The sequence below is a fragment of the Paenibacillus fonticola DSM 21315 genome (assembly GCF_000381905.1).
Lineage (GTDB): Bacteria > Bacillota > Bacilli > Paenibacillales > Paenibacillaceae > Fontibacillus > Fontibacillus fonticola.
Window position 1 is genome coordinate 184141 of sequence record NZ_KB907247.1, and the last position, 57671, is coordinate 241811.

Annotated in this window: 48 protein-coding genes (1 of these 48 running past the window's edge); 34 read left to right on the forward strand and 14 right to left on the reverse strand. The window is 48.1% G+C overall.

Annotated elements, in window-relative coordinates:
* Positions 1–447: 447 nt before the first annotated feature.
* From G358_RS0104315 to G358_RS0104325, 3 genes are read left to right on the forward strand one after another with little or no spacing between them, the layout of a single operon-like run.
* Positions 448–1800 carry a spore germination protein gene (locus G358_RS0104315; RefSeq protein WP_026342050.1) on the forward strand — a complete coding sequence of 451 codons (1353 nt, stop codon included), beginning with the start codon at positions 448–450 and terminating at the stop codon, positions 1798–1800.
* Entirely contained in the window at positions 1793–2893 is a 1101-nt protein-coding gene (locus G358_RS0104320; protein ID WP_019635972.1) for a hypothetical protein, read from the forward strand. The genes G358_RS0104315 and G358_RS0104320 overlap by 8 nt, the downstream gene beginning before the upstream one ends.
* A complete protein-coding gene (locus G358_RS0104325; RefSeq protein ID WP_019635973.1) occupies positions 2890–4071 on the forward strand; it encodes a Ger(x)C family spore germination protein in 1182 nt (393 codons plus the stop codon). The genes G358_RS0104320 and G358_RS0104325 overlap by 4 nt, the downstream gene beginning before the upstream one ends.
* A gap of 137 nt (positions 4072–4208) precedes the next feature.
* Here the strand turns inward: G358_RS0104325 and G358_RS29425 are convergent, their stop codons facing one another.
* Entirely contained in the window at positions 4209–4556 is a 348-nt protein-coding gene (locus G358_RS29425) for a hypothetical protein (RefSeq protein WP_019635974.1), read from the reverse strand.
* Positions 4557–4882: 326 nt separating this feature from the next.
* Between G358_RS29425 and G358_RS32875 the strand changes: the two genes are divergently transcribed.
* Complete coding sequence (locus tag G358_RS32875) at positions 4883–5095, forward strand: hypothetical protein (protein WP_157274253.1); 213 nt, start codon at positions 4883–4885, stop codon at positions 5093–5095.
* Between the two features lie 429 nt (positions 5096–5524).
* Here the strand turns inward: G358_RS32875 and G358_RS33400 are convergent, their stop codons facing one another.
* Positions 5525–5701 (reverse strand): hypothetical protein, encoded by a 177-nt coding sequence (locus tag G358_RS33400; RefSeq protein ID WP_019635976.1) that lies wholly within the window; start codon positions 5699–5701, stop codon positions 5525–5527.
* Between the two features lie 200 nt (positions 5702–5901).
* Between G358_RS33400 and G358_RS0104345 the strand changes: the two genes are divergently transcribed.
* Together G358_RS0104345 and G358_RS0104350 are read left to right on the forward strand one after the other, a co-directional pair.
* The gene (locus G358_RS0104345; RefSeq protein WP_019635977.1) at positions 5902–6906 is read left to right on the forward strand and encodes a LacI family DNA-binding transcriptional regulator; all 1005 of its coding nucleotides are present in this window, start codon (positions 5902–5904) and stop codon (positions 6904–6906) included.
* Between the two features lie 125 nt (positions 6907–7031).
* On the forward strand, positions 7032–10259 hold the full coding sequence (locus G358_RS0104350) for a hypothetical protein (RefSeq protein ID WP_019635978.1): 3228 nt from the start codon (positions 7032–7034) through the stop codon (positions 10257–10259).
* A 458-nt stretch (positions 10260–10717) separates the two neighbouring features.
* Here the strand turns inward: G358_RS0104350 and G358_RS0104355 are convergent, their stop codons facing one another.
* From G358_RS0104355 to G358_RS0104365, 3 genes are read right to left on the reverse strand one after another with little or no spacing between them, the layout of a single operon-like run.
* Positions 10718–11827 carry a Ger(x)C family spore germination protein gene (locus tag G358_RS0104355; protein ID WP_019635979.1) on the reverse strand — a complete coding sequence of 370 codons (1110 nt, stop codon included), beginning with the start codon at positions 11825–11827 and terminating at the stop codon, positions 10718–10720.
* Positions 11824–12900, reverse strand: coding sequence for a GerAB/ArcD/ProY family transporter (locus tag G358_RS0104360; RefSeq protein ID WP_019635980.1), 1077 nt, complete (start codon positions 12898–12900; stop codon positions 11824–11826). Before G358_RS0104360 ends, G358_RS0104355 begins: the two co-directional genes overlap by 4 nt.
* Positions 12901–12912: 12 nt before the next feature.
* Entirely contained in the window at positions 12913–14334 is a 1422-nt protein-coding gene (locus G358_RS0104365) for a spore germination protein (protein ID WP_019635981.1), read from the reverse strand.
* A 531-nt stretch (positions 14335–14865) separates the two neighbouring features.
* On the opposite strand from G358_RS0104365, the gene G358_RS0104380 reads away from it, so the two are divergent.
* The 6 genes from G358_RS0104380 (at position 14866) to G358_RS0104410 (ending at position 22046) form a co-directional block, all read left to right on the forward strand.
* Complete coding sequence (locus G358_RS0104380; protein WP_019635984.1) at positions 14866–15666, forward strand: response regulator transcription factor; 801 nt, start codon at positions 14866–14868, stop codon at positions 15664–15666.
* Positions 15667–15749: 83 nt separating this feature from the next.
* Positions 15750–15926: a hypothetical protein gene (locus G358_RS32880; protein ID WP_019635985.1), complete on the forward strand. Its 177-nt coding sequence runs from the start codon at positions 15750–15752 to the stop codon at positions 15924–15926.
* Positions 15927–16132: 206 nt separating this feature from the next.
* Positions 16133–17329, forward strand: a complete 1197-nt coding sequence (locus G358_RS0104390) for an ABC transporter substrate-binding protein (protein ID WP_240479933.1) — start codon at positions 16133–16135, stop codon at positions 17327–17329.
* 62 nt (positions 17330–17391) lie between these two features.
* The gene (locus G358_RS0104395; protein WP_019635987.1) at positions 17392–18363 is read left to right on the forward strand and encodes a carbohydrate ABC transporter permease; all 972 of its coding nucleotides are present in this window, start codon (positions 17392–17394) and stop codon (positions 18361–18363) included.
* A 3-nt stretch (positions 18364–18366) separates the two neighbouring features.
* Positions 18367–19221, forward strand: coding sequence for a carbohydrate ABC transporter permease (locus G358_RS0104400; protein ID WP_019635988.1), 855 nt, complete (start codon positions 18367–18369; stop codon positions 19219–19221).
* Positions 19222–20153: 932 nt separating this feature from the next.
* Complete coding sequence (locus tag G358_RS0104410) at positions 20154–22046, forward strand: sensor histidine kinase (RefSeq protein ID WP_019635990.1); 1893 nt, start codon at positions 20154–20156, stop codon at positions 22044–22046.
* A 310-nt stretch (positions 22047–22356) separates the two neighbouring features.
* On the opposite strand, the gene G358_RS0104415 is transcribed toward G358_RS0104410, so the two are convergent.
* From G358_RS0104415 to ytaF, 4 genes are all read right to left on the reverse strand, one after another.
* Positions 22357–22602, reverse strand: a complete 246-nt coding sequence (locus tag G358_RS0104415) for an NHLP leader peptide family RiPP precursor (protein WP_019635991.1) — start codon at positions 22600–22602, stop codon at positions 22357–22359.
* A 70-nt stretch (positions 22603–22672) separates the two neighbouring features.
* Positions 22673–23623, reverse strand: a complete 951-nt coding sequence (locus G358_RS0104420) for a hypothetical protein (RefSeq protein ID WP_420836043.1) — start codon at positions 23621–23623, stop codon at positions 22673–22675.
* A gap of 218 nt (positions 23624–23841) precedes the next feature.
* Entirely contained in the window at positions 23842–24609 is a 768-nt protein-coding gene (locus tag G358_RS0104425; protein ID WP_019635993.1) for a class I SAM-dependent methyltransferase, read from the reverse strand.
* A gap of 144 nt (positions 24610–24753) precedes the next feature.
* A complete protein-coding gene (gene ytaF / locus G358_RS0104430; protein ID WP_019635994.1) occupies positions 24754–25365 on the reverse strand; it encodes a sporulation membrane protein YtaF in 612 nt (203 codons plus the stop codon).
* Positions 25366–25566: 201 nt separating this feature from the next.
* Between ytaF and tatA the strand changes: the two genes are divergently transcribed.
* From tatA to G358_RS0104455, 5 genes are all read left to right on the forward strand, one after another.
* Positions 25567–25773: a twin-arginine translocase TatA/TatE family subunit gene (gene tatA, locus G358_RS0104435; protein WP_019635995.1), complete on the forward strand. Its 207-nt coding sequence runs from the start codon at positions 25567–25569 to the stop codon at positions 25771–25773.
* A 334-nt stretch (positions 25774–26107) separates the two neighbouring features.
* On the forward strand, positions 26108–27088 hold the full coding sequence (locus tag G358_RS31540; protein ID WP_019635996.1) for a VanZ family protein: 981 nt from the start codon (positions 26108–26110) through the stop codon (positions 27086–27088).
* Between the two features lie 128 nt (positions 27089–27216).
* Positions 27217–27708, forward strand: coding sequence for a type 2 periplasmic-binding domain-containing protein (locus G358_RS0104445; RefSeq protein WP_026342053.1), 492 nt, complete (start codon positions 27217–27219; stop codon positions 27706–27708).
* A 61-nt stretch (positions 27709–27769) separates the two neighbouring features.
* Positions 27770–27916 carry a hypothetical protein gene (locus tag G358_RS32885; protein ID WP_157274254.1) on the forward strand — a complete coding sequence of 49 codons (147 nt, stop codon included), beginning with the start codon at positions 27770–27772 and terminating at the stop codon, positions 27914–27916.
* A 35-nt stretch (positions 27917–27951) separates the two neighbouring features.
* The gene (locus G358_RS0104455; protein WP_026342055.1) at positions 27952–28572 is read left to right on the forward strand and encodes a type 2 periplasmic-binding domain-containing protein; all 621 of its coding nucleotides are present in this window, start codon (positions 27952–27954) and stop codon (positions 28570–28572) included.
* 89 nt (positions 28573–28661) lie between these two features.
* On the opposite strand, the gene G358_RS0104460 is transcribed toward G358_RS0104455, so the two are convergent.
* Positions 28662–30668: a beta-galactosidase gene (locus G358_RS0104460; protein ID WP_019635997.1), complete on the reverse strand. Its 2007-nt coding sequence runs from the start codon at positions 30666–30668 to the stop codon at positions 28662–28664.
* 6 nt (positions 30669–30674) lie between these two features.
* Positions 30675–30980: a hypothetical protein gene (locus G358_RS0104465; protein ID WP_019635998.1), complete on the reverse strand. Its 306-nt coding sequence runs from the start codon at positions 30978–30980 to the stop codon at positions 30675–30677.
* Between the two features lie 129 nt (positions 30981–31109).
* Here G358_RS0104465 and G358_RS0104470 point away from each other — a divergent pair, with 129 nt between their 5' ends.
* From G358_RS0104470 to G358_RS0104530, 12 genes are all read left to right on the forward strand, one after another.
* A complete protein-coding gene (locus G358_RS0104470; RefSeq protein WP_084662663.1) occupies positions 31110–32024 on the forward strand; it encodes an ABC transporter permease in 915 nt (304 codons plus the stop codon).
* A 14-nt stretch (positions 32025–32038) separates the two neighbouring features.
* On the forward strand, positions 32039–32920 hold the full coding sequence (locus tag G358_RS0104475; protein ID WP_019636000.1) for a carbohydrate ABC transporter permease: 882 nt from the start codon (positions 32039–32041) through the stop codon (positions 32918–32920).
* Positions 32921–33047: 127 nt separating this feature from the next.
* Positions 33048–34664 carry an extracellular solute-binding protein gene (locus G358_RS0104480; protein ID WP_019636001.1) on the forward strand — a complete coding sequence of 539 codons (1617 nt, stop codon included), beginning with the start codon at positions 33048–33050 and terminating at the stop codon, positions 34662–34664.
* Between the two features lie 192 nt (positions 34665–34856).
* Positions 34857–37196, forward strand: coding sequence for a helix-turn-helix domain-containing protein (locus G358_RS0104485; RefSeq protein WP_157274255.1), 2340 nt, complete (start codon positions 34857–34859; stop codon positions 37194–37196).
* 136 nt (positions 37197–37332) lie between these two features.
* The gene (locus G358_RS0104495; RefSeq protein WP_019636004.1) at positions 37333–40140 is read left to right on the forward strand and encodes an exo-rhamnogalacturonan lyase family protein; all 2808 of its coding nucleotides are present in this window, start codon (positions 37333–37335) and stop codon (positions 40138–40140) included.
* A 106-nt stretch (positions 40141–40246) separates the two neighbouring features.
* Positions 40247–41023: a DUF1961 family protein gene (locus G358_RS0104500; protein ID WP_019636005.1), complete on the forward strand. Its 777-nt coding sequence runs from the start codon at positions 40247–40249 to the stop codon at positions 41021–41023.
* Positions 41024–41075: 52 nt separating this feature from the next.
* On the forward strand, positions 41076–41879 hold the full coding sequence (locus G358_RS0104505; RefSeq protein WP_019636006.1) for a polysaccharide deacetylase family protein: 804 nt from the start codon (positions 41076–41078) through the stop codon (positions 41877–41879).
* An 88-nt stretch (positions 41880–41967) separates the two neighbouring features.
* Entirely contained in the window at positions 41968–43257 is a 1290-nt protein-coding gene (locus G358_RS0104510) for a hypothetical protein (RefSeq protein WP_019636007.1), read from the forward strand.
* Positions 43258–43564: 307 nt separating this feature from the next.
* Positions 43565–45859 (forward strand): glycoside hydrolase family 88/105 protein, encoded by a 2295-nt coding sequence (locus G358_RS0104515; RefSeq protein ID WP_026342058.1) that lies wholly within the window; start codon positions 43565–43567, stop codon positions 45857–45859.
* Between the two features lie 182 nt (positions 45860–46041).
* Positions 46042–46431, forward strand: coding sequence for a DivIVA domain-containing protein (locus G358_RS0104520; RefSeq protein WP_019636009.1), 390 nt, complete (start codon positions 46042–46044; stop codon positions 46429–46431).
* A gap of 246 nt (positions 46432–46677) precedes the next feature.
* Positions 46678–47142 carry a Dps family protein gene (locus G358_RS0104525; RefSeq protein WP_019636010.1) on the forward strand — a complete coding sequence of 155 codons (465 nt, stop codon included), beginning with the start codon at positions 46678–46680 and terminating at the stop codon, positions 47140–47142.
* Between the two features lie 202 nt (positions 47143–47344).
* The gene (locus G358_RS0104530; protein WP_019636011.1) at positions 47345–47695 is read left to right on the forward strand and encodes a DUF488 domain-containing protein; all 351 of its coding nucleotides are present in this window, start codon (positions 47345–47347) and stop codon (positions 47693–47695) included.
* 453 nt (positions 47696–48148) lie between these two features.
* Here the strand turns inward: G358_RS0104530 and G358_RS0104535 are convergent, their stop codons facing one another.
* The 3 genes from G358_RS0104535 to modA form a co-directional block, all read right to left on the reverse strand.
* The gene (locus G358_RS0104535; RefSeq protein ID WP_019636012.1) at positions 48149–48478 is read right to left on the reverse strand and encodes an iron-sulfur cluster biosynthesis family protein; all 330 of its coding nucleotides are present in this window, start codon (positions 48476–48478) and stop codon (positions 48149–48151) included.
* Positions 48479–49092: 614 nt separating this feature from the next.
* Entirely contained in the window at positions 49093–49773 is a 681-nt protein-coding gene (gene modB, locus G358_RS0104540) for a molybdate ABC transporter permease subunit (RefSeq protein WP_019636013.1), read from the reverse strand.
* Positions 49770–50579: a molybdate ABC transporter substrate-binding protein gene (gene modA / locus G358_RS0104545; RefSeq protein ID WP_019636014.1), complete on the reverse strand. Its 810-nt coding sequence runs from the start codon at positions 50577–50579 to the stop codon at positions 49770–49772. Before modA ends, modB begins: the two co-directional genes overlap by 4 nt.
* A 263-nt stretch (positions 50580–50842) precedes the next feature.
* Here modA and G358_RS0104550 point away from each other — a divergent pair, with 263 nt between their 5' ends.
* The 5 genes in view from G358_RS0104550 to G358_RS0104570 are tightly spaced (at most 52 nt apart) and all read left to right on the forward strand, a layout consistent with a single transcriptional unit that may run on beyond the window.
* A complete protein-coding gene (locus tag G358_RS0104550) occupies positions 50843–54685 on the forward strand; it encodes a nitrate reductase subunit alpha (RefSeq protein WP_019636015.1) in 3843 nt (1280 codons plus the stop codon).
* On the forward strand, positions 54675–56207 hold the full coding sequence (gene narH / locus G358_RS0104555) for a nitrate reductase subunit beta (RefSeq protein WP_019636016.1): 1533 nt from the start codon (positions 54675–54677) through the stop codon (positions 56205–56207). Before G358_RS0104550 ends, narH begins: the two co-directional genes overlap by 11 nt.
* The gene (gene narJ, locus G358_RS0104560) at positions 56200–56763 is read left to right on the forward strand and encodes a nitrate reductase molybdenum cofactor assembly chaperone (RefSeq protein WP_019636017.1); all 564 of its coding nucleotides are present in this window, start codon (positions 56200–56202) and stop codon (positions 56761–56763) included. Before narH ends, narJ begins: the two co-directional genes overlap by 8 nt.
* The gene (gene narI, locus G358_RS0104565; protein ID WP_019636018.1) at positions 56760–57452 is read left to right on the forward strand and encodes a respiratory nitrate reductase subunit gamma; all 693 of its coding nucleotides are present in this window, start codon (positions 56760–56762) and stop codon (positions 57450–57452) included. Before narJ ends, narI begins: the two co-directional genes overlap by 4 nt.
* Before the next feature lie 52 nt (positions 57453–57504).
* Positions 57505–57671 carry the start of a GAF domain-containing protein gene (locus G358_RS0104570; protein ID WP_033403800.1) on the forward strand. The gene runs 298 nt beyond the window's last position, so only the first 167 of its 465 coding nucleotides appear in the window; it begins with the start codon at positions 57505–57507; its stop codon lies off the right edge, out of view.

A 57671-nucleotide genomic window follows, 5' to 3' on the forward strand; every position in this document is an offset into this window, starting at 1 on the left:
ATGTCCAACGACTTGATCATATTCTATCCTTCTGCTTCACGTACACTGCAGTGTCATTTACCTTGCTGCTTTTATATACACGCTGTTCCAGATGATTCTGCTGGTATATTAGTTGCTGGATATAGCGGATCAAGCATTGTATAAAGCAAAAGAATCGGGCAGGAACAAGGTCTGGCGTGCGGAACGCTAGGCCTTTTTTGTATAAAGCAAAGCCGATAGGGCTATTTTCATTTAGAAAGTAAGCATAGTAAATGAATGATTTAAATGTCTCATTGGAACAATAACTCGGACTGAGCAGGATGTTATTATGGTTCACACTATCTAAGGTGAACACTATCTAAGGTGAACACTATCTAAGGTGAACACTATCTGAGCATGACACTATCAAGAGGTGGATGCTGTCTGGGCAGGATGCTGTCTAAGATCTGCAGAGTGAAAGGATATTATATGCCAACGAAACCAAATGAGCAAAAGATGGAAGAGTGGTTGGTCGAGCAATTGACCGGTTTGATGGATTTCGAGGAAAGATCCCTGGGCAATTCCGGCGATATAAAAATGATCTATTTGAGAAGCCTGACCGATTCTGATACGGTTAAACGCTTTATTGTCGTACCCAGCTATGAGATGGATGTTCAGGAATATGAGAACTACATCTTTTCTTTTCCAGGGAGCGAGAAAACCAAGGATAGGCAGCAGGTTATGGAGTTTGTCATGAAAGGCTATATTTTCATTCGGATCAAGGACAGCAGCTATTTGTTTGATGCGATGAAAATAGAGTTTAGCGGTATCTCCTCCAGCATAACAGAGGCAATCGTTCAAGGACCGAACGATGCCCTGACTGAAAATATCGAAATCAATGTCAATTTGATTCGCCGCCGCTACCAGTCCAAACAATTGCGGATCGAGCCGCTAACGATCGGCAATGTGTCTCAAACGACGGTTGTCGTGATGTATGACGATTCCCGGGTGGATAGGGATGTATTGCAGGAGATGAGGAAGCGGCTCTCGGAAATATCGGTTGATATTTTGCAATCGGCGGGCGAGCTTGAAAAGTTTATCAGCGAGCGGAAGTATCGCATTTTTCCGACAACGGTTGTAACGGAAAGGCCCGACCGGGTCGTATTCAACTTAGCGGCAGGCAAGGTAGCCGTACTTATGAACACGGTGGGCTACGCGGTGATAGCGCCATCCGTATTCAACGACTTCTTCACGGCGATGGATGACAAAATCCAGCTACCGTTAGTTGGCTGGTTTATGAAGCTGATCCGCTACATCGGCCTTTTTCTCACGGTTACTCTCCCGGCCTTCTATGTCGCCTTTACATCCTATAACCCGGAAATATTAAAAATTCAAATTACACTTCTGATCGCGGGCAGCCGAGCCGCCGTGCCGTATCCGTCCTTCATCGAGGTCGTATTAATGCTGCTCATGATGGAGTTTCTCATAGAAGCGAGCTTGAGGCTTCCGAAGGCGATCGGGCCGACGGCGACGACGGTGGGAGGTCTCATTTTGGGGCAAGCGGCAACTCAGGCTGGCCTGGTCAGTAATATTATGATCATTATCGTATCGGCAGTCGCCATTTCCAATTTTGTCATCCCCTTGAATATGATGGCTTTTACTGTGCGTGTACTCAAATATTACCTCATTTTCTTTGCAGCAACGTTTGGGTTAATCGGCATCGTTGTGAGTACAGTGGGCATCGTGATGTACCTGTCGGGCATGCGCAGCTTCGGAAAGCCGTACCTGGAAATATTTCCAAAAAGAGCCTATCAGGGTAAGGGAGATAAGCAGCATGGTTAATGAAAGGTATTTCTATTATTTATTTACGATCCAAGCGTTAATTAATATCGTTAATTTCGTGCCTCGCGTCTTGATCGATAACCGGTTCGAGGGGGCACTGATGTCCATCTTGGTTTCGGTCGTCCTCGGGACAACGCTGTTGATCATATTTACGAAAATTATCAGCCATTTTCCCGGGGAGGGGCTTCCGGAAATTATCCATGATACCCTCCCCCGATTTGTAGGCCTTCCTTTGCTTTGCATTTTCGCCTTCCTTTGGTATGAATCCGGAGCTATCACTCTAGTGTCTTTTGTTGATATTACACTCCGTTTCATAACCCCCGACGTATCTCCGGTCTTTGCAATCATCGGTTTTCTATTGCTGGTTACAATGTGCAGCCGCCTAAAAACGGAATCTATCCTGTATGCGCTCGAGACGACCCTGATCATTAACTGTCCATTGGTTGCTTATATGCTGATCAAGGCGCTGATTAATCCGCATTTCAGTTGGGATGCGGTTATGCAGATCATCACACATCTTTGGACTATACCGAAGTACAACTCTATTGCGGGTGCTTCTTTTATTTTTACCGGTTATGTGAACCTAGCCATTTTTAATCGCGCTTTTAAAAGCTTAAAGCTTAGGCATTTATGGATGATCCCGCTATCCGGACTGATGGTCCTGCTAGTTACGCTGCTTGTTCCCATTGGCTATCACGGGACGATCGGCGTAGAGCAACAGGTATATACCTGGTTTTCGACGGCAGATGCCATTCGCAGCGAGTTTTTTATCGTGGAACGCGTGCTGTTTATATTTTATTTCAGTTACTTAGCCATGTCGCTAGTTAGCGTCGTCGTTCATTGGCATATCGCTTTAGAATTAGTCAAAGGGTTTTTAATGAAGAAAAAGACGAAGGGAGTAAAAGCGGCTTCGAATAAGGATTGGTGGACTCTTGGTCTGATGACGGCAGGAACAGTCTGGATGGGGTTCTATTTTGATCAGGCGAAATTAACGATGTTCGGACAGTGGTTTCTAAATGTTCGACTGCCCGGAGAGCTGCTGCTGCTAGCTACGGTCTTAGTCGCATACCGGAGGAGGAAGAAGAGGGCATGAGAAAATGGCTGTACTTATGGCTCGTAATCCTGTTAGGCACGATGTCCCTGCTGCTGACAGGGTGCCAATTCAAGGATGTGGACCGGCGCGCGTTTGTATTGGCCTTCGGCATCGATTCCGTACAAAAGGAGGAACAGGGCGGGCAAGGCAGAGAGGAGGGAGAAGAAGGGGAAGGCAAAGGCAAAGATAAGGGCAAGGGGAAGCATTCGATCGAGGTTTCGCTCAAGCTGGCTATTCCCGAAGGAGATCCGACAAAACGTAACCAGGAAGCCATTGTCATTTCTCAGATTTCAAGCAGTATACCGGAGGCGGTTCGCCTGCTGAAATCAAAGGTGGATAAGGAGCTGGATTTCAGCCATTGCAAGACGCTATTGTTCGGTGAGGCTTATGCCCGTAACAATATTTCTGAAATGACCGATTGGATGGTCAGGCGCAGGGATATTCAACTAATCGCTTATAACGGAGTGGCCAGACCTACGGCCAAGGAAGTGCTCGACGTCCATCCAAAAAGCGAGCGGGTTCCCGCATATTACCTCATTTTAAGCTTGGGGAAGGAAGGAACTGAATCGCCTTTCATCGTCAGTACATTCTCCTATAATTTACGGCGTCATTTGACGGAGCAAGGTCTGGATCCTGTTCTGCCTCTCGTGGAGAAAGCAGGGGAGGATACTCTTCTGATCAATAAAGCAGTGCTGCTGGACAATCAGAGAGTACGCGCTGAATTAACGCCCGACGAGGCAAGAATGTTTAACTTGCTAACCCAGCGAGGACTGCGAACCAGCTTCAATGTAGAAATGGATGGTAATATATATAGCTACAATATGGAAAGTAACTGGTCCAAATTCAAATTGGTCAAATCGAATAAGGGTAAAATGGTCGTACAGTATACAGTTGGAGGCAGGGCGACGTTGGAGGATAACACGGACGCAATCGAGATGACGGGGCGAATTCTTAGAGCTGTTTCCAAAGCGGCCAGCGAGCAGTGGGAAAAGGATATTAAGCAGTTCCTTGTCAAAGTCCATGGAACCGGGGTGGATCCGTTCGGATGGGGGTTAAGATACAGCGCCATGAGTTGGAACAATGCTACGGAGCTCGAAGAATGGAAAAGGATATATCCTGAATTGGAATTCAGCGTCAAAGCGGATGTACAGGTTAGATATTCGGGCATGATCCGCTAATATAAGGGGATAGACAACTTGCAGCGTTAACATGAAAATCAGAGCCCAGGATACGGGTGGAAAATAGCAACCTCTCTGCCGGAATCACCGGAGGAGAGGTTGCTGTATTTGCTTGTCATCATCGGGAGTTTTATGGATCACTCATCCCCGTCATCCCCGTCGTAGCCATTCAGCACATCGATGCCGGGAACGGCGTCCAGGTCAGGGGCTGCTGGATCTATGGGACTGTTCGCGGCGATTTCATCGGCATCGGGCACATCTGGAAAATTGCCGTTATCACCCAAATCGTCCGCCTGCCCGCTTGTATGGGAATCATCCTCGCTAAGCGCTTGGGTTATGCGTGTATCATGCGGGAGCAAATCGTCGCCGGGAATGTCATTCTCCGGCCGGTATTCTCTCAATACTTGGTATCGCTTATACGCATGATCAGCGGCTTCGGTCTTCGGATATTTGAAGTGTTCGGAATGTTCTGGATGTTCAGCCAAGGGGAATCCCTCCTCATTATTTTTTTGCAAATTTAAAGCTGAAATGTTTTGAAGTCTTAAATGGAGTTTACCCTGAATACCGGCATTCAAACGGAAAAAATTATAGAATGGATTCGTTCAAGCCAAAAAGCATAAAACTACCAAAATAAAAAAATAATTGACACTCCAACTTGAACTGCCCTATTATATGTTCGGAAAGCGCTTTACAAAATATTCCGAAAGTCGAGGGGGGAATATCGAGGCAAGGACAGCTTCGTGTATTAGCAGCATTGATGACGATGTCTAGTCAATCCAAGTTCAGCGGTGTGTAACTTTTTTCTGCGGGATTGCTGGCAAAAATACCGAAACCGGTTTCGAAATCGAGCATTACCCGAGGTTATTCAATAGGTATACCTGGCCGGGAGCAGGCCAACTGCAGCAATGCCAGCGGGGAATTGACCCGAGCGGAAGCCGTGTACCGCGGCCTAACCGTGCTGTTCGGGACTCACGGAGGCAGCGCAGCGCAGGAGCAAGTTATATTCAAGGTATTGGGGTCTTGAATATAAAGATGCGGCGTACGGCTTTGCAGCTTTATCGGCGGGGCATTTCATTAACGGCTATGAGGATGGCACGTTCAAGTCCGAACGTCCAGCCACCCGGGGAGAGCCGATGTCTATGCCCGATAGGCTCGTGAAGCCTGCATCCATCAAAAAAAGGATACACACCTGGACAAGTAAGTGGAAATCGGTCATTAATCAGTCAGATACAGCAACCAAAAGCCGGGCAGGTGTCGGGGAACCTGTGTTTCGCCAAAGGAATTGGGGAAGGCGAATCCCGGATCGATCAAGTGGACATCAAAAGGGCTGTCTGATTATCATCGCCATGTTGCCTTGACGGAGAACTAAAATGTAGAATCACAAAAAACCGGGACGCCATCTGGCGTTCCGGTTAACTTTTTCCGGGAGGCGCGTATTTCTCGAATGAATGAATTAGAACATCGGAAATACGTATTTTACGAGGAAGTACAGAAAGCCAAAGAACAAAATGATGTATGCCGCATATTTAATAAACGTCGAAGCAACCATGCTTGGCTCGGATTTTTGCTGAATGTCTCTTCTTTCTACGTCTACGTTACTCACCTCATTACGTTCACGAGGCTCATACATGGATTTTACCTCCTTATTCTCTTAAATTCGAAATCGGGAAGCATTTTGCTGCTTGTGTAATTTTTAAACGTCAGGCCAGAGGTTGAAACAAATGCAGTTCCCACATTTATAGTTGACTTGATGCGGCTTGGACGACTACAATTTGCTTGACCCTGTATAAAAACAGCTCGGATGAATGTACCAGGAGATGAGTAAACGATTTGACTACGATTTATGATATTGCCAAGTTAACCGGCTTCTCGCCGACCACGGTGTCCAAGGTGTTCAACGGCTATACCGACGTTAGCGAGAGGACGCGCCGTAAAATCCTCCAAGCGGCACAGCAGCTGGATTATGTTCCGAACGCCCATGCCCGTTCGCTGACGACCAAGCGTTCCTGGACGATCGGCGTGCTGTTCAATGAATCGTCAGGAGCCGGAATTTTGCACCCTTATTTCGGCGGCGTCATTGAAGGTTTCAAGAAGGTGGCTACCTCGAAAGGCTACGATCTGATGTTCATTACAAAGGATATCGGAGGCAGGCCCAGCGGGTATCTGGAGCATTGCAAAATACGCGGGGTTGACGGCATCGTCGTGATTTTGCCGGACTATGCCGACCCTTATTTCCGCGAGCTGATTGAGGCGGATATTCCTTGCGTTCTGCTGGATTCCGATTCGGATCATGCCAGCACGATCTATTCCGACAATATTATGGGCAGCGAGATTGCTGTCGACTATTTATATTCGCTCGGACATCGCTCCATCGCCCATATTGGCGGCGGGCATTCCTTTGCCGGCGAGAAGCGCATGCAAGGCTTCATCGAAGCGATGCAGCGGAGGGAATTGTCGCCTAGGCCGGAGTTCATCGTGCAAGGCAGCTATGACTTTACCGTCGAAAGCGGACGGAAGGCGATGGAACAGCTGCTCCAATTGCAGGGCCGCCCTACGGCCGTATTCGCGGCCGGGGATAATCTTGCTGTCGGCGCGATGATTGCGATGAGGGAGCAGGGGATATCCGTTCCCGAAGACATTTCTGTCATCGGATTTGATGATATTGAAATGGCGAAATATTTGACGCCCGCCCTGACAACGATCCGCCAGAACACATATGGACTTGGCAGCAGGGCCGCTAACATGTTAATCTATTCGATAGAAGGACATAAAGAATTACAGCGAGATATGCTTCCGGTCGAACTGGTTGTACGCGGTTCATGCCGTCCCTTGTAGGTAGCCTGCTTCTTGGGACGGCTTGTTTTTTTCGATAAATCGAAACCGGTTTCGAAGCTTTGGTGGCGGGGAAATATGTTATGAACCGATGGATTGAAAACAAAATGATTTATGGAGGTAGTAGTATGTCTAATTATTCATTTGATCAGAACTCATTCGTCATTAAGCAGTTCGATAAGGCCAAGCCTTTCTCCAGCTTTCTTCCTGGTCTGGCAGGCCTGAAGGGGATTCCGATGTGGACGTTCTATGTCAACCGCGGCCAGGCGGTATGCAGCTTCGGTATTCGCGACAAGAAGAGCCCGATTGTGGAGTTCTCTCCAGCAAGCATTACGTACCAATCGGTATCATCCAAAGGCTTCAGAACCTTTATTAAGCGGGAAGGCGCCAAGGGAATCTATGAGCCGTTTCAAAGCGCGGCTCCGGATGCCGGAGCTGAGCGGAAAATGGTTGTTTTACCGAACGAGATCGGGATCGAGGAAGTAAACAAAGAGCAGGGGATTGGAATTAAGGTGACTTATTTCCAAGTGCCGAACGACGACTATGCCGCTCTGGTGCGAAAAGTCGAGATCACCAATATTTCCGGGGAGCCGATGCAGCTAGAGGTGCTGGACGGCCTGCCGGAAATTCTGCCTTACGGCGTAGAGAATGCCGGATATAAGGAAGCCGGGAACCTGCTTAGGAGCTGGATGGAAGTGTACAATTGGGACAACAACATTCCCTACTATCGCGTACGTTCTAGCACGAGCGACAGCGCGGAAGTGAGCGAGGTGCAAAGCGGCCACTTCTATCTTTCGTTCGGCCAGGACGGCAAAATCGTCAAGCCGATCGTCGACTTCCAGATCATCTTTGGCGACAATACGTCCCTGGCATTTCCGGACCGTTTTGCCGAGCGCTCTCTCGCCGAGCTGACGGTGGAGCAGCAGTATTGCACGAACAAAGTACCTTGCGGTTTTACGGGAGTATCTGTGCAATTGGCAGCTGGCGAGACGACTACGCTATATACTTTGGTCGGACATATCGATAGCGTTGAGCGTTTGAATGAGAAAGCTCCGACGATTGCCACTCCGGCCTATATTGCCGCGAAGCAGGCGGAAGCCGCCCAATTGACGGAGGAACTGACCGAAGATATCGCGACCCGGACGTCTTCGCCGCTTTTTGATGCGTACTGCCGCCAAAGCTATATGGATAACTTTCTCCGCGGTGGTTATCCGTTCTTGTTCGAGAACGGCCGAGATGGGTTCGTCATTCACTTGTACTCCCGCAAGCACGGGGATTTAGAGCGCGATTACAATTTCTTCTCGATTGCGCCAGAATATTATTCCCAAGGGAACGGGAACTTCCGCGACGCGAACCAGAATCGCAGAAACGACATTTACTTCAATCCGCGGGTAGGCACGTTTAATATCGTAACGTTCTTCAGCTTGATCCAGGCGGACGGCTACAACCCGCTTGGCGTAGAGGGAACAAGCTTTACGGTGCCGGAGCAGCAAGCAGCCGGGCTGGGGGTGTGGGTGAAGACTTCGGTATCGAACACGCAGATCGCCGAGAAGCTGCAGGCCCTTTGTCTGGGCAAATTCACGCCGGGTAAAGTCATCTCCATGCTGGCGGACAAGAACGCAGGTTTGTTGCGCAGCGAGGAGGAGATTCTAACGGGAATTCTGTCTCTGGCGGAGCAGAATATCGAAGCCGCTTTTAGCGAAGGGTACTGGTCGGACCATTGGACGTACAATATGGATCTCGTTGACGGATACCTGGATATTTTCCCCGATCGCAAAGAGATATTGCTGTTCGGGGAGGAGGTATATACGTTCTTCGACAGTCCGGCACGAGTGCTCCCTCGAAGCGAGAAATATGTCATCAACGGAACAAAAGTACGCCAATACGGAGCGCTGGTGCATGATGAGGAGAAGATGAAGAGATTCGGCCTGTCCCTTAACGATACGAACTGGCTGAAAACGAAGCATGGAGCGGGCGAGATATTCCGCACGAACCTGTTCGTTAAACTGATCTCGTTGTCGCTAAACAAATTCGCGACGCTTGACCCCTATGGCATGGGCGTGGAAATGGAAGGCGACAAGCCAGGCTGGAACGATGCGATGAACGGCCTGCCAGGATTGTTCGGCTCCGGAATGAGCGAGACGTTCGAGCTGAAACGGATCGTGAACCTGGTGATCGGGGCAAGCGAAATATACGGCGAGCGGCAGGTAGAGCTTCCAGCAGAGATGCATCAGCTGCTTGAGCGGGTAAGCTTGTTAATGGAGCGCCAATACGCCGGGGAGCTTGAACAGTTCGATTATTGGGACCAAGTGGCTGCCGCTCGCGAGCAGTACCGCGACGAGATTCGCTTCGGAATCAGCGGTGAGTTGAAGCAGATTTCTTTAAGCGAGGCTGGGCGTATTTACAAGCAAATGCTGGACAAGATCGACCGAGGCATCGAGCGGGCTATTCAACTGGGTGATGGCCTGACACCGACATATTTCGTCTTCGAAGCGGTGGAATACGAGCCGGTTACGGATGCGCAGGGCAAACCTGTTATTAGCGGCTATGGTCTGCCGAAGGTTATCGTAAAGAAGTTCGAAGCGAAGCCTTTACCGCACTTCCTTGAGGGGCCGGCCCGCTGGCTGAAGACGATCGGCGACAAGGCGCAAGCTGAGAAAGCGTATGAGCTGATCCGGCAGAGCGATCTGTTCGATAAGGAAATCCAGATGTACAAAACCTCGGTAAGCCTGGATGGCGAATCCCAGGAAATCGGCCGGATTCGTGCGTTTACGCCGGGCTGGCTGGAGCGGGAGTCTGTGTTCCTCCACATGAGCTATAAATATTTGCTGGCGCTGCTGAAGAGCGGGTTGTATGAGCAGTTTTTCGCGGAAATGAAGACGTCCCTGGTTCCGTTCATGGATCCTGCGGTCTACGGCCGCAGCACATTGGAGAACTCGTCGTTTATCGCTACGAGCGTCAACCCTGACCCTCATGTTCACGGCCGTGGTTTTGTAGCCCGCCTGAGCGGATCGACCGCGGAGTTTATCAGCATGTGGATCAAAATGATGATGGGCAGTCAGGTGTTCAGTGTTAAGGACGGCCGTTTGCAGCTTGCCTTTAAGCCGGCGCTGCCAGGCTGGCTGTTCGATGAGCAGGGGGAAGTCGCATTTAAATTTCTTGGGAGCACAAAAGTGACCTACTATAATCCGCGCCGGGCAGACACATTCGGCCCGGGTAGAGCGGCGGTTGAGCGAATTCGGCTAACGAAGATAAATGGCTCTAAAGCCGATACCGCCGGTGATGTCATAAGCGGTGAACTGGCGCATCAAATTCGGAATGGCCTTGTGGCAGCGATCGATATTTATTTAAACTAATTTCTTAGTGTACATGTAATATGCAGTATATTATTGTTTACCAATGTTAGCCTGTGTTGACTCGCCTCTTCTTTAAATACACACTTGAACTACTTTGGTTTTTATAAACCACGATGTGGTGGCGTGTTACGGGTTTCGGGCATGAGCCAAGGGGACTTGACTATAGTCACTGTTCTTCTTGGCTTTTTCGTTGGATTCGCGAGCTCAATTGCAGTTAGCCAATGATGGATGCTGGGGAAAGTGCCTATTCTTTATTCCGCAACATTCGCAACATATTTAATCCCTAAGTACAATTGAATCAGTCAGAATGATGTGATCGGATTGTACTATAAACCTTCCGGGCTAACTGTCGCTTTAAATCTGGAGGGAATGCCATCGGCAGCTGGAATATTCAAGTGTTCTCTTCTATTAAATATTTTGCCAGTTGTTTTAGAATATTCTTTCCCTGGCTGCCTCCTTTAATGATGCCGATGCTGGAATCCATAGTCTTTTACTTTAAATGTGAAGTTGCATGTAATGTTTAATTTCGGATATTCCTCTCTCCAGTTCATTTCCTTCCAGTCTTTGTAGCTCATGCTGTTTCGAACAAAATTCCCAACGCCGAGGCTATCGGCCTTTAACGCTTGAAGTTTCTTAATAATCTGATTCCCTCGTCGGGTCATTTCCTCGGAAACCTTTCGCTCAAATTCTTGCAAATCTCCATGGTTACTAAGGGTTAATTCACCTGGATAATCAACTACCGATGCTTTTACTTTAAGATGGAGCTTGATCTCAGGATTTCCTGGATTTGTTCGTACTAATTTAACCATTCTCTTGCTTTGTAGAGAATCGAAAAAGACTGATACAATCTTGTTGGATTCTTCAGTTAAATTGACAGTGAACTCACCCCTTTTGAAGCTTCTATAGAGGCAAGTAAATATGATCCCTTCTTCTGAATTGATTTCACCAACATACTTGTCATCACGAAATAGCCCGATACCCTGAACAGCAACGCTGTCCGTTTCACTCCTGATAATTGGTGCAATTGGGTCTTGTCCGTCATTGTAATAGTCTCTTAAAAAGGAATAAAGCGTAGTTTTCGGGATGATATGCTCACCTGATTCTTTTGCAATAACCCCGTCGATATATTTTCCCGTTCGGGGAAAAGACTCATAATCTTTGCTGAGTAAGCTTGCAGCATCCCCGTCTACGATGACAATTTTCACTGTTTCGGACACGGTAGGATCTCGGTAATACGTACCAATACTATCCCAGATCCCTTGCTCTGCTTGTGATCGGCCAAATAGAATTAGACGTAATTGTCCACTGACTAACTTCAGATTTGTCTGTCTGGCCAGCTTCATTTGGCCGACCTTATTGCTGATCGCCACCGTCTGCAGAAATTCCCGGCCCTCTTTGATTTCCGGGTTAGCAATCGGTACACTTATTGCAATTTTTAGCTGTCCATCGGGTAACAGGTCTTGCGAGGTAGATTGCACAAACCCGATTTTATCAATAATTCGTTCATCGGAGCCACACCCGCAAAGCAGCACTACAGCTAGGAGTACCCATATTTGATGCCTGTTCAAGTAATTTCACCTCTTATTCTTTGTGTCAGCAGCAAGATAACCAAAAGAACGGGGAGCACAATAGCGATACCTGTTGACAGATACCCTAAATTGCTGGACCAATTCATCACTTCTACGAGTGTATCGGGAATTAGTGCTATGACAAAGACCGCTATAACTAAAAAAAGGGCCAAAAGCTTCTTAGGAGCACGAATCATCGTGTGAGTCGTTTCCAATGCTGCCCATAAATACATACCTGCGGTGATTAAAATAGAAAAAAGGAAGAAACCATAAAATAAATTTTCCGTACCCTGAACAAATGGCAACTGAATATAGGCAAGGATGTTGAGGATGGGAAATTGTATGGTGCTTAAATGCTTATAACCATAAAATCCGAAAGTGATAAAGCAAACATAGATGTATACAATGGAAACCATTGAATTGCTAACTAATAAGGATTTAATCAGCTTGGTCTTCCGGTTAATATAAGGAAAAAACAATAAACCCATCTCAAACCCAATGAAGTTAAAGTATAGATTTGACGCACCAGATACTGACATATGATGATCACGAAAGACAAAGGGGGTTAAACGTGCCCATTCGAAATCTTTGAAGTAATATAGCATTAATAAAAGTAATGGAACCGTTAGCCAGTAGAAGATTGTAGCGGCTTTTGCAATATTATATATCCCTTTAATAATGAGAAGGAAAAGTAATACATCTACAATGAATTTGAAAATGGTCGGATTCGCAGTGGGGTAAGCTACCATTTGAAATACAATAATATAGTATTTTGCAATCAGGCACCCGGTTGCCGACCAAATCCCGATCAATACCCAATAGAGAGGATATAAAATGAATTTAGGAATGGACTGCTCCAGGATTTTGAATATGGATCTGCCTTGTCCAAGATGGTAAACGATCGCAATTAACAATATATTCAAGGTGGAAAGTAAAAAGGCAATAGGCAGCACCAACCATCCATTGGTACCAAATTGTTCGGCTAACAACCGGGGAAGAGTGAAAATTCCCATACCTACTTGGCTCATATAAATTAGGATGGTTGCATGGAATGGTGAAAGTTTTTCTGTCATGTCCGCCTCTCCTTATTTCTTCATTTTATTCCGGACGGTATTAGGCGACTTGCTTTGTGATGGTCTCTCGATCAAAAATCTGTAAGGAGCAATAATAAATGTGTCCTTCCAATCATTAAGTTTGAATGGGGCGATAGGCGTCAAATAGGATGTTCCCAGACTGGTAAGTCCACTCATGTGTATCACGATAGCCCCGATTCCAGCGACAATTCCAAAATTCCCCCATAATCCTGCCAAAATAATAAGAAAGAAGCGCAGCAGCCGAACTGAGGCACTCATAATATATACCGGGGTCACGAACGAAGCGATGGCAGAAGACGCCACTGCTATGATGAGAATATTACTGGTCAGACCCGCCTGAACGACTGCCTGCCCGATTACGATCCCCCCTACGATACCAATAGTTTGTGCAATCTTAGTAGGTAAACGGGCCCCTGCTTCTCGAAGCAACTCAATTGTAATCTCCAGGAAAAGTGCTTCGTAAAGAGGAGGAAAAGGTACTTTATTTCTGGATTCCGTCAAGGTAATAAGCAAATTCTCTGGAATCATTTCATAATGAAATGTTGTCACAGATACATAGATCGCTGTAAATAAAAGGGTGATAACAAGCGCCAGGAATCTTAATAGTCGAATTGCACTGCCAAGCAGCCAGCGCTGATAATAATCATCGGAAGAGGAAACAAACTCGAAGAAGGAGGCTGGGGCACTGAAGAGGCTCGGGCTCCCATTCAGCATGCCTACAACTCTACCCGCCACGAGCTTTGAGGCGATTGCATCCGGCCGCTCTGTCGTAAGAAATTGCGGGAAAATGGAGTAAGGGGAGTCATCAATATATTGGAGCAGCATGTTAGTATCAAATACGGAGTCCATTTCAACATTAGACACACGGTACTTGATCTTCTCCACAAAATCCATGTTCACCAGATCTTTAATATATAAAAGATAGAAATCTGTTTTAGTTACTTCTCCCACGGATATTTTGACTACTTTTAAATGTGAGCTTTTGACCCTCATTCGGATCAGCGCCAAGTTAATTTCAGCCTGTTCAGCAAAAGCATCATGCGGGCCTGTAATTACACTTTCGGTCTCCGATTGAGATACTGACCGTGATTTATATCCAGCAACATTAATAAGGTAAGCATTCTCCTGGAAAAATAAAGCGGCTTGTCCTGATGCGATTTCGATCACCAATAATTTACTGTCTGTAGTTAGGCTGAAGTTGGGTTGGTCTAATAAACGCGGCAAATCCATTACTTGAATATGCACTAGAGGTTCGACAACATTTCGATAAAGACTGTTCGCATCAATCAGGGAACTACAGTAGAGCAAGTCAATTTGATTGTCTAAATAGGTGTGATGAACAAAATCTGCACAGTCTTCAAATTCGGAAATGACATGTTCTGGGGAAGGCCGATCGGTTGGTTTCTTCTTCATGGAAAAACCCCTTCATGTGTTACTAGTTCAGGAGTTATATTGTGCTTTTTATGGAATTATATACATTTATTATTTACGTCTCTCTCTATATATTGGCGTGTCACCAGAAGAATATAGCACCGGAACGTAAGAATATTTTAAACTTGATCTTGTGGTTATTCAGTGATAAAAAGGAAGTACTTGGTCGCAAGATAATACAATTTATAACAACCAGAGGGCAGTCTTTAATGTTGATATTAGGGGCTGCCCTTATTGTTATCTTGGAACGAAATGACCAGAGGTTAAGACTGAACGAGCAAATCGATGAAAGGGACAAGGGGGAATACCAGGGATTGGAGGGAAATCCGATTGAATTGAGAGGATAGCGGGATGATTCTTATTCTAAAGGTTCCGGTGTCGGAAACAGCCAAAGTGTTTAAAGAGACTTCAATGTTTTATAGAAAGAAAGAACAGAGTCTGATAATGGCGATCAATAATCGGAAGAGCCAAACACCTGTACATCCAAAATTCTATCCGAGGAGGTAAAGCGCCATGAGGACCCGAACGATTCTCATCGTCGATGACGAACCGAGATCGCGAGAAGGTATGAAGAAAATACTTAGGGTATGGGCGGCAGGACAATATGAGATCCTTACGGCAAGCGGCGGAGGGGCCGCTATGCAAATTCTTGAGGAGACTCCCGTGGAACTGATGATAACGGACATACGTATGCCTGAGATCAGTGGTCTTGCTTTAGTTAGCCAACTGAGGAAGAAAAGTATTCAGCGTCAGCCATCTGTTATCCTCGTCTCCGGCCATGCCCAGTTTGAGTACGCCCAGGAAGCGCTTCGTTTGTCCGTAGTGGACTATTTGCTGAAGCCGATCGGCCGGGAAAAGTTGATTGCCTCGGTGGAGGATGCACTAAAGGTCGTGGAAGAGCAGGATGATATCGACTACATGCGGAAGATGACTGATCCGAAATTGATGGCCGTCAGGAATGAGGAAGCAGGATTAAGCGAGCCGATCCGCCAGGCGATGCAATATGTTGAAATGCATATAGAGGAGGCAATTAGCCAGCAAGAAGTCGCTGCGCATGTACATCTGAACGGGAGTTATTTCAGCTCGCTTTTCAAAGAACAATGCCAAATGAATTTTAGCGAATACGTTACCCGCAGAAAATTGCAAAAAGCGAAGGAATTGCTGCTGAAAACAAATTTGACTATAGCAGAAGTTGCACAACGTATCGGCTATCAGAGTGTCAAATATTTTAATAAGCTGTTTAAAGAATACGAAGGAATGAGTCCGGGCCAGTACCGGTCCATGAGGAATGGAATGGTAGCCCACATTCAATAATGGCTCCGCAAAGGGAATTCCTTTAATAGACGTATTCTTTATTGCAACAGCTTGCGGCAGGAATAAAGGAGAATGCGCCAGTAATGGCGGTGAGAAATCTTCTTGAAAGTGGTGAGTCTATGGGAGAACTAGAACAAAATCCAAAAAAAGAGGAAGCATTCCTAAAGATAGGTCCCTTATGTCTTAGTACTATAGGCTCTATAATGTGTATGCGGTTACAAGAAAACAATGAAACAAAAAAAAGGGGAGGCAAAGTATGAAAAAAATGAAGCGTGTTTTAGTCGGACTTTCTTTAATGCTCTTAATGTCAACTGCTCTTGCAGCGTGTGGCGGTGGCGGAAACTCAAAGGAAGCGAGCTCACCAAACAATACAGCCCCAACAACTGACAATGGTTCGGCTTCCAAAGGCGGGGAAAAACCGAAAGTTACTATTAATCTCTGGAGCTTCACGGATGAGATTCCGAACATGACGCAAAAATATTTGGAAACCCATCCTGATGCGAACGTGGAATTCAAAACTACGATTATAGCAACTACCGATGGTGCTTATCAGCCGGCACTTGACCAGGCACTGGCCGGGGGCGGTAAAGATGCCCCGGACATTTATGCGGCTGAAGCTGCGTTCGTGCTCAAATATACACAAGGCGACGCATCCACTTATGCCGCCAATTATGCGGACCTGGGCCTTGACGATCAAATGGTAAAGGATGCGGGCATCGCTCAATATTCCGTTGATATCGGCAGCAAAGACGGCCAACTGAAAGGCCTAGGTTACCAAGCAACAGGCGGAGCCTTTATCTACCGCCGCTCTCTTGCGAAAGATACTTTTGGTACGGACGATCCAGCCACGATCAAAAATGAAATTGGCCCTGGCTGGGATAAATTCTTCGATGCAGCTGCGAAGCTGAAAGCCAAAGGCTACGGTATCGTATCGGGAGACGGCGATATGTGGCATGCCATCGAGAACAGTTCTGACAAGGGTTGGATTGTTGATGGAAAGCTTCATATCGATCCGAAGCGGGAAGAGTTCCTTGATCTTGCCAAGAAGCTGAAAGACAATGGTTATCATAACGATACGCGGGACTGGCAGGAAGCATGGTTTGCAGATATGTCCGGCACTGGCACTCAACCGATATTTGGTTTCTTCGGTCCAGCATGGCTCATCAACTACGTCATGAACGATCAAGTCAAAGATACTAATGGCGACTGGGCTGTTACTGAGCCGCCAACAGGCTTCTTCTGGGGTGGTACATGGCTGCTAGCCAACAATGAGGTGACTAAGGACGAGGCCAAGAAGGCAGCAGTTGCCGACTTTATTAAATGGGTTACGCTGGATACATCTGAGAAAGGCCTTCAATATTTCTGGGCTAACGGTACGATGAAGGACGGCGAGCAAGGTACGAAGGACAGTGTTGCATCCTCCGTCGTAATGTCGAAGTCCAACGGCGAAGTTGAACTGCTCGGCGGACAGAACATGTTTGACGTGTTCGTTCCAGCAAACGCTAATGCTTCAGGTAAAAACCTGACTCAATTCGATGAGTCGATAAATCTGCTCTGGCGCGATCAAGTACGTGAGTACACCTCAGGCAACAAAGACCGTGAAAGTGCAATTAAAACCTTCAAACAGCAGGTCAAAGACCAGCTTGACATTGATAGCGAATAAGAAGAAGCGCAAGGGGCGGGGGAGTTCCCCCGCCCCTTCATATCAACTAGTGAGGTGAGAGCATGCGCCGCAAGGTTGTCAACTATTCGAGATTTGGTTATTATTTTACCTTTCCGTTTGTGGTTGCATTTCTAATTTTCTCTTTGTATCCCATTTTATACACCTTAGTTATCGGGTTCACAGACATGAAAGGATTAATTCCAAAACCAATCCAAATTCTCGATAATCCATTTCAGAACTTCAAAGATCTTATTTTTGATAATCCCTCGTTCAGGAAGTCTCTGTTCAACACGGGCCTGCTCTGGATTGTCAACTTCATCCCTCAGATTGTTCTCGCGCTTTTGCTTACGGCATGGTTCACGAATCAGCGCCTTAAAATAAAGGGACAAGGTGCATTTAAGGTTCTGTTCTATATGCCTAATATTATTACTGCAAGTACGATCGCCATACTTTTCAGCACGATGTTTGCCTATCCGATGGGCCCTATCAACAGTTTGTTTCAGTCGCTGGGATTGTCCGATGCTCCGATCTATTTCCTTCAGGATAAGACGACAGTGCGCGGCATTGTGTCATTCATCCAGTTCTGGATGTGGTACGGCAACACATTGATCATCCTTATTGCAGGCGTTATGGGCATAAATCCCGCTCTATTCGAGTCTGCGTCAATCGACGGTGCGAACGGATTTCAAACCTTCTTCCGCATTACACTGCCGAGTCTGCGTACAATATTGCTGTTCACGCTGATTACATCGATGGTCGGCGGTTTAACGATGTTCGATATTCCACAGTTGTTCCTTTTGGGCGGGCCAGACGATTCCACGCTTACCACGACCATGTTCATCTATGGGCAAGCGTTTAAGGGCAGCTATTTATATAATCGCGCTGCAGCGGCGAGTATGATCCTGTTTGCGATCGCGGCGTTCCTGTCTGCAATACTGTTCTACGTAATGCGCGACCGTGATGCGGCAAAGTTGAAGAAAGCGGAAAAGGAATATAGAAAGTCTGCCCGTGCAGCAGTAGAGAGAGAGGTGTAATACATGGAAAATACTCAGAGAAGCGGAACCGCCGGTTTAAAGATTACCAGGGCAATTATCTATATTGTCTGTATTTTTCTGGCGATCCTCAGCATCTTTCCGTTTTGGATCATGTTTGTAAACGCCACACGTTCTACAGCTGAAATCCAAAGCGGTCTTTCGCTGATTCCTTCCACTCACTTAATAAGCAACTTGCAAGTGCTGCTCGGCAAGAGCTTCGATCCTATTCAAGGATTCCTGAATTCGTTCATTATCTCCAGTTCGGCAACCATCTTAACGGTCTACTTCTCGTCCTTGGCGGCTTATGGGCTAGTGACCTATAATTGGAAACTGCGCAACGCATTCTTTACTTTCATCTTGTGCGTGATGATGATTCCTGCTCAGGCAAGTGCGATCGGATTCTATCAGTTTATGTATAAACTGCAGTGGACGAACAACTTCCTTCCGCTGATACTGCCTGCAATTGCGGCGCCGGCGGTGGTGTTCTTCATGCGCCAATATTTGCTGGCAACGCTGTCGATAGAAATCGTGGAAGCAGCGCGCGTAGACGGATCGGGTGAATTTAAAACATTCAACCGAATCATCCTGCCGTTGATGATACCGGCAGTGGCGACGCAGGCTATCTTTGCCTTTGTAGGCAACTGGAACAACCTGTTTATGCCGCTCATTTTGCTGACCAAGAAAGAGCTGTATACGATGCCGATCATGGTAAGTTTGCTCCGCGGTGACATATACAAGTTGGAGTTCGGCACAATCTACCTGGGGCTGGCCTTGACGGCTTTACCACTGTTTATCGTTTACTTCCTGTTATCTCGGTATATTATTGCAGGGGTAGCATTGGGAGGCGTGAAAGAATAACTCAGTCACATTCGTATTCGAAGATGGAGCTAAATGTGGCGTAAGGTGATTAACTCGGGGCCTGCTTGGTTGGCCGTGACCCTACGCTGCATATAACATTTTGTTGTGTTTGAATAGATTTTATAAACGATCGCTACATTTTGTAAGTTTGTAGGATTACAAACACTTTACAAAATGAGCGATTTTTTTCTTGCTTCTTTTGAATAATCAGCATACGTGGTTTTATGAGGAAAGGTCCGACGGAGCACCCGGGCAAGATGCCTTCTATTCTGAATGTACATAGGAGGCATTGTTGTCTTCGGAACGATGGAGCCGCTTCTGAAGGGAGATGAAAGCGGTGTCATCTTCGTCTCTCAAGCTCGCTCTAAAGTCTCTCAAGGAGCTCGTTGCGGCAATCTCTTATACCCGTACTAAATTGATAATATGGATACGTGGGTTCTTACGATTCATGATCAGAAGATGGAACGGTTCGAATTGCGTCTATCCCCGGAAGTAAAGTCATGGTATATTAACACTTTGGAGCAGTTGTATCCAAAGCTTTTGAACAGCTTTAAAGCGGTGGCAGCAAAGCTGTTGCAGAATTACGGGATTACGGCCGGGATGGGCGAAGGACGGGAAAAGTCTCGACATGTTACTCCCCTGTTTCCAAATAAAGTCTGCCGGAGTTTCTTTGAAACGTTATCCAGCACCTTGGGCCGAAATATTGCCGGAGGAAATTACGTTGAAAGTTGACTACCTGTCATTCTTTTTTTAACCGAAAAGTGGCGAAAAAATGACGAGTTCGAATTGCAAGAAGTGTTAACTGCAAATGACAATATATGATGAAAAATTTTGTGTATTTCCAGAATATTGAAGGCTTAAGCGAGAGAATATCGAATAATATATGAGAATAATAAAAATATTTTTTATTTTTACTTGGCAGGGGTGCTGAAATGAAAGGTTTATTCAAAGCCATAGCCATCTTTTGTGGACTATTGTTTGTTGCTTACTGTGCGTATTTGCTAGAGAGCTCCGGCGGCAAGGAAACGATCGAGCGGACGATAAATGAATGGGAAATTGCGTGGACGAATGAATTTGATACGAATATGACTGAGCAAGAACTGGAGAAGCTACAAGGTTGGACGATGACTTCAACGAGTACCCCCGCATCCGAAAGACCAAAGGGTTCAACCTCACAATGGATCAAAATTAAGCTGCCGGAGCTTAGGCCAGGCTTGTCGACAATTCTTATTGATAAAATTTATGGCAAGCATATCGTAGTGATTTTAAACGGGATGAAAATTTATGAGTCAGAGCGTAATTATACGTATGAGATTAATAGTCTGCTACTGCCGCTCGATCATGTAGATTCAAATAAAGACCTTTATATCGGAGTTTCCTCGCGAAACAGAATAGGGATCCCGGATGAAATTCAGATCGGTGCTTATCAGGAACTGATCCAAAAATATGTCAAGGGCAACATCGCCGAATTTATATTAGGGAGTACTTTGATATTTATTGCAATAATTATGCTCGCCTGTACTATATTTCTTAGGTCGGACAATTTGACTATATGGTTGTCGCTATGCGGTGTATTTCTTTCTAGCGGAGTTATCGTTATTACGTATTCCTCCTTTTTATACTGGTTATTTGAAGATATAGGAAAATTATATGCAACTTTATTCGATGCCGCGCTCTTTGTGCTCTTGCCTACATTTACATTTTTCTTTGAGAAAGTGTTTGGTGCAGGCTACTATTCTATAATTCGGAGATTTAGAAACTTTCAAATATATTATTCAACATTTTGCTTTCTCGTTCTCATAATGAATGAGGCTACCTCCAGCCAATATTTAACTTTTTACAGCTTTATTACCTCTCAGCTGCTTGGATATATTATGATCGTACAATTTTTGCTGCTTCTTAGTGTGACGACAGTTTATACTATTCAGAAAAATAAGGATGCTGTTATATTTACGATAGGCTTTTTAATTTTTGCGGGGCTGGGACTAGGAGAGCTGATTTGGTTTTATTCACAGAATTCTTACTATGATTTATATTTATGGAAATGGGGCGTCGTCAGCTTCTTAATCTCACTTATCATTATTCTCGGAAGAAGATTTGCGGAAAATCATGAGCAGGTCGTGGAATATTCCAAACAGCTGGAAATGTTCAACAATGAATTGCAGCGTTCCGAGAAGATGGAAATCATCAGTGAGATGGCTGCTTCAGTAGCCCATGAAGTGAGAAATCCATTGCAAGTGACCCGAGGATTTCTTCAGTTGTTGGCAGAGAAACAACAAAACTCGGATAAGGTTTATTTGAATATGGCTCTGGACGAGCTTGATCGCGCCTCGAACATCATTACCGATTTCCTTACTTTTGCTAAACCGGAGGTAGGTAAAGTAACCACCCTCAATTTGCTGGAAGAGTTTATACATATAGAAGGTATACTAGTACCTATGGCTAATCTTCAGGGAGGTAAAATCAACGTAAATATTCCTAACAATTTATTCATTAAGGGAAATTCTTCGAAGTTCAAGCAGGCGATTATCAACATTATTAAGAATAGTATCGAATCCCTCCAAGGTGAGGGCGATATTCAGGTGTGGGCTTATAAAGATAATGATTCGGTTTTTGTTCATATTAAGGATAACGGTGAAGGCATGGATTCCGATGTATTGGCGCGTTTGGGAGAACCCTATTTCTCCAACAAAACGAAGGGGACAGGGTTAGGTCTGATGGTTACGTTCCGAATTATCGAAGTGATGCAAGGGGAAGTCAAATTCTTAAGTGAAAAAGGAGTTGGTACCGAAGCAATTATTCGCTTCCCGTCAAAAGAGCCTTGATGGGAAGCTTTTTTATTTATATTGTCTGATTTCACCGGCTGTGCTTACCTGGGAGGAGGGCTTCCTGATATGAAGTAGATGGCGCCTCTCTCGCATTCATGATCGGGAACAGTTAAGGAGCGGCTTAGCTAAAGGGATTAACAAAAGGGTCCCCATAATTTAAAAAGCCGTTTCTGCACTACGTTCAGTGCGGAAACGGCTTTGATGATTGCTTAGTATTTCTGCTTGTCCAATCGCAAGAGTAGTCCAGGATTGATAAGGGATTCGCTGGACCGGCGGTCAGGCAGCAGAGCAATTGATGTTGGAGAGCTTACATCCATGCAACATTTGGTTTAATGTCACTCTTAATTACGTCTGACGGATTTGGAGGAAGTACTAAATAAAACTCATCGGAGTTTTCCTCAACTGTCTTAACTTTGATGTGATCTGGAATTATAACCCCCAGCGCCTCCTGTATTGCTGCTTTTGGATCGGCTAACAGCTTGGCCTTAAAGCTAGGATCTTGCCATGCTTTCTGGATTACTTGCGTTTGAAGGAGAGCTCCTGATGTTGTCATAAAGATCACCCTTTCTCAGAAAAAATGGTTTATGATTCTTACATATTATAACATTAATCGAAGTAAAAAGCTAGGAATTTGACAATGCCTGCGCCAGCCAGTGTTCTAGCCCCCCTTTTTCCAGAAAATTCTTTTGTTGTTCAATCTGATCTGCGGCTTGCTGAACATTTTGAAGGAGGTATTCATGGAAGTCATAAAGGTGCGGGGCGTACGGGCGGACGTTTGCAAGCAGGTCGTGATGAGCCTTAGCTATTTCTGCATATTCTAGTAAAATGCCTTGAGTAAATATAGCTTGTCTTATCTCATCCGGTGTCGGCCGGCGATGATCCGGCAATTGCTGCTTGGCATGAATGAGTGAGACGAGGCAATTATAGCTGCCTTCTTTAAGATCCTTCTCCCAATCCATCCAGTCATCCAGCATTTGCAGTGTTATAAGGACGGTATCCACGCTATCTTCGAGCAAGGTAATCATCTGATCCTGGTTAGTTAACAAGCAAATGGATGTCACAGACAGCTTAACAGGAGAAGCTTTGTGAGCAACACGAACCGGACTTTCCAGGAAAAAGTCGCTGCTGTTCTCATGCGTTACCGCGTTGGCCCATTCGGCTACATATTTTTTGAAATAAAGCCAGAAGGGAGAAGAGGCGGGAAAATACTCTCTGTAAATGTTTAAAAATTCGAAATGAATCAGGTCGGCAAGAGGGAGCTGAAGTTTAACCTTTGCCTCAGGGTTATCCATCAGGTCATCAATGAGATGATAATGCATCATCCCAAAAATGTTCGCGGCAGCTATACGACGGCAATGGTAAGCGGATAAGCCAGAGCTTTCCTGCAGCCAAAAAGGGAGCAGATAGCAAATGTAATTTTTGGCGCGATTTTCCTTCATTACGTGGAAATGGTCAAGGAAATCTTGAGCTGGTTGCCTAAAGGAAGGGGGGAAGGCGGATAAGCATTTGTCTGCTTCAGCGAAAGCTTGCTGCAAATCGTCTTCATAATTAGAAAGCCATTGCAAATTTAACACCTCTCATCATAATTTAAGCCCGGCACACCAAAATAATTATCGTTAGGCAAGGAAGACGAGAGTAATCCGGTTGCTATAATTATAGATTAAATGAATCTTCTGCAAATTACAAATCTGACAGTTTTGGCCCAGAGTATGAAAATTGCTTGAATAAAATTGAAGAGCATCCCTAAAGATGCTCTCAGTTCAAAGCCTATTTTATTTCAAGGCTAAAATTTTTATTTTATGGCCACGATGCGAATCCGTTTATAGTCCGCGAACCAGTTGTTGTCTTTAAAAAGCTTGGGCCTGGCGACGGCGCATATGCGATCGAAAGCTTCCGTCTTCTGCAAATCCGTGAAACCGTGGAAGAAATCATCCGCTGCCAATCCATTAAGCCAATGATGCAGACCGCGCTCTCCATCTTCCAGTAAGGTAGGGCGATCGAAGTGAACGGCGTAGGTTACCCGGAAGCCTTGTTTTTCCAGCATGGAGCTGTATTGACCGATGCTTGGAAAAAACCAGGGATTGCGAGCTGCTCCATCGATTCCATAATATTCGGATAGCACCTCACAAATACTGTCCACAATCGTGTCGATATTTCCTTTGCCGCCAAATTCAGCGACAAACCGCCCGCCTGTTCGAAGAGCATCCCACACGCAGGCTATGACTTTGTCGGCATTCTGGATCCAATGCAGGGCCGCATTGGAGAATACAGCATCTACTGGCCGAGCCAAGGAAAAGTCCGCTGCATTTCCAACCATAAAGGCCAACTGCGGGTATTTCAGCTTGGCCTGTTCAATCATAGACGGGGAGTAATCGATTCCAAACACCTTCGCGCCGGACTGCTGAATTTCGTAGCCTAAATCCCCGGTTCCGCAACCGAGATCCAAAATTTCCTCTCCCGGCTGCGCATGAAGCAAATTGACAAGATCCTTCCCGTAACTTGAAACAAACCCCAGCTTTTGATCATACAGTTCAGGCTTCCAAGCGTGCGTAGATTCCATAAATATTCCTCCTAATAGGAAATGATAGCACTGTTTCAGTAGCTTTCTCTATTTTGGCATATAATTGAAAATGGATTAAATATATAATTCGAATATCATTGATAGGTTTTTCCTATTAGGCGATCTGCTCCAAGTTACTCCAACTTAAAACATTTGCCGGAAGCCGATGAAGATCAGAAGTAAACCGGAAATTACCGTTGCCCGTTGACCCAGCCTTTCGGCAGCGAACTTCTCTCCGAATCCAGCACACAGCGCCAGCAAAATGAAGCTGAACACCCCTACTGATATCGAAGTGTAATATATATTCAGTTGGGTAATCCCTGCATTGAAGCCTCCGGCCAAGGCATTCATAGCCAAGGCTACGCCCAGCAGCAAGGATTCTGCCAAGCTGATGGACTGTGAGCTGTCCTTATCGGCTTCCACCGGATTTTGGAGCAGCCTGGTGAACGAATTGGTGCTGCCGTCTTCCTGCAGTGTTTTTTTTTCCATATAAGGTTGAAGAAGTACCCAGACCCCCACACCGACAATAACAATGGTTCCGATCAATTGGCCTATCCAGGGGTGGATCCACGCAGAAATTATATTTCCGAATAGACCCGATACAAGAGTGGCCAGAAAGGATATGAGAGCAATCGCCAGATTGGAATACCAGGGGATCCGGATTTTGCGGGCGCCGTATGCAATTCCGACCCCGGCGTTGTCGAGATTGGATGCCAAACCGATCGCTATGATTGCCAGCAGGTTGTATGAACTCAAAAGGTTCACTCCTTTGCATCGCTTTGACACAGCATATGCCCAAAAATCGGTTTTGGTTTCTCCCGGGCATTTTTTCATAAGCACATTAGGGCTTAGTTACAGATCTTAAACTGCGAAAGTTGAGTTATTAAGATAAATGTTCCCTTTCCGCCTTATAAAGTAGTATAATTTACAATAAGATATATCCGAGGAGTGATAAATGTGCTTGAAAACTTGTTGCGGCCAACGCACCTGCTGTTGCTGGTCATTGCCGCGCTCCTGTTGTTCGGTCCGAGCAAACTACCGGAACTTGGACGCAGTTTTGGCACGATGTTAAGGGAATTTAAGAAAGGCGCCCGCGGGGATTATAAAGAAGAGGACGATAAGCCTCAGGAAATTACCGCTGTTGAAGAGACAAGCAAGTCCTAATGTATAGAAATGAGGGAGGCACCGTGAGGTGCCTTTTTTGTTTGTGCGGATTGTCATGACCTAAATAAAAAGGGCCTCTCCACTTTTTGGAGGGCCCTTTTGGCTAACACGTTTAATACGCCTTGATTAACATATATGTCGACAATGTTTGCATTTTTTTTCGTAGATTAGCTAGAAAGATCTGCAACCCCCGACTTTTCCAAAAACAGCGCGATTACTGTACCTAATGTCATAATAAAAGTAAAACAAGAAAGATGTAACTAAATTTGCAAAATAAACGTTTTCTTTTTGATTATACATGTAAAACCAATTAAGGAAAGGTGTGACTTTCAAGATGGAACCTAAATTAAACAGAAGATGGAGCAATAACCCGGAAAAAGCCGGTGCCAGCAGATTATTGCTTGTTATATTTTACTCGCTATTTATCGCCTATGTTTTCATTGCCATTAAAATTATTTTGTTTAAGACCATTCCTTTCTCAGCACTATTCCATACAGGAATAATGCCAGCATTAAGAAGCATTAATATCATTCCTTTTAATACGATTATTGAATTTTTTTCAAGCGAGAATATAGATATGGGAAGGGCATTGGCGAATATAGGTGGGAATATAGCTATCTTTGTTCCTTTAGGGATTTTCGTAGCTTATGCCGCACACAACAAGCCTTTGCGTATTTCATTTCTTTGCCTGCTGCTGACCTCATTTGCGCTCGAAGTTATTCAGTATGTGATTGCTTTGGGCAGCAGCGATATCGATGATATTTTATTGAATTTCGCTGGCGGGGCTATAGGTGTAGGCATATATAAATGGTTCTATAAATCAACACCTTCCCGGAATCAATTCCTTATGTCTCTTATTGGTTTCCTCTTGATTTCAGGACTCTCTGGGGGCGTCGTTATTAGGATGGTCGAGCCTGAGCTGTTGTCTTTCTCAACTTCTAAGGTCAATTATGTTTATGAAAATAATGAGGTAATGGCGGGATGGAATGAAGCAGAGGCAGATTTGTTTGGAGATTTGGCAGCTGCTGAAGGGAATAAAATTACAGTGTATATGAATCCTAAATCTGTGCGAACAACAGAGCAACAAGAAACAGACGAGGAGTATGTTCAAATACAAATAAATGACGTAACCAAAATATTTACCAGAACTATTTCTTCCGATAAAAATACCGTGATCAACAGGTATGAAGAAGTAACAAGTGCTGAGATATCCTCCTTGTTAGAAACCGGAGATACCGCTCCCTCGGTTAGGGTTTGGTTATCGAACGAAAATAAGCAAGTTGCTGAGGCGGTTCTTATTAGTATCATAGATTAAATTAGTAACTTATATTAAATCAATATCTATTTTCAATGGCTTGAGCATTAAAAAATTGACTTTTTAAGGGGGATTAAGGGCTATCAACAAAAAAAAGTTACCGATTTAATATAAAGGCGGGAACAGAATTGAAATTTAAATTTCTATTAACAAAAGTAGCTTTGATATCTATCTGTACGCTTGTAATGGGATGCAACATCATAAAAAATGATTCCATTGGAAATCCGAAGGAAAAAGTAACGGTAAAAGTATTGTACGAAAGCGAATCTGCCTTTTTTACAAATTACGGCTCATTATTTATTTCAAAGTACCCGAACGTCGACTTTCAGGTCATTCCTTTTCCATATACCTCAAATACAGCTAGTGGTGAGGAAATCGAGCAAGCATATGACATGGTTATCCAGGAAGAGCAGCCTGATATTTTATTCTTATATCCTGATCAAGTAGAAAGATATTCGAACAAAGAACAATTATATGATTTGGATCCTCTTATTGTTCAAGATAAGTTTGATCTTGAAAACATTCACCCAGCAGTAACGGATTACATTCGCTCTATAGGTACCGGAAGATTATTAGCGTTAACTCCCAATTTTTATGGAAAAGCTGTTTTTTTACAATAAAGATTTATTTGATCAATACCAAATTCCGTATCCAAACGACGACATGACTTGGGAGGACATCATGCTGCTTGCGCAGAGATTTTCACCGGAAAGTACATCTTCCCATGGCATTATGTTTGGTTCAAATCAAAATTCCTTATTCAAGCTTGCCCTGGATATCGGAGAAGCTAATAATTTAACCTACCTTGATCTTAAAAATCGAAAATAACGATAAATAGTGACAGTTGGAAAGAAGTATTTCGAATGGTGCTTAATGCGTATCAATCCGATTCGATTTATGCTGAAGGTGGGGGAGCCAAGCCGGGAATCACCTATCGAGAGATCTTACTGCAGCATCCCTTTATTACAAATCAAGCAGCAATGTCAGTAGAAGGCCATCATTTCTTGAAAGATTTGAAATTTGCCGAAGAATTGAACCCTGAAGCTACGCCAAAGTGGGATGTTATTGCTTTTCCATCTAATGATGGGCAGTTAGGAAGCGAAGACTCTATTTGGATTCAATATGTAGTGTCTATTAATGCTAAATCAACAAATATTAATACTGCATGGGAAGTAGTTAAGTATATAAATAGCGAAGAATTCACTAGAGCAGCTTTAAAATCAACGCTGCAGGATAGCTTGCCAACGCGAAAAGAGGTATTATCCAATGCAGCATATAATTTAGACGCGTTTTATAGACCCAGCATGAATCCTTATTTGTCTACAACGAATAGGAAGATATCACAATCCTTTTATGATTCGTTTCAGTCTTTCTCAGAAATGAAAGTAAACGAGGCTCTTCGAGGCGGAATATCCTTAGATGAAATGCTTACCTCCATTGAGCAAAAGGGCCAGGAACTACTGCTTCAAGAGAAGACGGATTAACGATAAAAACACTTCTGAATAGGGACTTTCCCCATTCTACCTGAATGGCTGGGAAAGTCCCTGTTTGCAATCTAGGAAGCTGGCCGGAGCTAAGAAGTCTTCTCGCTTAAACGGATCGCCCGATATCCGAATGCATCCACAGTCACTTGGCCTGGCTGAAGCTCATCGCAAGTCAGCGCATCCGTACCTCTGCATGGCAGGGTGACGCTGCCACCACGGCCATCCATATTGACGATGATCCATACTGTTTGCCCATCTGCTCCTCGCCTTGGGGCGACAATTGTGCCTGGGGTCACGTCGCTTTGCACAGTGACCATCGCCTCATTCGCATAGTGCCGGATAAGCTGGCGCAGCAGCCGATCGCCCTCATCGCCGCTCGGCATGGAGCCCAGCATAACGATTTTACCATCGCCGTGCCGATGCTCGGTGAGGAAGGCCAGACCTGGTGTCAGCCCCTCGCTAATGCTGCCTATAACGGTCGCTCCTCCCTCCACAGGCTGGAAGACGGCGCTCCATAAAGAGAGCGGGGCAGACACGTCAAAGGCTAACCCGATCGTTCCGGTACCTTCCATGGGATACGTAAATACCGTCTTCACCCCCGCCCATTTCTCCAGCTCGCCGAGTCCCCCATCCGTATGAATCGTATGCTCTTTCGTGCGTCCTCCGGTTAGCGGGCCGGCGATCCAAATGCCGCCTTTGGCGGTAAATGCCAGCGCACGCTGCAAATACTCCGGGGATACATAGGGGAGAAAGGGGGTGAACAACAGCTTATAACCGCCGAGATTGGCTCCTTCAGGAAGGACGTCACGGTGGATTCCTAGTGATAACACCCGTTTGTAGAAATCATTCATGAGTCCCCGGTAATCCAACTTGCGGTGCGGCTCCGTTCTAAAAAAAGCCTTCGCCCGGTCTGAATATGTCATCGCCACTTCCGCTTGCATCGGCTTCGTCTCTAGCAGGACCTCTTCCAGCTCCCTTCTGGCCGTCTCCACCTCCAGCACCTGACGATGGCCGATGGTCGGCTCGCCCCAGGTACTTACGACAGAGCCGTGCGGCTGTTCGCTGCCGGTCCGCTGCTGCCGCCATAGCCAGTAGCAGAAGGCCTGAGCGCCGAGGGCATACGCCGCTACGGCCTCCGCCCTCACATACCCGTTCGGGTGAGGGGTGGCGCAGCTCTCCAATGAAGCGGCATGGGACGGGCTTGTCTCCATAATCCAGAAATCGGTGCCCGGCTTGAAGCTGCGCCATAAATCGCAATTGAACAAGTATGCGTGCGCGTTGTCCTTGGATGCATAGGTATCGAAGGCTGCGAAATCGAGATTTCTGAACAACCGCTCGTTGTCGACGTGAAAGGCGACGCTGCTGTTATGCGTAATCGGCGCTGGGGAGTAGCGGCGTATGATCGCCGCCTGTTCGTCCGCAAACTCAGCGATTTGTTCCATAGAAAATCGTTGATACATCGTTTGCAGCGACGAGTTGTGCAGGAAGGGGGCTGGCCCCGGCTGCGGCACCTGATCGAACCGCTGGTAAGCCTGGCTCCAGACGTTCGTTCCCCACGCTTCATTCAGCGCATCAATCGTACCGTAGCGCTGTTTCAGCCAGCGGTGCCACAAGCCTTTGCATGTCTCGCACATGCATTCCGCAACATGAGCCTTGAACTCATTGTCGAGCTGCCAGGCAACGACGCCGGGTAAAGAGCCGACAGCCCGGGCGATATGTTCGGTAATGATCGCTGCCCGCTCGCGGAAATAAGGATGATTGGTGCAGGCATGCTGCCGTGCGCCGTGGCCCATCACGGTGCCGCGCTCATCCACGTGCATCCGCTCCGGGTGTCCATGGCTGAGCCAGATTGGCGGCGTCGGCGTCGGCGTGCACATGACCGTATCGATGCCATGCTCATACAGCAGCCCAATCACCTCTACGAACGAACTGATGTCGATGCGGCCCTCCTCCGGTTCAAAAACAGACCAGGCGAATTCCCCGATACGCACGACATTGATGCCCGTCCGCTTCATGAGTTCGATATCCTGCAGGAGTACGTCCCGGCTCCAAAGCTCCGGGTATAAGCACGCCCCGTGGTAAAGCTTCTTATTCACCTATCCTCACCTCTCCATCGATAATAAATCTCTCCCCACCAGTCTGCCTTTGCTGTTCTCTCCCGGCAATAGCAATGTTTTGCCGGGTTTGCACTTTTTTGCACGGATGGCGCTGCCGCGCCGCTTGCCGAGCCTCCAAGAAAGTCTAATTGCTGGAAAACAAGCGCTGACCCATAATGAGACTACATCGATCGATTGCAAAAAACTTCCGCAGCACAAGCGGCTTTTCGCAACATGAACGGCCTTCCGCAGCACAAGCGGCTTTTCGCAACATGAACGGCCTTCCGCAGCACAAGCGGCTTTTCGCAACATGAACGGCCTTCCGCAGTAGAAGCGGCCTTTCGCAACATGAATGGCCTTCCGCAGTACGAATGACACTTGGAGGTGAACAGATTGAAAGAAGCGGCTCCCTCAAGCGGCTTAATAAGACAGCAGCCTTTAATGAGTAAGCGGGCAACAAAATGGAAGCGTTTTAAGCGTGATAAGTGGCTGTATATTCTACTGCTGCCCGGCCTGCTGTATTTTTTGATTTTCAAATATGTACCCATGTGGGGCGTGCTGCTGGCCTTCAAAAACTACCAGCCGTTTATCGGCTTTTGGCAAAGTGAATGGGTAGGGGTAGAGCATTTCAAAGTCTTTTTTCAGAACCCGGACTTCTTCATGCTGCTGCGCAACACTTTGGTGCTCTCTTTGTACAACCTGATTTTCTTCTTCCCCGCACCGATCATCTTGGCGCTGCTTCTGAATGAAATAAGGCGGGCATTTTTCAAACGGACGATTCAAACGCTCATCTACGTACCTCACTTTATATCGATGGTTATCGTAGCGAGCTTGACTTATGTGTTCCTGACGACAGAAGGCGGGTTGGTCAATGAATTGCTGAATGCATTTGCAGGGAAGAAAATCGACTTTCTGGCCAGCCCCGACTGGTTCAGGCCGCTGATCATTCTGCAGACCATCTGGAAGGAATGCGGCTGGGGGACGATCATTTTCCTTGCGGCACTGGCTGGAGTCGATGTGGAGCAGTATGAAGCGGCTATCGTCGACGGGGCAAGCCGCTGGAGGCAGCTGTGGCATATTACCTTGCCCTCCATTCGCAGTACGATCGTCATTTTGCTCATCCTGCGCATGGGGACGATTTTAGATAACGGATTTGAGCAGATTTATTTGATGATGAATGCTCTGAATCGCAGTGTAGCCGAAGTATTCGATACTTATGTGTATTTGCTGGGAATTACCCAGGGGGCCTTTAGCTATAGTACGGCTGTCGGGTTGTTCAAATCCGTCATCGGTGTAATCCTTGTGCTCGGCTCCAACTGGCTGGCCAAGAAATTCGGTGAAGCCGGACTTTATTGAGAGGGGAAGAGGTTATGGCTCATCAATACAGAAGCACAGGCGAAAAAGTATTCGACATGTTTAACTATGCGTTCCTCGCCGTTTTTGGCCTGGTGGCGATCCTGCCGTTTATATTTGTCATCTCGGGTTCCTTCGCCACAGATGCGGAAATTACGAAGCGCGCTGTATTTCTAATTCCGACCACCTTTTCTCTGGATGCCTATAAGTTTATTTTTTCTACGGATACGATCGTTCGCAGCATCGGAGTTTCCATTTACGTGACTGTGGTCGGCACGATCGTCAATTTGTTCTTTACCGTGACGATGGCTTATCCGATGGCCCGGCGCAACCTGATGGGCCGGAATACGATTTTGAACCTCGTTATTTTTACGATGCTGTTCGGCGGCGGCATGATTCCGACCTACCTTGTCATTCGGGAGCTGCATTTGCTGGACACGTTAAACTCGCTCATTTTACCCGGCGCTATTAGCGCATTTAATTTAATTATCGTTAAAAACTTTTTTCAGGAGCTGCCCCCGGGCCTGGAGGAAGCGGCCAAAATTGACGGGTGCAACGAGCTTGGTCTGCTTTGGAGAATCGTGCTGCCCCTATCGAAGCCTGTACTTGCCACCTTCACGTTATTTTATGCGGTAGGGCATTGGAACAATTTTTTCTCGGCATTGCTGTACATCAATGATCCTATCAAATGGCCGCTGCAGGTGATGCTTAGACAAATCGTAATGCTGTCGCAGTCGGCGGGAGATATCAGCTCCATGGATCCGAGCTTTGTTCAGCCGCCCGAGCAGTCTATCAAGATGGCTGTCATCGTGGTCGGCACAATCCCTATTCTGTGTGTTTACCCGTTTTTGCAAAAGCATTTTGCTAAAGGTGTGCTGCTTGGTTCCATTAAGGGGTAGCAGGCGGGCTCGCGCCTTGATCTGCCCAGGGTTTATGATTGCCCGCCAGTAGTCCGGGTGATTTAACCATATTGCATAGCGAAATAGCCTAGCCGTAATCCAAAAATTTAAGGGAGGTTATGAATGAATGAAGCAAAAAGCAAACACAAGAAGTATGAAGCGCTGGTTGTCCTTATTGTTGATCGTCATGATGGTTACAGCTATCGCTGGCTGCGGAGGAAGCAATAGTAATAAGCAGGCAGGAGAGGGATCGGTTGGCAATACCGGGGGAAATGAGGAAAGCAAACAGGCCAAGGAAGGCGCTCAGGCAGAGGAGCCCCCGCTGGACTTGACGATCATGCTGCCGATTTTCAAGACGAATTATCCGAAGGATGATGGGCCGGTCGTTGAGGAAATTGAGAAAAGAACGAACACCAACATTCACTTCGAGTGGGTGCCGAACGCTTCTTATGCCGATAAGTTCAATATCACCCTTGCTTCCGGCAAGCTGCCCAGCATTATTTATGTCGGTGATGTGAAGGCGCCGAGCTTTGTAAGCGCCGCCCAATCCGGGGCATTCTGGGAAGTAGGGCCATATTTGCAGCAGTTTCCGAACTTAAGCGGGGCTAACCCGGTTATTATGGAAAACTCTTCGATCGAAGGCAAAAACTACGGAATATATCGCGGAAGGGTGTTAGGCCGGAACGGGATGGCGTTCCGTAAGGATTGGCTGGAAAACGTAGGGCTGGAAACACCGCAAACCATCGATGATTTTTACAATATGCTAAAAGCGTTCAAAGAGCAGGATCCTGATCAAAATGGCCAGGATGATACGTACGGAATGGTGCTCGTCAAATGGACCGGGCAATGGGCCAGCGGCTTCGATACGATCAAGCTGTGGTTCGGCGCGCCGAACAAATGGGGAGTCGTGGATGGTAAGCTGGTGCCAGAGCACGAATTCCCTGAATATGTAGAAGCGTTAAAATTCATGAAAAAGCTGTATGACGAAAAATTGATTAATTCGGACTTTGCCGTTATGGATAGCGCAAAATGGGTAGACCCGGTCGTAAATAATAAAGCTGGCGTCATAGTGGACGTGGTCGATACCGGGGCGCGCATTGACGATAAAATTCATGCCGCCCTCGTCAAAGAAGGCAAAGATGAGCCCGACCGCCATTACATCGACGTTATCGGCGGAGTCGCTGGAGCTGACGGCAAGCTTCGTACTTTGCCGACGTCCGGTTTTGCAGGCATATTGGCCATCCCTAAATCATCGGTGAAAACGGAGGAGGAATTAATGAGGGTGCTCGGCTTCCTGGATAAGCTGAATGACCCTGATATGCAGACACTGCTCGGCTTCGGGCTGGAGGGCGTTCATTACAATCTGGTCGGCGAGTTCGTTGAACCGATCAAGGATACGGTGAAGCTGGAGTCTGAGGTGGAAGGTTTGAACCAAATGCTCGGCTTCATTCCGGAGGATCGCGGCAAAAAAGTGAAGCAGACTCCGCTGCGGGTCAAGCAGGCGGAAGTACAGAAAGCGAACGAAGAATTCATTGTCACCAACCCTGCTGAGGCTTTCATATCCGTCGTATATTCGCAAAAAGGCCAGCAGCTCGACAATATTATCAATGATGCGCGCATAAAGTTTATCGTCGGACAGGTGGATGAAGCAGGTTTAAAGGCGGCGTTCGACGTATGGAAAAAAACCGGCGGCGACGATTTCGTCCAGGAAATGAACGAACTGTACAGCAAGGTGAACCGATAAGCAGCAGCTCATAATGATGAGCATGCCGGCAAAAATGGGCTGCCGCGCTAAATCTACTATGGATTTTGCGTGAGCAGCTTCCTTTGATTGCCTGACTATGAGCCCATTGCCCCATTTTATTGTAAGCAGGCTTGTAATTCGTAATGAATGCGTTTACATTTTGATATATACCTTGATTCGGTTGGTGAAAAGATGAATAAAGGAATTTTAACAAAATGGTGGTCGCGTACAAAAGGGGTTTCCGGCTGCAAAGGAAAATATTATCGCAACAATCTGATTATGATGCTCGTCGTATCCGCGATTCCCGGAATTATTACCGGAGGGCTCGTCTATTGGATGATCGGCGGCCGCCTGGAAAGCGAGCTGCTGCAAATGCATCATCAACAAATTGAACAGCGCGCCCGCAATGTCGATGAACAACTGACGAATTTGGAGCTGATGCTGTCGCATTGGGCTTTCGATCCCCAATTTGATTACAGCCTGGATGGGCTCGATTTCAAGGTGAATTTTGAACGGTCCCGCGATATTACCAAGACTTTAGTTGTTATGCAGGGCTCCAACACGATGATTAAGCAGGTGGAATTGTATTTGGCAGGGCAGGAGCCTTTATTGTTTCATCCTGAGTATGGGGAAATACATTCCCCCGAAGTTTCGGCGTTGTATGACCAGCTTATTCAGACGAAAAAAAGCACGTATTGGACGGAATGGGCGTTTGACCCAGACAGGCCGGAAGTGAAGGAGCTAACGCTCGTTCACCACATCCCGGGCGGAAGCCAGAAGCCGTTCGGTGCCCTGTTAATTCGCATGGATACGCTGAAGGTGGCCAATATGCTGAAAACGATGACTCCTTATAATGTGGGGGAGACGTTTCTCGTGCAAAATACAGGCGAACTGTTTGCTTCAGCGGGGGACAGCGCCCCGGATTCTCCCTTCGTCACCGGGCTGCGCACGAAAATCCATGATCGGGAACCGGACATGAAATCGTCTTTTTTCTTCGAATGGGAAGGCGCGACTTATGCGGTAACTTACGGGGAGTTCTCGCGAATTTCTACGGAATGGACTTATGTATCGGCTTCGCCGATTACGAGTATTACCTCGCCGGTGATGCTTATCTCCAAGCTGATTTTTATCGTCAGCTTTAGCGCCTTGCTTCTGGCCGCGCTGTTAGCCTGGATCGCTTCCCGAAGGATGTATTCTCCGGTCAAGCGTCTGTTCAAGACGTTGCTTTTGGATGATCTGAAGACGGAGGGCCAAGAAGATGAGTTTACGCTGATTGAGAGGCAATGGTTAAATCTGCACTGGGAGAGCCATGATTTGCAGCGCAAATTGGCGGAACAGCTGCCTCATGTGAAGGAGAGTTTTTTGAACCAGCTGCTGCAGGGGCATCTGTACGCTTATTCTGAACAGGACTTGCGCCGGAGAATGGAGCGGTTCAAATGGGAAGTGGAGCACAAGCAATTCATTATTATTTACGTTCAGTTGACGGGGATTAAGAGCCTCGAAGGGAAGTTCAGAAGCGGAGATGAGGGGCTTGTATCCTACGCGGCGGCAAATGTTATCGGTGAACTGGCGGCACAGCGGTTCAACCAGTCCGATACGATTCATTTCCATGACTTAACGGCCGGCGTATTGCTAGTGGTCCCGGATGACGGCTCCGCTGAGTCCGAGGTCCTCAGCTACTGCGAGGAACTGGCCAGGACGATTAACGTCATCTTAAAGATGCGGGTTACCGTTGCCATTAGCGCTCCGGTAAGCGGCGTTTCGGACATCCCGCTGGCATTCGAAGGGGTTAAGCAGGCCGCCAGCTATCGTCCCTTCAGTAACGAGAATCAGATCATCGACATGGAGCGGATGGATCAGGAAGGAACGGACGATGCGGAGCCTACCTATTCATTTACGTTGGAACGGGAGTTGATTCAGGCTATGCGAACAGGGCAGGAGGAAGATGCACATCGGCTTCTCGCTGACTTTATCGAGGCGTTAAAGGCCAAGGAGGCAAAGGCGATCGATGTGCAGCAGGGGATGCTGCATCTGCTCGGCCATGTTCAGCATGTAATTATGCTCTCCGGCATTGACCCGAAACGCTTATATATGGGGGTCAATATGTACGAAGCGCTGTCGCAAATCCGCGAGCCGGAGCTGATTCTGATTTGGTTTAAGGAGAAGGTGGTTGCTCCTTATTTAAAGGAGCTTTCGCAGCGCTCCAAAGCCGAAGTGAAAATGATGATCGAGCAGGCGATGATCTATTTGCAGCAAAACTATATGAACGATGTTTCTCTCGATAGCTGTGCGGATGAGATCGGCACGAATACATTTTTTTTAAGCAAGTCGTTTAAGCAGGTGTTAGGTCATAATTTTATCGATTATTTAACGGAGCTGCGGATGGACAAAGCGAAGGAACTGCTGCGCGGCAGTCATTTGCGGATCAGTGAAGTAGCCGAACGAGTAGGATACCAGCACAGTTATTTCAATCGTATCTTCAAAAAACTGGAGGGAATGACGCCAAGCCGTTATCGGGAATTAAGCCAGTGACAAAAAAGTCCAAACCGTTTGAAATAATGCAACCCGCCATGGTGAGCGTAGCAGCGATGCGGCAAGAAAGTCTTATTGCTGGTAAGTGGCAGCGTGCCTACAATGGGGATACCTTGAAATGAAGGAGTGGTTGCCTATGTCTTCATGGTCACCAGTTAGGTTGCGGTGGCTGGATCCCTCATTCTTGCCCGCTGGCCCCGTTGGATTAACGTGGGGTGTCCCTTGGAGCAAAGGGGAGCTGAGCCGGGAGGAGTTGTCCAGCCTTCGGTTAATTAAGACCGATGGCGGATCCGGCTCAGGTTTGCCAGGGGGAATGAAATCAGGCGGGATAGCGATTTGCCGTGGTCCGGGAGCGGAAGGTGAGCAACTGCCTTTGCAGTCCTGGGCCACGGCTTATTGGCCTGACGGCAGCGTCAAGTGGACGGCGCACGCTGCGGTAGCTGATGCGAGGGCCGATGAGGCTACAACGGCTGAGGCTACAGTAGATGAGGCAGCAGCAGATAAGGATACAGCGAATGAGGCCACTGCAGCTGTGAACAATCAGCACGCGGATTCGCTCAGCGGGGGAAGAAATGACTGCGAGCAGAACGGCAAGGCAGTGAGCCAGTTGATCATAAAGGAGACGGACGACACTATTTTCATCGATACAGGGATCATCGCTTGTACGGTTAACAAGCAGGGGCGAGGGATTATTCGCCGTATCGTGCGCGGTGATAATGAGATTTGCAGCGGAGGAGAGTTAATCTGCATTCGTGAGGAAACAAGTTTAGCATCTGGTTCACGAACTTTAAGGGAGGAACCATTCACTGGCACTACGCTGCGGGGGAAGGTGGAGCAGCAGGGGCCGGTACGGGCCGTGGTGAGACTGGATGGCAGGCACCGTTCTATGGCTGCAGGTACGCGGGAATGGCTGCCTTATACGCTCCGGTTGTATTTTTATGCTGGATTGCCGACGATTCGGCTAATATATACATTTTATTATGACGGAAATCCACATCAGGATTTCATTAAGGGGCTGGGGATTTCCTTTGCCGTACCGATGCGAGGAGCGTTTTACAACCGGCATGTACGCTTTGCCGGAGAGAAGGGCTTGTTCAGCGAATCGCCAAAATCGCTCCATACCCGCCGCACTAAAGGGCGCTATCAGGAAATGCATGCCCTGCAAACAGCAGGTGGCCTGGTCAGCTTTGATCCTGAGGAAGACGCTTATTTTCTCGGACTGCTGGATGACTCGGCAAACTGGGACAGCTTCAAGCTGGTGCAGGATAGTTCCGAGCATTATCGCGTGTCGAAGCGGACCGGACCGGGCTGTTGTTGGGTGAGGGCTGCTGACGGTAGAAGAGCCGGAGGACTCGGCTACGTCGGTGGCGAAGGAGGCGGGCTTGCGGCCGGGATAAAAGACTTTTGGCAAAAGTCGCCTTCAGGACTGGAGGTGCGTTCCACTACGGAAGACGAAGCCAGATTATTCGTATGGCTCTGGTCGCCCGATGCGCCGGGGATGGACCTTCGGCATTACGATACGCGGACACATGTGGAATCGGCCTATGAAGGAGCGGAGGAACTGCGGGCCACGCCATACGGGATCGCGAATACGAGCAAACTGACGCTGTGGTGCACGGACCGGACGCCAGAGCCGAAGCAACTGCGCGATATGGCGGCGGAAGCTGCTTCGCCTGCCCGGCTCGTCTGCGATCCAGCTTATTACTATGAGGCCGGTGCCTTCGGTATTTGGAGCTTGCCGGATCGAAGCACTCCGGCCAAAGCCTATCTGGAGGAGCGGCTGGATGGGATTATCGCCTTTTATCAAACGGAGGTGGAGCAGCGGAAATGGTACGGTTTTTGGGATTATGGTGATTTCATGCACAGCTATGATCCTGTACGGCATGCATGGAACTATGATCTGGGCGGATGTGCTTGGCAAAATACGGAGCTCGTGCCTAACATGTGGCTTTGGCTCATGTTCCTGCGCTCCGGCCGCGAGGATATATTCCGTTTGGCAGAGGCGATGACCCGGCATACGAGTGAAGTGGATGTGTACCATTTCGGTGAATATGCGGGTCTTGGCTCTCGGCACAACGTCGTTCACTGGGGCTGTGGCTGCAAGGAAGCTAGGATCGCTATGGCTGGGCTGCATCGATATTACTATTACCTGACTGCCGATGAACGGATTGGAGATATTTTGGACGAAGTAAAGGATGCCGATTACTCAACGGTTACCCTTGATCCGATGCGGTCTTATTTCCCGAAGGATGAGCATCCCACTCATATCCGGGTCGGACCGGATTGGGCCGCGTTCAGCTCCAACTGGATGACCCAATGGGAGCGCTATGAGAATGCGGCTTACCGAGACAAGATCATTACAGGCATCGATTGCATTAAGGCCGCTAATTTCCGGCTCATCTCCGGCCCGACCTATGGTTATGATCCAAAGACCGGGCTCCTTACGGGGATGGGGGACGACAATTGGGGGCGGCACTTGGCAATTTGCATGGGCGGGCCTCAAGTATGGTTCGAGTTGGCGGCCATGCTGGAGGATCCGCAGTGGGAGGATATGCTGGCTGAATTCGGAGTGTTCTACAACCTGCCGGAGGAGGAGAAGTTCGCTTTGACGGACGGAGCCATCGGCGGCGGGAAGCTGAGGTTCGAGCATCCTGTGCTCAGTGTGGCCATCGCGGCCTACGGGGCCTATTACCGGAAAAATGCTGCGGTGGCGGCGCAGTGCTGGTCGATATTGCTGAACAACGACTTTGCGCGCACAAACCTGCAAAAAGCCGGGACTCCCGTCACCCATGTGGAAGAGCAGCTTGAAATCGAATGGATGAACACGAATGAAGCCTCCCAGTGGTCAATCAATACGATGATCAGCCTGGAACTGATCGCCAATCATTTACCGGATTTCTTGGATCTAGCGGAATCGTCTGCTAACGAAGTTAACTCAGGATAGCTTACTAAAGCTGAAAGGGACGGATAGGATGCGGAAAGTATGTGAGGCAGGGGGGACGGGCAGGAGGCGGAAGGTATGTGAAGCTGCGGAGGGAGGGACGGATAGGATGCAAGAAGGGATGCAAGAAGGGATGCATGAAGGAATGCATGAAGGAATGCAAGAAGGTATGCAAGAAGGTATGCATGAAGGCATGCATAAAGCCAAGAGCCTCTTGATTCCGCCGGAGTGGAGGCTGCTGTACGATAATCCATTGCAATCGGCGGAGGATACAGTTGGATTTCGAATGGAAGGGGATGGCATAGTAACCTTTCCCCAGCGCTGGATGCGGCTTGAAAGCACCCGTAGTGCGGAAGAGGGCCAGAAAGCGAATTTTGTGTTCTGGTGTCCAGAGGAGTTTCCTGGGGAAGCAGCGATTTCCTGGCGTTTCAGACCGATCCGGGAGCCGGGTTTGGCTATTTTATTTTTTAGTGCAAAGGGAGCGGATGGCAAGGATCTCTTCGACCCATCGCTGCCGCCGCGTACGGGAGAATACGATCAGTATCATCACGGCAGGATGGATGCTTTTCATATTTCTTATTTCCGCCGGATGTGGAGCGAGGAGCGGCAGTTTCATACGTGCAATTTGCGCAAAAGCTACGGCTTCCATCTGGTGGCGCAAGGGGCCGATCCTCTGCCTGGAGTGATGGATGCCGCCGCTTCATACCAAATGACTATTATAAAAAAGGGCTCTTCGATTACGTTCGCCATCAATAAGCTTCAGGTGCTGTCCTGGGAGGATGACGGCGAAACCTACGGTCCGCTGCTTGCAGGCGGCAGGCTCGGTTTCCGGCAAATGGCGCCGTTTGTAGGGGAGTATGCGGAGCTCCGTGTATATGGCCTTTAAGTCATTGGAGCTAGATTTAAATCAGCATATGAAAGATAGGAGGATCATGACGTTGCCGAACATTTATTTATGCTTCCCTGAAGGGAAGCACAAGGCGCTCACCATGAGCTATGACGACGGGCGGAGAGCGGATCAGAGGCTGGTTGAGATTTTTAATCGGCATGGTGTACGCGGAACGTTTCATATTAACTCCGGATTGATGGGGGGATCTGACCGATTGACTGCGGAGGAGGCGGTGGCACTGTATAAAGGACATGAGGTATCAGTGCATACGGTCAGTCATCCGACCATGTCCCGCTGTCCGATGGAGCAAATTGTAAATGAAGTAATGGAGGACCGCAAAAACCTTGAAGGCCTGCTTCGGGTACCGGTTCGGGGCATGTCCTATCCTAACGGTTCCTACAATGAGGAGATCAAGCAGCTGCTGCCCCATCTCGGCATCGAGTATGCGCGGACAGTACAAACGACCCGCGGCGGTTTCGGACTGCCTGACGATTGGCTGCAGTGGCAGGCAACCTGTCATCACAACGATCACTTACTGGAGCATGCGGCGAACTTTGTGCAGCTGCATAAGAAGCAATATTTATATTTGATGTACGTTTGGGGACACAGCTATGAATTTGATCAGGACGGCAACTGGGAACTGATGGAGCGGTTCTGCGAGAAAGTTGGCGGGCGGGAAAATATATGGTATGCGACAAACATTGAAATTGTGGATTATATGAATGCTTGCAAATGGCTGAAATTCGCTGCTTCCCGGGAATTTGTCCACAATCCTGGAGCTGCTTCGATCTGGCTGGAGGTCGACGGACGCATCGTCGAAATACCTGGCGGCAGCCAGGTTGCGTTGTTGTAATGAACTTGTATTTGCGGCGAGGAATGAGGAGTGGCTTTCACAAAAACAGGAGGACATTTTAATATGCGGGAAACAGGGGGAATGCAGGATGAATCAGGCAACCAGGCCGGAAAAGCAGCTTTGGCAGCTGGCCAGCATAGATATTCGGGCCGCCGGCCCAAGGTGCAAAATGCTGCTGGGTGATCTCAACGGGGACGGGCGGGCAGAACTGGTGCTTGTCCAACCTGACAAACGGCAGGATGTCCGTTATATTCCTCATCAGGTACAGTGCCTGACAGCTTATGATCTTCATGGCAAGCTGCTATGGCAGCAGGGCGAGCCAGATGCTGGAGCCGGCAGCCACGGCTCGGATTATCCGGCCCAAATTTATGATATCGATGGGGATGGCAAGCTTGAAGTGCTGTGTGTCATGAACGGCAAATTTTATATTTTAGAAGGCGCCACCGGCAGGCTGAAATCGGTATATGATTTACCCGATCCGCACGCTCATGATTGTATTATTATCGCTAACTTGACGGGGAGCGATCATGCTTCAGACATTATTTTAAAAGACCGTTATCACCGGATTTGGGCGCTGACCCGGGAATTTGAGCTGTTGTGGACGCATGAGGGGAATATCGGGCATTATCCGTGGGTTTACGATTTGAATGGCGATGGTTATGACGAAGTGATGGCGGGCTACGATTTACTGGATCACCGGGGCAAGGTGCTGTGGAGCTGCCATGATCTTGAAGACCATGCGGACTGCATATGGGTCGGAGACGTAGATGATGACGGGCTGATGGAGCTCGTTATAGGCGGCAGTGTTACGGTAATGTACGACAGGGAAGGAAATGAACGGTGGCGGTATGACGGTTCTATCGAATCACAGCATATTGCGCTTGGCAGATTCAGAGCGGATTTGCCGGGCCTGCAAATTGCCGGACTGGATCGCATGGTTCGAGAGGATGACGGAAAAGGCCTGAAAGGAAAAGACGCGCTGTTTTTACTGGACTGTGAAGGCAAGGAGCTATGGAAAGAGAAGCGGACGACAAGCGGCTGGCTGACGATTGCCGAAACGCTGAGCAATTGGCGCCCCGGATCGCCGGATTATATTTTAGCGTATCGGCGGGGAGGGGGAGTGTACCCCGCTTTGTACGACGGTTATGGGAACATCGTCGCCAAGTTCCAGCACGAAGGGTATGCGGTTCATGGAGATTTGCTGGGGCAAGGCACGGAGCAGGTAGTCATTTATGATGATGAGCTGGCCGTCGTGTATTCGAGCCACAATATAGATTTGGCTTTGCCGACTTCCGGTATACCGCTAATCCAGTCCAAACGGCTGTACAGCTCCACCCTTTATCCCGGCGGGGAAGTGACCGGGCCGGGAAAGAAGTAGTTGGTGTGGGAAGGGCGAAGTAGGGCGAGTCGGGTGAATGTAGTGAGAAGGAGTAAGTGAAGTGAGCGGAATGAATGATGTGAACGGAATATAAGGAATACAGGAAGTACAGGGAATAGAGGGTGTGCAAGGAATACAAGGAGTAGGAATGCAAGGAGTACAGTGAGTACGGAGAGTACAGAGAATACAAGAAGTACAAGAAATACAAGAAATACAAGAAGTCAGGGAGTAAAAGGAGTACAGGGTGTGCAAGGAATACAAGGAGTAGGAATGCAAGGAATGCATGGAGGTGAATGAAGTGACTGTAATGAATAAATCGATGCATGAACAGAAGCGCTATTTTCATGAAAACAGTTCGATTGCCAGGCATACAGGCGGCCGTATTGAATTGGCACTGGCTGCGGTAGCCAGCCGCTATATCGGCGCCCATCCTCCCGAGCCCCCGGTTTACCGGATCCATTCGCGGCGCGGTTTCCGCCGTCTGGAGGATTGCCGGTATGATATGAATTTGGCGGAACGCTGGCCGGACTTGAGTTCGGGGCAGTACGTTTATGTGTGGGGCATGCTGTGGAACGAGCAGGATGCGGAAACTCCTTTTTCCATCAGCTGCTACAGTCCGGTCAAAATTTATATCAATGGAAGCATGGTGTTTCAATCGAATTTGAATGATGATGTGTTTCCAGACAGGAAAGCCTACTTTCGGGCAAAAACGCAAAAAGGCCGCAACGATATTGTGCTGGAATTTGTAGCGGTCGGCACGGGCTGCGGGGGCATTTTTGGCACGGGCAGTGTGAAAGGGGCGCCCCTGCACTTTTTGGACCCGACCGATGAGCCCGGATGGAACGGCTGTGAAGGATGGGTTTATAGCGAACCGCAGCAGAAGCCGTGGTCTAAACTGCCAGGCTGCGATAGACATGAGGGTGCGGGAAGCAGCCGCGTGGAAGACTGCAGGGAGCTCACAGCCTGGCATCCCCATGCGCAATGGTCGGCAAAGGAACTGGAGGGCGGATGTTTTTCGCGGATGTTCGGGCCGGCGCACGGAGCGAAAGCCTTCGCCTGGTGCAAGCTGGACGTCCGGGGGGCAATGCAGTCTGATCTGATGCTGAAAGGGAGCTACCAGGGAGACATCGCCGTTTATGTAAATGGCCACTCTGTTTTCCAGGGAGAGGGAGAAGATGGAAGGTTTGAAATCCAGCTGCAAAATATAGCTTATGGCACGCATGATCTCGTCGTAGAATCAGTATGTCGCGGCGAAGAGTGGGGATTTATATTTCACGAACCGGGTATGGCTTCTATTCGCTTCGTTCCCCCCTATCCTGTAGAAGGGATGGTGGAACCATGGCTGTATCTCGGTGTTTTTTCCGAAAGGGAAGCACCTTCAGCGGCAGAGATCATCGTTATGGACAAGTTGTTTGGACAGGGAAAGGAAGCAGCTTATTGGCGTGTGGACCGACCGGACTGCTGGGTGAGGCCATATTTGGAAAGCCCCCTGTATGGCAGGTGGAATTATCCTTTAGGAGTGACTCTTTACGGGTTATTGAAGACGGGAGCTGCCCTATCCGCTCCGCATTATACGCAATATGCCGCCGATCATATCGAGCAGTGCAGTAAGTTATATGAATATGCTCAGTGGGATCGTGACCGCTATGGCGCGCCGGGCATAAATCATCAACTGGTCCTGATCGATTCCTTGGATGATTGCGGTTCGTTTGGCGCCGCGATGCTGGAGGCGCATAAGCTGCGGCCTCTGCAAGGAGTGGAGGGGGCCGCGGCTCATATCGCTCATTATATAACCGAGGTGCAGGATCGGCTGCCCGGCGGAGCGTTTTACCGGACACGCGGTACGGTTGATTTCATGCAGGATACGATGTGGTGTGATGACTTATATATGAGCACCCCTTTTTTATGCAAGTATTATGAGCTGACAGGAAATGAAGCCTATCTGGACGATGCGGCATCGCAATTTTTACAGTATAAGGCCCGTCTGTTCATCCCAGAGCTCGGAATTATGCATCATGTGTTCGATGATAAGTTCGGAAAGCCTAACGGTGTGCCATGGGGACGGGGGAATGGCTGGGTTATTTTTTCGCTGACCGAACTGCTGAACATTATGCCGCCGAACCACAGGCTCCGCCCAGAATTGCTGAATTTCTATTGCGCACTTTGCCAAGGTTATCGCGAGCTGCAGAGCGACAGTGGAATGTGGCATCAGGTTTTGACGGATTCGGAGTCTTATGACGAAGCATCTTGTACGGCGATGTTTATATACGCATTTGCGCATGGCGTCCGGAACGGATGGCTGGAAGAACCAGCGCTGTATGTGGAGGCTGCTATGCGCGGTTGGAAGGGATTGAGCGAACGCTGCATCGATGCCCATGGAAATGTGTACGGCGTATGCCGAGGATCGGGATACTCTTTTAATAAACTGTACTATAAAGACGAACTGACCTGGCAGCTGAACGATACTCATGGAATCGGCATAATACTGCTCGCCGGCATTGAAATACTCAGGCTGGGGCAAAAGGGCGGAAGTGTTGAAGATGGGACGGGGTGTACGGTTATCCCTACGCGCAAAGAGTATGCTGCTTCCCCGCAAGAATGAACTTATGAATGAATAAAATGTATGAATGCATGAACATATGAACGAATGTGTTGTGCGTATAAGGCTTGAATACGGCTAAATTCTTCACTCCCCAGCACATCGCTAAATCACTGCAATTATGGTACCATATTTAATGGCTATTCATTTACGCATGCTCAAGCCTTAGGTGTGGAGGGATCATTATGCAAGACGAATACACGCGCAAGCTGGAGGATCAGAGAGGCTTGTTCAAGCAGCTCGGTATTAAGCTGGATGCTCTGACCATTCATGAGAAAGACTTCGATGTGAAAATGCGTGGATATGAGAAAGAGGAAGTAGACCGTTTTCTTGATGAGATTATCGTTGACTATGAAAGATTTTACGATATTGTTACGGACTTGCTGGATAAATACAAGGAAATCCAACGTCGTTACGCTAACTTGGAAGAAGAGAGAAAAGCATTGTCCATCCGCAGCGTCCGGACCGATTCGGGAAATGTTATTGAACGTCAACTGGTGGAGGATGGAATCCGGCAAATGGAGCGAAGTTTAGAGCAATTTAAATTGCATATTCGCAAGGAATTTGAAATATAGGAGAGGGCTGCGCCGTGGCGCTGCTCTTTTTTTTGTATAAAATGCCTTGTTTTCACGCAAAATTACTGTAATGTGGTTCTCTTCATATGAAGTTCATGGTTTGTTCATTGCATACGATAGTGGAACGTGGTATTATATGATTAAGATTTAGATCTAGTCTAAATTTAAAGTAATTAACGAAAAATGATTACTCTGATGAGTTAGCTGATGAGAATCATATTTTGAATTGAATGGAGGAATTTATCGATGTCGAACCAAGTCACCACGCAAACAAACCAAGCTCTGCATCAACAACTAAACCTGCAAATTGCCAACTGGACTGTATTATACACGAAATTGCATCATTTTCATTGGTATGTGAAGGGGCCGCAATTTTTTACTCTGCATGAGAAGTTCGAGGAGCTCTATAATGAAGCGGCTGGATATGTGGATGAAATTGCTGAGCGTTTGCTGGCGATTGGCGGAGAGCCAATTAGCACGCTTAAGGTAGCTTTGGCGCAGACTACTATTGCAGAAGCTGGGGGCAAGCAAACCGCGGAGCAGATGGTAGCGGAGGTAGTAGCCGATTTTGAAACGGTGAGCCAAGAGCTGAAACAGGGAATGGAAGCTGCAGAGCAAGCAGAGGATGAAGCGACCGGTGATTTACTGCTTGGCATGTTGTCTTCCTTGGAAAAACACATCTGGATGCTGAACGCTTACTTAGGAAAATAATTTATTAATAGGCTTTCTCCCCCATACGAACCTGTTCGATTAGGATGAAATTCCGATCGGACAGGTTTCTTGGATTTTTACTCATTCATTCAGCGCAACTACTTTGACTATAAAATGTTAGTATACAGCGATTCAGCGGATAGGAGCAAACAGATAGTTCTAACGGATAGTTCTAACAGCAGGCCAAGTTAGGAGGAAAACAATGCTGAATATAAAAAGGGTGTACGAGGAGCCGGCCAGCGGGGATGGCAGACGTGTTCTCGTCGACAGAATCTGGCCGCGCGGCCTTCGCAAAGAGAGCGCCAGCCTGTCTTTATGGATGAAAGAGATCGCACCGAGCACAGAGCTGCGCAAATGGTTTGACCATAGACCCGAGCGGTTTCATGAATTCAGGAAACGTTACACCATAGAGCTTGCTGCAGCGGAGAGGCAAGCATATTTGGAACAATTACGCTCATGGATGGAACAAGGAACCGTCACTTTATTGTATGCAGCGAAGGATCCGGTGCACAATCATGCTGTCGTATTGAAGCAAGTGCTTGATCGGAAATGAGCTCAGCATGCAGCTTGAGTAGAGGCTAGAGGCTAGAGGCTTGAAGTGAACGAAGGTGAATGAAAGAGAAGATTGATCCTTGAAGTGAATGAAAGAGCTTTGAGGGGATTCGGCTTTAGCGGGCCCCGTTTTTTGGGAGTTATACGATTGTGTCTTATTCCATGCCATCCATAGCCTCGAGCCTCATCCTTTTGCTTCATTCATTTTTCTAACTTCATTCATTCTGCTAGCTTGAACTTCCTATTTTCAATCTTCTAGCTGCCTCATTCGGCTAAGTCCTTGTACCACAACCATCATACCTTCCCCTGTGTGCCTAATCCTTGTGCCACAACCATATGAACATGCGCCTTATGCACATGCCTTATGCTATATACCTCAGGCTATCTCTCTTACACTGTTCGCCTCGTGCTAATTACTTTGTGGCTGTATAACTGGTGCTAATTGTTTCATTCATCACGCTTTATGGCGTGTGTCTCGTACAAGTACGTTCGTGCTATAAGTGGCGGACTTGCTGCTTAATTTGAATGAAGGATAGTTTTCTTCCGCATCAAGCCACATTGTATCCTCGTAGAAAATCTGATGCTGCTGATCGATGACAAAGGAGAAGCGCTTAGCCTCCATTGGAACATCAAAGTTTCCTTTTTGATCTTGGATAATTAAGGTGTTTATTCCATCACAACCGCAGCCTTCCGTATCATAATAAAGCTTGATGATACCGGGCTGTTCGCCTAAGGTTTCTTCTAATCTCCGTGCAGCGACTGGCGTTATTTCCAACTTGATCATAATTGCATCTCCCTTCACTTTTATCTTCCAATTATAGATTTAATCTTATACGCAATCAAATCAGATTGTGTAACTGTATTTCTGGTATTTAAATTGTGGATTCTCATGCATACGGGATATTTAACAGGATTTTATGTTATTAAAGCAGAGTTTTTTGGCTAATAAAGCGAATGATGTGTTTTTAAGTACATGAAATCCTGTAAATTTTATCGAACCCTGGTGGGGCGCGAAAGTAGATGCATCTAATCCAGCTAAATTGTGCAAACCCGGAGATAGGTCGTTTAAGGGCTCACAACTGGGTTCACGACAGGCCACAACTAGGCACATAACTCAGCTCGCGGGTGTTGAAGAGTTTCACGGGTGTTGAAGAGTCACGCAAGGGTTGAATTGTTTAGTCAGTTAAGGAACAAAACAGGGGGCACGGATCACGCTACAAGAAGTCCGGGCACGCTACAGAAGGTCCGGCTATGCTACAGAAGGTCACGGGTCACGCTGACTAAGACGCCCGAGGAGCGTATGCTCAGAAGAGGTATGTACTCAGAGTGGATGCCCAGACTGATCTCATCGGAATGGTGGGAACAACAAAAAATGGTGCACAAGGCTGGGTTCATTTGTCACCATTTTTTGTTGTTTCGCTGTGTTATCAATAGCATCACAAAGGAGATCAAGATGATCGTAATCGTCCAAATCCAAGCTAGACCTGTGTTTCCGGTATCCACGGCGACATATATGGCTGTTGGGAGCGTCTGAGTTTTGCCCGGAATGTTGCCCGCGAACATAATCGTAGCTCCGAATTCCCCCAGTCCCCGGGCAAATCCAAGGATATAAGCCGTAATTAGGGATTGACTGCTCAGCGGCAGCGTGATGTAGCGGAATACTTGCCATTCGCTGGCTCCGCTGGATCGCCCGGCATCCTCCAGCTCTCGATCGATCGAGGCGAAGCCGGACTTCATCGTCTGATAGACGAGCGGAAACGAGACCACGATGGAAGCGATGACCGCCGCCCACCAAGAGAAAATGAGCGGCGAGGCGAATAACCATTCCATGAATTGGCCTATTCCGCTCCTTCTTCCGAATATAACCAGAAGTAAAAACCCGATAACAGTGGGAGGCAGAACGAGCGGCATCATAAGAACGGTCTCCAGCAGGGTTTTGCCTTTAAATTGCCGTGCCGATACCCACCGGGCTATCGCTGTGCCCAAAATTGTCACGAGAACGCTGGACAGTAATGCAACCTGCAAGGATAAGCGGATGGGCTGCCAGAATTCTTGCCAAGGGATTTGCATTTGAATCATGAAGAATGCGCTGCTGAGAAGCCGTATTTTGTAAAGATGCCCAGCGCCTCTTTGGATTGAAGATAGTCGTATAGCTCTGTTGTTTCCTTGAGATGCCGGGTTGACTTCAGAATGCCGATTGGATACTCGACAGGCGTGTAGCTGGCTGGGTCAACGGCAAATGAAATGGCTATATCTTGTGAAGTCAGCGCATCGGACTTGTACACAAAGCCAGCATCAGCGTTGCCCGTTTCTACATACTGCAGAACTTGCCGGACATCCTTGGCCTGCACAAGCTTCGGTTGAAGCTCGTTCCATAATTGGGCGTTCGTTAAGGTTTCCTGGGCATAGCTGCCCGCAGGAACACTCTCTGGGATGCCTATAGCTATCAACTTGATACTCTCATTTGTTAAATCTTGCAGCCCGAGAACTTCCGCAGGGCGATCACCAGGGATGATGACTACGAGTTCATTTGTCAAAACAATATTGTGCTGGTTGGCATCAATGAGGCCCTGAGCGACTAATTCATTCAAATTTTTGGTTGCCGCTGAGAGAAATAAATCTACAGGTGCGCCTTGTTCAATCTGTTTCTGCAGAGCACCGGAAGCTCCAAAATTAAAGTTCAGCTTCACTGCAGAATGCTTTGCTTCATAGGAAGATTGTATTTCCTTCATGGCATCCGTGAGGCTTGCCGCTGCTGAAATCGTTAATTCTACTTTTTCTTTAGATGCACTGCCAGTACTAGTCGCCGTACTGCAGCCTGTCATTAGAGAAGCCAACTGAGAAGCTAGCAGGAATAGGGCGAGGATCGCTTTGAGATTCCTCATATATGAGCTCCTTTCAACTTTAAAGTGTAGCGTATCATGCCGATGGCTCGCGTTTCATTATAAAGGGTTGGGTCGTCCCTAGTAAACCCATTTAGCACGGGAACAACCGGCTTGTGAAAGAAAGAGGGAATTCACCAAAGGGATATAGGGATTTCCCCTTATAGGATTGAGCATCACACTCTCTCATAATGTATGTATAAGAATAGACAATCCATTGATTCCCGTCATATTTTGTCGTTCTGCCGAAGGAGTGATGATGTCCAATGAAACGGAAATTTGGACTAAGGTTTTTCAAACCGACAGAGAGCTATTCCGGAAACTGGTCGATTCTTGAGGAAAAGGATCGGACTTGGGAGAATATGTACCGTGGGCGCTGGTCGCATGACAAAGTGGTACGCACGACGCATGGCGTCAATTGCACCGGCTCCTGCAGCTGGAAGGTGTTTGTGAAGAATGGAATTATAACGTGGGAAAATCAGCAAATCGACTATCCGTCATGCGGCCCGGATATGCCGGAATTCGAACCGCGCGGATGCCCGCGCGGCGCTTCTTTTTCGTGGTATGAATATAGTCCTTTGCGCGTGAAATACCCGTATATGCGAGGGAAATTATGGCGCATGTGGAAGCAGGCGCTGCAGGACGCCTCCGATCCGGTGGCGGCGTGGTCAAGCATTGTGGAAGATCCGGAGAAGGCAAGGGCTTATAAGCAGGCTCGGGGAAAAGGAGGCCATGTGCGTGTACCTTGGGAGGAAGCCACCCGGTTAATTGCGGCGCAGCTCATTTATACGATTCGCAAGTATGGGCCCGACCGGATTGCCGGCTTCACGCCTATTCCGGCGATGTCGATGATCAGCTATGCTTCAGGTGCGCGCTTCATCTCGCTGATTGGCGGTGAAATGCTCAGTTTCTATGATTGGTATGCCGATCTTCCGCCGGCATCGCCCCAAATTTGGGGAGAGCAGACGGACGTGCCGGAGTCAAGCGATTGGTACAATTCCGGTTACCTCATGATGTGGGGCTCCAACGTGCCGTTGACGCGTACGCCGGATGCCCATTTTATGACTGAGGTTCGCTATAAGGGGACGAAGGTGGTGTCGGTCGCTCCGGATTACGCGGAGAACGTGAAATTCGCGGACAACTGGCTGGCCCCGAACCCGGGAACGGACGCGGCGCTTGCGCAAGCGATGACGCATGTGATTCTGAAAGAATTTTATCATGAGCGTCAGGAGCCGATGTTCCTGAATTATGCCAAACAGTATACAGATATGCCGTTCCTGATTCTTCTTGAACCTCATGAAGGCAAGTATAAAGCGGGCCGCTTCTTGCGAGCCAGCGATTTAGGGGATGCTCCTCCGCATGCCGAATGGAAACCGGTCATTTGGGATGAGGCGGCAGACGAAATTACGATTCCTAACGGAACGATGGGCCAACGGTGGGAGAAGGACAAGAAATGGAACCTGATTCTCGAACGGGAAGACGGAACGAAGATCATGCCGGCGTTGTCTATTGAAGCTCAGGACAGTGAGTGGACAGAGATGGTCTTCCCGTCTTTTGATCATGGCGGAAATGGAATCTTCAAGCGCTCGATACCAGCCCGGCTCATACGGCTTGCTGATGGAACAGAGCGGCTGGTCGCTACGGTATATGACTTAATGTTAAGTCAATATGGCGTGCATCGCACCGGTGGCAAAGACCATGCGAAAGGATATGATGACGCCTCATCCCGCTATACTCCGGCATGGCAGGAGGCGATTACGGGCGTCAAGCCATCGATTGTTATTCAAATTGCCCGTGAATTCGCTCAGAATTCTCTGGATACCGGCGGACGCTCCATGATTATTATGGGGGCCGGCATTAATCATTGGTTTAACAGCGATACGATTTATCGTTCGATTCTCAATCTGGTCATTCTGACCGCCTCGCAGGGCGTGAACGGCGGGGGCTGGGCGCATTATGTAGGACAGGAGAAATGCCGTCCGATCGAGGGCTGGTCAGCCATCTCCTTCGCGAAGGATTGGCAGGGCGCGGCCCGCCAGCAAAATGCGACCTCGTTCTTCTATTTTGCCACCGATCAATGGAAATACGAAGAGACGGGGATGGAATCGCTCAAATCGCCGACAGGCGGGGAGATTCGTTACCAGCATCCGGCCGATTATAATGTGCTCGCGGCACGTCTTGGCTGGCTTCCATCTTATCCGCAGTTCAATAAGAGCAGCCTGGCGTTCGCGGAGGAAGCTGCTTCGCTTGGCGCAGCACCGTATGCTCGGCAAGCGACGGATACAACTGCATTGAACGCTCTGCAAGCGACGAATACAGCAGCACCAGGCGCTTCGAATGCAGCTCCGCAATCGGTGTCTCAAGGCGCCTCCGCAGCGGGTACAGCATCGCAAAGAGCTCCGCTTACTGAGCCGCATGGAGCAGCGGATAACGACAGCATTATCAAGCATGCGCGGGATCAAATCGTTTCGGGAGCAACGAAGTTTGCGATAGAAGATCCCGACGCTCCGGAGAATTTTCCGCGAACGATGTTCGTGTGGCGCTCCAATTTGATTTCAAGCTCGGCCAAGGGGCAGGAGTATTTCATGAAACATTTGCTTGGCACCTCGGACGGGCTGCTGTCGACGCCAAATGAGGAGGATAAGCCGGAGGAGATCGTGTGGCGCGATGAGGTGGAAGGAAAGCTGGATCTGCTGGTCGCCCTGGATTTCCGTATGACCTCTACGCCGATGTACGCGGATATCGTTTTGCCTGCTGCAACCTGGTACGAGAAGACGGATTTGTCGTCCACCGATATGCATCCGTTCGTGCATCCGTTTAATCCTGCGGTCGATCCGCTATGGGAGTCCCGTTCAGACTGGGACATTTACCGGACGATTGCGCATGTGTTCTCGGACATGGCGAAGGAGTATCTGCCAGGGGTTTACAAGGATCTGGTCGCCTCGCCGCTCGCGCATGATTCCGTGAACGAAATCGCCCAGCCCTTCGGCGAAATTAAGGATTGGCGCAAGGGAGAAGTAGAGCCGATTCCCGGCAAGACGATGCCGAATTTAAGCATCGTCGAACGCGATTATACGAAAATTTACGATAAATACGTGACGCTAGGGCCAAATTTGGCCACGGGGAAGGTGGGGGCTCACGGCGTCAGCTTCTCGGTTGCCGAGGAATACGAGGAGCTCAAGCGCATCAACGGCACTTATCACGATGACACGATCAAGAACGGGCTGCCGAAGCTCCATACGGCTCGCCATGCAGCCGATGCGATTCTCAATCTATCCTCGGCAACGAACGGCCGGGTGTCCCAGCGTGCTTGGGAGTCGGCCGAGCAGGACACAGGGGTCGGGTTAAAGGATATTTCCGCCGACCGCGCAGCCGAGCGCATAACGTTCCAGAGCATTACAGTACAGCCGCGTGAAGTTATACCAACACCGGTATTCAGCGGATCGAACAAGATGGGCAGACGCTATTCGCCATTCACGACGAATATTGAACGCCTGGTTCCTTTTCGAACACTGACGGGCAGACAGCATTTCTATCTCGATCACGAGCTGTTCCTGCAATTTGGCGAAGCTCTGCCGGTGTATAAGCCAACCTTGCCGCCTATGGTATTTGGACCGAGGGACAAACAGATTACCGGCGGTATGGATACGCTCGTGCTGCGCTATTTAACGCCGCATGGCAAATGGAATATCCACAGTACGTATCAGGATAATTTGCATATGCTGACTTTGTTCCGCGGCGGGCCGACGGTCTGGATCAACGACGAGGACGCGGCCGCCCATCGGATCGAAGATAATGACTGGCTGGAAGTTTATAACCGGAACGGCGTAGTTACCGCGCGAGCCGTTGTCAGCCATCGCATGCCAAAAGGCACGTTGTTCATGTACCACGCTCAGGATAAGCATATTAATGTACCGGGCTCCGATATTACGAAGGAGCGCGGAGGAAGCCATAATGCGCCGACGAGAATTCACGTCAAGCCTACGCAAATGGCAGGCGGCTATGCTCAGCTCAGTTACGGCTTCAACTATTACGGACCGATAGGGAATCAGCGGGATGTCTATGTGGCTGTCCGTAAAATGAAGGAGGTTAACTGGCTTGAAGATTAAAGCGCAAATTGCCATGGTTATGAACTTGGACAAATGCATCGGGTGCCATACCTGCAGCGTAACCTGCAAGAGCACATGGACGAATCGCCCCGGCGCTGAATACATGTGGTTCAACAACGTGGAGACGAAGCCCGGAATCGGTTATCCGAAGCGGTGGGAGGACCAGGAGCAGTACAAGGGCGGCTGGACACTGAAGAACGGCAAACTTGAATTGAAATCGGGTAACAAGCTGTCCAAAATCGCTCTCGGCAAAATTTTTCATAACCCGGATATGCCGGAGATGAAAGATTATTATGAACCGTGGAATTACAACTATGAGCACCTTACCAATGCAGGAGAGAAGAAACACCAGCCCGTAGCGCGTCCGAAGTCGGCGATTACAGGCGACAACATGGAGCTGGATTGGGGGCCCAACTGGGAGGACGATTTAGCTGGAGCCCATGTGACGGGCCCTCAAGATCCGAACATCGAGAAGATTGAAGAGGAAATCAAGTTTAACTTTGAGCAGGCCTTTATGATGTACCTTCCGCGTCTATGCGAGCATTGCCTGAATCCGAGCTGCGTTGCCTCCTGCCCATCAGGAGCGATGTATAAGCGCGACGAGGACGGTATTGTCCTCGTCGATCAGGAGGCCTGCCGCGGCTGGCGCTACTGCATGACAGGCTGTCCATACAAGAAGGTGTACTTCAACTGGCAGACAAATAAGGCAGAGAAATGCACCTTCTGCTTCCCGCGGATTGAAGCCGGGCTGCCGACGGTATGCTCAGAGACATGTACAGGGCGCATACGTTACCTCGGTGTACTGCTGTACGATGCCGACCGAGTGCAGGAGGCGGCTTCTATGCCGGATGAGAAGGATTTGTACCAGGCGCAGTGCGATTTGTTTCTGGATCCGAATGATCCGGCGATCATTGCACAGGCCCGGGCAGACGGCATAACCGAGGAGTGGATCGAAGCGGCCCAGCAATCGCCGGTCTATAAGCTGGCGATTGAATACAAGCTCGCATTTCCGCTGCACCCGGAATACCGGACACTGCCAATGGTCTGGTACGTACCGCCGCTCAGCCCGATCATGAATTACTTTGAGGGCAAGGATTCGATTCAGAATCCAGATATGATTTTTCCGGCGATCGAGGAAATGAGGACACCGATTCAGTATCTGGCTAACATGCTGACAGCCGGCGATCCCGAGCCGGTAAAACAATCCCTGCAGCGATTGGCCATGATGCGGGCTTATATGAGATCCCGGCAAACCGGCCGCTCCTTCGAGGAACAGCGGCTGCATCGCCTGGGATTAAGCGCGCATCAAACCGAACAAATCTATCGCCTGCTAGCCATTGCCAAATATGAGGATCGCTTCGTCATTCCGACGTCCCATAAGGAGACGTATCTGGACACCTATCATGCACAAGGGGCTGAAGGCTTTGGAATGGATTGCGGCGGCTGTGGATTCGCGGGGGCATCAGGGAGCAAGAGTGCGAAAGAGGAAGAGAACTTCTATGGGGGAATATGGCGTGATTAATCTCGAGAAGCTTTATGAATATAAGCATGTATTCGGTTTTTTCGCCCAGCAGCTAACGTACCCCGAGAAGCTCGACTTTCATCCATCTATTATGGAAGAGATACCAGACAGAACGTATCCGGCTTACGAGCATATCGAGCGCTTCTGGGAGCTGATGCACGGCTACAGCATGGAGCAAATTGAAGAGATGTACGTGCAGACCTTTGATTTTCAAAAGGATTCGACCTTGTATATGACCTATTTTAAATTCGAGGATTCCAAGGAACGCGGGCAAATGCTAGCCAAACTAAAAATCCTGTACCAGATGTTCGGGCTCGATATGCCGGATCATGAATTGTCGGATTACCTGCCGCTGATGTGTGAATTTATATACGCCGCCGAGTGGCAAGGATATCCGCAGGCTGAAAGAGACTTTAGCGTCTTGGTAAGCGTGATCGAGGACGGGACGTATCATTTGCTGAAATCGCTGGAGAAGAGCAGCAGCCCTTATTTTCACTTGATTAAAGCGCTCCGGGAAACCTTGAAATCCTGTATCAGGCAGGAGGCGTCGCAATGAGCTTATTGAATCAATTTCTATGGGTCATCTTCCCTTATGTTTGTATCGTCTTATTCGTTGCAGGCCATATTTATCGCTATCGGCATGATCAGTTCAATTGGACGGCCAAATCGAGCGAATTTATCGAGAAGAAGCATCTCAAGGCAGGCAGCCTGATGTTCCATCTCGGCATTATTCCCGTGATTGGCGGACATATCGCCGGATTAGGCATTCCTAAGGAATGGATGGAATCTCTTGGTGTTAGCGATCATCTATATCACCTTGGCGCGATATATATCGGCAGCCTATTCGGCTTCCTCACACTCGGCGGGATGCTGCTGCTGACAGCACGCCGGCTAACGATCAAAAATGTCCGCAAATTAAGCTCCGCATCCGATATCATCGTCAACCTGCTGCTTTTATTCATTGTCATCATGGGGCTGTACAGCACGATTGTAACCAATGCCGTCCAGCCGGAATTCGATTATCGATCAAGTATCTCAATTTGGTTTCGCGACCTCTTCGTGCTTCGTCCAGATGCCAGCCTCATGGCGAATGTGCCGGTGTCGTTTAAAATTCACATTTTGGCCGGATTCTTTATATTTGCGCTGTGGCCGTTCACTAGGCTGGTTCACGTCTGGAGCGTTCCGTTGAATTATGTGGGGAGAAGTTATATCCTATACAGGAAGAACCGTAAACATGGATTGTAGGAAAGAAGGCGTCAAGCCTTCTTTCTTTTCAATAAGCAAGGGAGCAAATAGCATGAAGGATGAACCGAATTTTGATTATCAGCTGGCGATCGATTCCCTGCGGGAACGATTTTTATTTGATTTTGTCTCCATTGCATTAGTGCAATCGGCGGCGGATCAATTCGTGCTGACATGGCAGTATGCATCCGGGAATTTGAACCAGCGCTATAAGCGGATCGT

Coding starts and splice junctions, on each gene's coding strand:
- G358_RS0104315 (WP_026342050.1), top strand. CDS start 448: ATGCCAACGAAACCAAATGAGCAAAAGATGGAAGAGTGGTTGGTCGAG.
- G358_RS0104320 (WP_019635972.1), top strand. CDS start 1,793: ATGGTTAATGAAAGGTATTTCTATTATTTATTTACGATCCAAGCGTTA.
- G358_RS0104325 (WP_019635973.1), top strand. CDS start 2,890: ATGAGAAAATGGCTGTACTTATGGCTCGTAATCCTGTTAGGCACGATG.
- G358_RS33400 (WP_019635976.1), bottom strand. CDS start 5,701: ATGTATGAGCCTCGTGAACGTAATGAGGTGAGTAACGTAGACGTAGAA.
- G358_RS0104350 (WP_019635978.1), top strand. CDS start 7,032: ATGTCTAATTATTCATTTGATCAGAACTCATTCGTCATTAAGCAGTTC.
- G358_RS0104360 (WP_019635980.1), bottom strand. CDS start 12,900: ATGACAGAAAAACTTTCACCATTCCATGCAACCATCCTAATTTATATG.
- G358_RS0104365 (WP_019635981.1), bottom strand. CDS start 14,334: ATGAAGAAGAAACCAACCGATCGGCCTTCCCCAGAACATGTCATTTCC.
- G358_RS0104380 (WP_019635984.1), top strand. CDS start 14,866: ATGAGGACCCGAACGATTCTCATCGTCGATGACGAACCGAGATCGCGA.
- G358_RS32880 (WP_019635985.1), top strand. CDS start 15,750: ATGGCGGTGAGAAATCTTCTTGAAAGTGGTGAGTCTATGGGAGAACTA.
- G358_RS0104390 (WP_240479933.1), top strand. CDS start 16,133: ATGACGCAAAAATATTTGGAAACCCATCCTGATGCGAACGTGGAATTC.
- G358_RS0104395 (WP_019635987.1), top strand. CDS start 17,392: ATGCGCCGCAAGGTTGTCAACTATTCGAGATTTGGTTATTATTTTACC.
- G358_RS0104400 (WP_019635988.1), top strand. CDS start 18,367: ATGGAAAATACTCAGAGAAGCGGAACCGCCGGTTTAAAGATTACCAGG.
- G358_RS0104410 (WP_019635990.1), top strand. CDS start 20,154: ATGAAAGGTTTATTCAAAGCCATAGCCATCTTTTGTGGACTATTGTTT.
- G358_RS0104415 (WP_019635991.1), bottom strand. CDS start 22,602: ATGACAACATCAGGAGCTCTCCTTCAAACGCAAGTAATCCAGAAAGCA.
- G358_RS0104425 (WP_019635993.1), bottom strand. CDS start 24,609: ATGGAATCTACGCACGCTTGGAAGCCTGAACTGTATGATCAAAAGCTG.
- G358_RS31540 (WP_019635996.1), top strand. CDS start 26,108: ATGGAACCTAAATTAAACAGAAGATGGAGCAATAACCCGGAAAAAGCC.
- G358_RS32885 (WP_157274254.1), top strand. CDS start 27,770: ATGCTGCTTGCGCAGAGATTTTCACCGGAAAGTACATCTTCCCATGGC.
- G358_RS0104455 (WP_026342055.1), top strand. CDS start 27,952: ATGGTGCTTAATGCGTATCAATCCGATTCGATTTATGCTGAAGGTGGG.
- G358_RS0104465 (WP_019635998.1), bottom strand. CDS start 30,980: ATGTTGCGAAAAGCCGCTTGTGCTGCGGAAGGCCGTTCATGTTGCGAA.
- G358_RS0104470 (WP_084662663.1), top strand. CDS start 31,110: ATGAGTAAGCGGGCAACAAAATGGAAGCGTTTTAAGCGTGATAAGTGG.
- G358_RS0104475 (WP_019636000.1), top strand. CDS start 32,039: ATGGCTCATCAATACAGAAGCACAGGCGAAAAAGTATTCGACATGTTT.
- G358_RS0104480 (WP_019636001.1), top strand. CDS start 33,048: ATGAAGCAAAAAGCAAACACAAGAAGTATGAAGCGCTGGTTGTCCTTA.
- G358_RS0104485 (WP_157274255.1), top strand. CDS start 34,857: ATGAATAAAGGAATTTTAACAAAATGGTGGTCGCGTACAAAAGGGGTT.
- G358_RS0104495 (WP_019636004.1), top strand. CDS start 37,333: ATGTCTTCATGGTCACCAGTTAGGTTGCGGTGGCTGGATCCCTCATTC.
- G358_RS0104500 (WP_019636005.1), top strand. CDS start 40,247: ATGCAAGAAGGGATGCAAGAAGGGATGCATGAAGGAATGCATGAAGGA.
- G358_RS0104510 (WP_019636007.1), top strand. CDS start 41,968: ATGAATCAGGCAACCAGGCCGGAAAAGCAGCTTTGGCAGCTGGCCAGC.
- G358_RS0104515 (WP_026342058.1), top strand. CDS start 43,565: ATGAATAAATCGATGCATGAACAGAAGCGCTATTTTCATGAAAACAGT.
- G358_RS0104520 (WP_019636009.1), top strand. CDS start 46,042: ATGCAAGACGAATACACGCGCAAGCTGGAGGATCAGAGAGGCTTGTTC.
- G358_RS0104525 (WP_019636010.1), top strand. CDS start 46,678: ATGTCGAACCAAGTCACCACGCAAACAAACCAAGCTCTGCATCAACAA.
- G358_RS0104530 (WP_019636011.1), top strand. CDS start 47,345: ATGCTGAATATAAAAAGGGTGTACGAGGAGCCGGCCAGCGGGGATGGC.
- G358_RS0104535 (WP_019636012.1), bottom strand. CDS start 48,478: ATGATCAAGTTGGAAATAACGCCAGTCGCTGCACGGAGATTAGAAGAA.
- modB (WP_019636013.1), bottom strand. CDS start 49,773: ATGATTCAAATGCAAATCCCTTGGCAAGAATTCTGGCAGCCCATCCGC.
- modA (WP_019636014.1), bottom strand. CDS start 50,579: ATGAGGAATCTCAAAGCGATCCTCGCCCTATTCCTGCTAGCTTCTCAG.
- G358_RS0104550 (WP_019636015.1), top strand. CDS start 50,843: ATGAAACGGAAATTTGGACTAAGGTTTTTCAAACCGACAGAGAGCTAT.
- narI (WP_019636018.1), top strand. CDS start 56,760: ATGAGCTTATTGAATCAATTTCTATGGGTCATCTTCCCTTATGTTTGT.